Origin of the sequence: Streptomyces sp. PH10-H1, assembly GCF_030063355.1 — a bacterium.
Lineage (GTDB): Bacteria > Actinomycetota > Actinomycetes > Streptomycetales > Streptomycetaceae > Actinacidiphila.
Genome location: NZ_JASISZ010000025.1, coordinates 40,803 through 91,401 on the forward strand (window position 1 = coordinate 40,803; position 50,599 = coordinate 91,401).

The 50,599-nt window shown below is 70.3% G+C and carries 49 protein-coding genes, 1 tRNA gene, 3 pseudogenes and 1 riboswitch; of the genes and pseudogenes, 28 read left to right on the plus strand and 25 right to left on the minus strand.

Features of this window, described 5'->3' with window-relative positions; all coding sequences use genetic code 11:
* Positions 1-184: 184 nt before the first annotated feature.
* From QMK24_RS17225 to QMK24_RS17235, 3 genes are all read left to right on the plus strand, one after another.
* Complete coding sequence (locus QMK24_RS17225; protein ID WP_283466977.1) at positions 185-2,062, plus strand: tetratricopeptide repeat protein; 1,878 nt, start codon at positions 185-187, stop codon at positions 2,060-2,062.
* A gap of 85 nt (positions 2,063-2,147) precedes the next feature.
* Positions 2,148-2,221: transfer RNA gene (locus QMK24_RS17230), tRNA-Met, on the plus strand.
* Positions 2,222-2,443: 222 nt separating this feature from the next.
* A complete protein-coding gene (locus QMK24_RS17235) occupies positions 2,444-3,805 on the plus strand; it encodes a HEAT repeat domain-containing protein (protein WP_283466979.1) in 1,362 nt (453 codons plus the stop codon).
* On the opposite strand, the gene QMK24_RS17240 is transcribed toward QMK24_RS17235, so the two are convergent.
* The gene (locus QMK24_RS17240; RefSeq protein ID WP_283466980.1) at positions 3,771-4,181 is read right to left on the minus strand and encodes a Fur family transcriptional regulator; all 411 of its coding nucleotides are present in this window, start codon (positions 4,179-4,181) and stop codon (positions 3,771-3,773) included. The genes QMK24_RS17235 and QMK24_RS17240 overlap by 35 nt on opposite strands.
* A gap of 142 nt (positions 4,182-4,323) precedes the next feature.
* On the opposite strand from QMK24_RS17240, the gene QMK24_RS17245 reads away from it, so the two are divergent.
* On the plus strand, positions 4,324-5,784 hold the full coding sequence (locus QMK24_RS17245) for a catalase (protein WP_283466983.1): 1,461 nt from the start codon (positions 4,324-4,326) through the stop codon (positions 5,782-5,784).
* A 127-nt stretch (positions 5,785-5,911) separates the two neighbouring features.
* Here the strand turns inward: QMK24_RS17245 and QMK24_RS17250 are convergent, their stop codons facing one another.
* Both QMK24_RS17250 and hisN read right to left on the minus strand, forming a co-directional pair.
* On the minus strand, positions 5,912-6,331 hold the full coding sequence (locus QMK24_RS17250; RefSeq protein ID WP_283466984.1) for a CBS domain-containing protein: 420 nt from the start codon (positions 6,329-6,331) through the stop codon (positions 5,912-5,914).
* A gap of 107 nt (positions 6,332-6,438) precedes the next feature.
* Positions 6,439-7,239, minus strand: coding sequence for a histidinol-phosphatase (gene hisN / locus QMK24_RS17255; RefSeq protein WP_283466986.1), 801 nt, complete (start codon positions 7,237-7,239; stop codon positions 6,439-6,441).
* A gap of 133 nt (positions 7,240-7,372) precedes the next feature.
* Here hisN and QMK24_RS17260 point away from each other — a divergent pair, with 133 nt between their 5' ends.
* Together QMK24_RS17260 and QMK24_RS17265 are read left to right on the plus strand one after the other, a co-directional pair.
* Positions 7,373-8,050, plus strand: coding sequence for a TetR/AcrR family transcriptional regulator (locus QMK24_RS17260; protein WP_283466987.1), 678 nt, complete (start codon positions 7,373-7,375; stop codon positions 8,048-8,050).
* Positions 8,051-8,339: 289 nt separating this feature from the next.
* On the plus strand, positions 8,340-10,145 hold the full coding sequence (locus QMK24_RS17265) for an MFS transporter (protein ID WP_283466988.1): 1,806 nt from the start codon (positions 8,340-8,342) through the stop codon (positions 10,143-10,145).
* Here the strand turns inward: QMK24_RS17265 and QMK24_RS17270 are convergent.
* The 4 genes from QMK24_RS17270 to QMK24_RS17285 form a co-directional block, all read right to left on the minus strand.
* The gene (locus QMK24_RS17270; protein ID WP_283466989.1) at positions 10,037-10,360 is read right to left on the minus strand and encodes a DMT family transporter; all 324 of its coding nucleotides are present in this window, start codon (positions 10,358-10,360) and stop codon (positions 10,037-10,039) included. The two genes, QMK24_RS17265 and QMK24_RS17270, sit on opposite strands and share 109 nt — an antisense overlap.
* 179 nt (positions 10,361-10,539) lie before the next feature.
* A complete protein-coding gene (gene rsgA, locus QMK24_RS17275; RefSeq protein ID WP_283466991.1) occupies positions 10,540-11,541 on the minus strand; it encodes a ribosome small subunit-dependent GTPase A in 1,002 nt (333 codons plus the stop codon).
* A 7-nt stretch (positions 11,542-11,548) separates the two neighbouring features.
* On the minus strand, positions 11,549-12,886 hold the full coding sequence (aroA, locus tag QMK24_RS17280; protein ID WP_283466993.1) for a 3-phosphoshikimate 1-carboxyvinyltransferase: 1,338 nt from the start codon (positions 12,884-12,886) through the stop codon (positions 11,549-11,551).
* A gap of 106 nt (positions 12,887-12,992) precedes the next feature.
* The gene (locus QMK24_RS17285; protein WP_283466994.1) at positions 12,993-13,706 is read right to left on the minus strand and encodes a M50 family metallopeptidase; all 714 of its coding nucleotides are present in this window, start codon (positions 13,704-13,706) and stop codon (positions 12,993-12,995) included.
* A gap of 54 nt (positions 13,707-13,760) precedes the next feature.
* On the opposite strand from QMK24_RS17285, the gene QMK24_RS17290 reads away from it, so the two are divergent.
* The 9 genes and pseudogenes from QMK24_RS17290 (at position 13,761) to def (ending at position 20,409) form a co-directional block, all read left to right on the plus strand.
* Positions 13,761-14,576: an SOS response-associated peptidase gene (locus QMK24_RS17290; protein ID WP_283466995.1), complete on the plus strand. Its 816-nt coding sequence runs from the start codon at positions 13,761-13,763 to the stop codon at positions 14,574-14,576.
* A gap of 41 nt (positions 14,577-14,617) precedes the next feature.
* Complete coding sequence (locus tag QMK24_RS17295) at positions 14,618-15,262, plus strand: alpha/beta hydrolase family protein (protein WP_502962511.1); 645 nt, start codon at positions 14,618-14,620, stop codon at positions 15,260-15,262.
* A 248-nt stretch (positions 15,263-15,510) separates the two neighbouring features.
* Positions 15,511-16,176 carry a sigma-70 family RNA polymerase sigma factor gene (locus QMK24_RS17300; RefSeq protein WP_374117423.1) on the plus strand — a complete coding sequence of 222 codons (666 nt, stop codon included), beginning with the start codon at positions 15,511-15,513 and terminating at the stop codon, positions 16,174-16,176.
* Entirely contained in the window at positions 16,173-16,496 is a 324-nt protein-coding gene (rsrA, locus tag QMK24_RS17305) for a mycothiol system anti-sigma-R factor (protein ID WP_283467000.1), read from the plus strand. The genes QMK24_RS17300 and rsrA overlap by 4 nt, the downstream gene beginning before the upstream one ends.
* Before the next feature lie 218 nt (positions 16,497-16,714).
* A pseudogene (locus QMK24_RS17310) lies at positions 16,715-17,203 on the plus strand (HD-GYP domain-containing protein); the annotation flags it as partial.
* Positions 17,204-17,443: 240 nt separating this feature from the next.
* Positions 17,444-18,468: pseudogene (locus tag QMK24_RS17315) on the plus strand (HD domain-containing protein); the annotation flags it as partial.
* The gene (locus QMK24_RS17320; protein WP_283467001.1) at positions 18,468-18,683 is read left to right on the plus strand and encodes a biotin/lipoyl-binding carrier protein; all 216 of its coding nucleotides are present in this window, start codon (positions 18,468-18,470) and stop codon (positions 18,681-18,683) included. The pseudogene QMK24_RS17315 and the gene QMK24_RS17320, both read left to right, overlap by 1 nt.
* A 17-nt stretch (positions 18,684-18,700) precedes the next feature.
* Complete coding sequence (locus QMK24_RS17325) at positions 18,701-19,696, plus strand: tetratricopeptide repeat protein (RefSeq protein ID WP_283467002.1); 996 nt, start codon at positions 18,701-18,703, stop codon at positions 19,694-19,696.
* Between the two features lie 62 nt (positions 19,697-19,758).
* Positions 19,759-20,409, plus strand: a complete 651-nt coding sequence (gene def, locus QMK24_RS17330; RefSeq protein WP_283467003.1) for a peptide deformylase — start codon at positions 19,759-19,761, stop codon at positions 20,407-20,409.
* A 94-nt stretch (positions 20,410-20,503) separates the two neighbouring features.
* Here def and QMK24_RS17335 read toward each other — a convergent pair whose 3' ends face one another.
* The 3 genes from QMK24_RS17335 to QMK24_RS17345 all read right to left on the minus strand — a co-directional run bounded on the left by QMK24_RS17335 (position 20,504) and on the right by QMK24_RS17345 (position 24,411).
* Positions 20,504-21,523 (minus strand): ribonucleotide-diphosphate reductase subunit beta, encoded by a 1,020-nt coding sequence (locus tag QMK24_RS17335; RefSeq protein ID WP_283467004.1) that lies wholly within the window; start codon positions 21,521-21,523, stop codon positions 20,504-20,506.
* Positions 21,523-23,880, minus strand: a complete 2,358-nt coding sequence (locus QMK24_RS17340) for a ribonucleoside-diphosphate reductase subunit alpha (RefSeq protein WP_283467039.1) — start codon at positions 23,878-23,880, stop codon at positions 21,523-21,525. The genes QMK24_RS17335 and QMK24_RS17340 overlap by 1 nt, the downstream gene beginning before the upstream one ends.
* 168 nt (positions 23,881-24,048) lie before the next feature.
* A riboswitch (cobalamin riboswitch) is annotated at positions 24,049-24,126 on the minus strand.
* A gap of 102 nt (positions 24,127-24,228) precedes the next feature.
* Positions 24,229-24,411: a hypothetical protein gene (locus tag QMK24_RS17345; protein ID WP_283467005.1), complete on the minus strand. Its 183-nt coding sequence runs from the start codon at positions 24,409-24,411 to the stop codon at positions 24,229-24,231.
* 88 nt (positions 24,412-24,499) lie between these two features.
* On the opposite strand from QMK24_RS17345, the gene QMK24_RS17350 reads away from it, so the two are divergent.
* Positions 24,500-25,471, plus strand: a complete 972-nt coding sequence (locus QMK24_RS17350) for a helix-turn-helix domain-containing protein (protein ID WP_283467007.1) — start codon at positions 24,500-24,502, stop codon at positions 25,469-25,471.
* Between the two features lie 33 nt (positions 25,472-25,504).
* Here QMK24_RS17350 and mctP read toward each other — a convergent pair whose 3' ends face one another.
* From mctP to QMK24_RS17365, 3 genes are all read right to left on the minus strand, one after another.
* Entirely contained in the window at positions 25,505-27,109 is a 1,605-nt protein-coding gene (gene mctP / locus QMK24_RS17355) for a monocarboxylate uptake permease MctP (RefSeq protein ID WP_502962510.1), read from the minus strand.
* Positions 27,110-27,125: 16 nt separating this feature from the next.
* On the minus strand, positions 27,126-27,404 hold the full coding sequence (locus QMK24_RS17360) for a DUF3311 domain-containing protein (RefSeq protein WP_283467009.1): 279 nt from the start codon (positions 27,402-27,404) through the stop codon (positions 27,126-27,128).
* Positions 27,405-27,594: 190 nt separating this feature from the next.
* Positions 27,595-28,377: a GntR family transcriptional regulator gene (locus QMK24_RS17365; protein WP_283467010.1), complete on the minus strand. Its 783-nt coding sequence runs from the start codon at positions 28,375-28,377 to the stop codon at positions 27,595-27,597.
* 320 nt (positions 28,378-28,697) lie between these two features.
* Between QMK24_RS17365 and QMK24_RS17370 the strand changes: the two genes are divergently transcribed.
* The 6 genes from QMK24_RS17370 to QMK24_RS17395 all read left to right on the plus strand — a co-directional run bounded on the left by QMK24_RS17370 (position 28,698) and on the right by QMK24_RS17395 (position 36,470).
* The gene (locus tag QMK24_RS17370; protein ID WP_283467011.1) at positions 28,698-29,993 is read left to right on the plus strand and encodes an extracellular solute-binding protein; all 1,296 of its coding nucleotides are present in this window, start codon (positions 28,698-28,700) and stop codon (positions 29,991-29,993) included.
* 112 nt (positions 29,994-30,105) lie between these two features.
* Positions 30,106-31,107, plus strand: a complete 1,002-nt coding sequence (locus tag QMK24_RS17375) for a carbohydrate ABC transporter permease (RefSeq protein ID WP_283467013.1) — start codon at positions 30,106-30,108, stop codon at positions 31,105-31,107.
* Positions 31,104-31,958, plus strand: a complete 855-nt coding sequence (locus QMK24_RS17380; RefSeq protein ID WP_283467014.1) for a carbohydrate ABC transporter permease — start codon at positions 31,104-31,106, stop codon at positions 31,956-31,958. The genes QMK24_RS17375 and QMK24_RS17380 overlap by 4 nt, the downstream gene beginning before the upstream one ends.
* Positions 31,955-33,499 carry a glycoside hydrolase family 3 protein gene (locus tag QMK24_RS17385; RefSeq protein ID WP_283467017.1) on the plus strand — a complete coding sequence of 515 codons (1,545 nt, stop codon included), beginning with the start codon at positions 31,955-31,957 and terminating at the stop codon, positions 33,497-33,499. The genes QMK24_RS17380 and QMK24_RS17385 overlap by 4 nt, the downstream gene beginning before the upstream one ends.
* A gap of 41 nt (positions 33,500-33,540) precedes the next feature.
* Positions 33,541-34,611 (plus strand): SIS domain-containing protein, encoded by a 1,071-nt coding sequence (locus tag QMK24_RS17390; RefSeq protein ID WP_283467018.1) that lies wholly within the window; start codon positions 33,541-33,543, stop codon positions 34,609-34,611.
* A 410-nt stretch (positions 34,612-35,021) separates the two neighbouring features.
* Positions 35,022-36,470: a sensor histidine kinase gene (locus QMK24_RS17395; RefSeq protein WP_283467042.1), complete on the plus strand. Its 1,449-nt coding sequence runs from the start codon at positions 35,022-35,024 to the stop codon at positions 36,468-36,470.
* Between the two features lie 167 nt (positions 36,471-36,637).
* Here QMK24_RS17395 and QMK24_RS17400 read toward each other — a convergent pair whose 3' ends face one another.
* Both QMK24_RS17400 and QMK24_RS17405 read right to left on the minus strand, forming a co-directional pair.
* Positions 36,638-36,895, minus strand: coding sequence for a WhiB family transcriptional regulator (locus tag QMK24_RS17400; RefSeq protein ID WP_138350912.1), 258 nt, complete (start codon positions 36,893-36,895; stop codon positions 36,638-36,640).
* A gap of 317 nt (positions 36,896-37,212) precedes the next feature.
* Positions 37,213-38,181 (minus strand): diacylglycerol/lipid kinase family protein, encoded by a 969-nt coding sequence (locus QMK24_RS17405; RefSeq protein WP_283467020.1) that lies wholly within the window; start codon positions 38,179-38,181, stop codon positions 37,213-37,215.
* A 48-nt stretch (positions 38,182-38,229) separates the two neighbouring features.
* On the opposite strand from QMK24_RS17405, the gene QMK24_RS17410 reads away from it, so the two are divergent.
* The gene (locus tag QMK24_RS17410) at positions 38,230-38,643 is read left to right on the plus strand and encodes a hypothetical protein (RefSeq protein ID WP_283467021.1); all 414 of its coding nucleotides are present in this window, start codon (positions 38,230-38,232) and stop codon (positions 38,641-38,643) included.
* Between the two features lie 77 nt (positions 38,644-38,720).
* On the opposite strand, the gene QMK24_RS17415 is transcribed toward QMK24_RS17410, so the two are convergent.
* The 5 genes from QMK24_RS17415 to QMK24_RS17435 all read right to left on the minus strand — a co-directional run bounded on the left by QMK24_RS17415 (position 38,721) and on the right by QMK24_RS17435 (position 42,562).
* Positions 38,721-39,686: an RNA polymerase sigma factor SigF gene (locus QMK24_RS17415; protein WP_283467022.1), complete on the minus strand. Its 966-nt coding sequence runs from the start codon at positions 39,684-39,686 to the stop codon at positions 38,721-38,723.
* A 109-nt stretch (positions 39,687-39,795) separates the two neighbouring features.
* A complete protein-coding gene (locus QMK24_RS17420; protein ID WP_138350908.1) occupies positions 39,796-40,209 on the minus strand; it encodes an ATP-binding protein in 414 nt (137 codons plus the stop codon).
* 183 nt (positions 40,210-40,392) lie between these two features.
* Positions 40,393-40,914 (minus strand): GNAT family N-acetyltransferase, encoded by a 522-nt coding sequence (locus QMK24_RS17425; RefSeq protein ID WP_283467023.1) that lies wholly within the window; start codon positions 40,912-40,914, stop codon positions 40,393-40,395.
* A 9-nt stretch (positions 40,915-40,923) separates the two neighbouring features.
* A complete protein-coding gene (locus QMK24_RS17430; RefSeq protein ID WP_283467024.1) occupies positions 40,924-41,646 on the minus strand; it encodes an AAA family ATPase in 723 nt (240 codons plus the stop codon).
* Positions 41,647-41,659: 13 nt separating this feature from the next.
* The gene (locus QMK24_RS17435) at positions 41,660-42,562 is read right to left on the minus strand and encodes a 1-aminocyclopropane-1-carboxylate deaminase/D-cysteine desulfhydrase (protein WP_283467025.1); all 903 of its coding nucleotides are present in this window, start codon (positions 42,560-42,562) and stop codon (positions 41,660-41,662) included.
* Between the two features lie 171 nt (positions 42,563-42,733).
* On the opposite strand from QMK24_RS17435, the gene QMK24_RS17440 reads away from it, so the two are divergent.
* Both QMK24_RS17440 and QMK24_RS17445 read left to right on the plus strand, forming a co-directional pair.
* On the plus strand, positions 42,734-43,702 hold the full coding sequence (locus QMK24_RS17440) for a MurR/RpiR family transcriptional regulator (protein WP_283467027.1): 969 nt from the start codon (positions 42,734-42,736) through the stop codon (positions 43,700-43,702).
* A gap of 307 nt (positions 43,703-44,009) precedes the next feature.
* Positions 44,010-45,410, plus strand: coding sequence for a hypothetical protein (locus QMK24_RS17445; RefSeq protein WP_283467028.1), 1,401 nt, complete (start codon positions 44,010-44,012; stop codon positions 45,408-45,410).
* Between the two features lie 181 nt (positions 45,411-45,591).
* Here the strand turns inward: QMK24_RS17445 and sodN are convergent, their stop codons facing one another.
* Entirely contained in the window at positions 45,592-45,987 is a 396-nt protein-coding gene (gene sodN, locus QMK24_RS17450; RefSeq protein ID WP_283467029.1) for a superoxide dismutase, Ni, read from the minus strand.
* Between the two features lie 140 nt (positions 45,988-46,127).
* Between sodN and sodX the strand changes: the two genes are divergently transcribed.
* Positions 46,128-46,550, plus strand: a complete 423-nt coding sequence (gene sodX, locus QMK24_RS17455; protein WP_283467030.1) for a nickel-type superoxide dismutase maturation protease — start codon at positions 46,128-46,130, stop codon at positions 46,548-46,550.
* Here the strand turns inward: sodX and QMK24_RS17460 are convergent.
* Positions 46,454-47,083, minus strand: a complete 630-nt coding sequence (locus QMK24_RS17460) for a CGNR zinc finger domain-containing protein (RefSeq protein WP_283467031.1) — start codon at positions 47,081-47,083, stop codon at positions 46,454-46,456. The genes sodX and QMK24_RS17460 overlap by 97 nt on opposite strands.
* A gap of 81 nt (positions 47,084-47,164) precedes the next feature.
* On the opposite strand from QMK24_RS17460, the pseudogene QMK24_RS17465 reads away from it, so the two are divergent.
* Both QMK24_RS17465 and QMK24_RS17470 read left to right on the plus strand, forming a co-directional pair.
* Positions 47,165-47,382 (plus strand): annotated as a pseudogene (locus QMK24_RS17465) (SAM-dependent methyltransferase); the annotation flags it as partial.
* A gap of 94 nt (positions 47,383-47,476) precedes the next feature.
* Positions 47,477-47,704 carry a hypothetical protein gene (locus QMK24_RS17470; RefSeq protein WP_283467032.1) on the plus strand — a complete coding sequence of 76 codons (228 nt, stop codon included), beginning with the start codon at positions 47,477-47,479 and terminating at the stop codon, positions 47,702-47,704.
* 170 nt (positions 47,705-47,874) lie between these two features.
* Here QMK24_RS17470 and QMK24_RS17475 read toward each other — a convergent pair whose 3' ends face one another.
* The 3 genes from QMK24_RS17475 to QMK24_RS17485 are packed head-to-tail and all read right to left on the minus strand — an operon-like array spanning position 47,875 to position 50,566.
* Positions 47,875-48,642 (minus strand): amino acid ABC transporter ATP-binding protein, encoded by a 768-nt coding sequence (locus tag QMK24_RS17475; RefSeq protein WP_283467033.1) that lies wholly within the window; start codon positions 48,640-48,642, stop codon positions 47,875-47,877.
* Positions 48,639-49,589, minus strand: coding sequence for an amino acid ABC transporter permease (locus tag QMK24_RS17480; protein ID WP_283467034.1), 951 nt, complete (start codon positions 49,587-49,589; stop codon positions 48,639-48,641). The genes QMK24_RS17475 and QMK24_RS17480 overlap by 4 nt, the downstream gene beginning before the upstream one ends.
* A 29-nt stretch (positions 49,590-49,618) precedes the next feature.
* The gene (locus QMK24_RS17485; protein WP_283467043.1) at positions 49,619-50,566 is read right to left on the minus strand and encodes an ABC transporter substrate-binding protein; all 948 of its coding nucleotides are present in this window, start codon (positions 50,564-50,566) and stop codon (positions 49,619-49,621) included.
* Positions 50,567-50,599 lie beyond the last annotated feature (33 nt).

Here is a 50,599-nt window from a genome sequence, read left to right on the forward strand (position 1 = left end):
TTAAAATCCTGTCCCCGCTACTGAATAAGTGGCTGGTATTCAACAGACTCCGAGCCTCTTCTATATGGGGGACACTCGCAGAACTGCGTTTGGTAAGGCGTCAAGTCGGGAAGTCGACAAAACGCTGAAGTGACCAATTGGGTTGCGGTATACCAGGTGTACGGCGGTAGCGGGTGGTGCGACGATGGACCTTATGGGGGATGGTGCAAGACTGCTGAATACTCGTCAGATCCATGATCGAGGGTCGACGGGTGACTTGTCGACGTCCGCTTCCAGGCTCGTTCCGGCTGTCACCAGCCTACTGCCGGCGCCGCGCGCCGCCGAGCCGCTGCCGGCCACCCAGTCCGACCTGCCCGAGCTGTGCGGAGTCGCCGAATTCGCCGACGAGGACAGCCTCGTGGTCCGCGAAGAGGCCGAGATCGAGGCCCGGCACCGCCGTGCCGCCGACCATGGCGACCCCGTCGCGATGAGCGTGCTGGGCACGCTACTGCTGCGCCGCGGCGACCTGGACGGCGCCGAGCCCTACCTGCGCGGCGCGACCGCGAACGGGGACCGCGCCGCCGCCAACAACCTTGCCCTGCTGCTGCATCAGCGCGGCTACGCCGACGAGGCCGCCAACTGGTGGCGGATCGCCGCCGTCGCCGGCTCGGCTCCGGCCGCGCACGCGCTCGGCCGGCACTACCGCGAGCGCGGTGACGAGCCCGGCGCCGAGTACTGGCTGCGCCAGGCCGCCGAATCGGGCCACACGCTGGGCGCGTACGCCCTGGCCGACCTGCTCGACCACCGCCGCGACGTCGGCGCCGAGCGCTGGTTCCGGGTCGCCGCCGAGCACGGCCACCGTGAGGCCTCGTACCGCATCGCCCGGATCTGCGCCGAGCGCGGCGAGGAGGTCGAGGCCGAGCAGTGGTACCGGCAGGCCGCCGCGCGCCGGCACCGGCGTGCCGCGCTGCGCCTCGGCACGCTCCTGGAGGAGCGCGGCGAGATCAAGGAGGCCGGGCACTGGTACCTGACCGCGGCACGCGACGGCGAGGCGCGCGCCGCCTGCGCGCTCGCCTTCCTGCTGCGTGACGCCGGTGACGTGGACTCCGCCGCCACCTGGTGGCGGCGCGCCGCCCAGGCGGGCGACGGGAACGCCGCCAACGCGCTCGGAGCGCTGCACGCCCAGGAGGGCGAGACCCAGACCGCCGAGCGCTGGTACCGCAGCGCCCTGGCGGCGGGCGACGTCAACGGGGCGTTCAACCTCGGCCTGCTCTGCGCAGGCCAGGGCCGTACCGCGCAGGCCGAGCAGTGGTACCGCAAGGCCGCCTACGCGGGCCACCGCGAGGCCGCCAACGCGCTCGCCGTCCTGCTGCTGCAGCGCGGTGACGCGGCCGGCGCCGAGCCGTGGTTCTCGAAGGCGGCAGAGGCCGGCAGCGTCGACGCCGCCTTCAACCTCGGGATCCTGCACGCCAACCGGGGCGACGAGGCCGCCGCCCGCGGCTGGTACGAGAGGGCCGCCGCGGCCGGGCACTCCGAGGCGGCGCTCCAGGTCGCCATCGTGCTCCAGCGCGAGGGCGACAGCCACGGCGCCGAGCGCCACCTGCGCTGCGCCGCGGGCGGCGGCAGCCCCGAGGCAGCCTTCCGGCTCGGCGCGCTGCTGGACCGGGCGGAGACCGACGAGGCCGAGGAGGAGGCCGAGGAGTGGTACGCCCGTGCCGCCCGGCAGGGGCACCGGCGGGCCCAGGTGCGGCTCGGCATGTGCGCCGCCAAGCGCGGCGACGTCGTCGACGCCGCCCACTGGTATCGCGAGGCCGCCGAGGCCGGCAGCCGTGACGGCGCGTTCAACCTCGGTCTGCTGCTCGCCCGCGAGGGCAGCGAGCCGGAGGCCGCCCTGTGGTGGACCCGTGCCGCCGACGCCGGCCACGGCCGCGCAGCACTGCGGATGGCCCTGCTCGCCGCCCGGCACGGTGAGCTGGCCGAGGCCCAGGGCTGGTGCGCCCGCGCGGTCGAATGCGGCCCGGCCGAGGTCGCCGAGCGTGCCGCGCGGCTCACCGACGCCGTGAAGCACGAGCTCACGGCGTAGCAGGGCCCTTCCGGGCCTGCCGTTGGCCCCTACGGAATGGATTTGCGCTGCTCAGCGCCGCTGGTCTACAGTGAGGGCACAACGACGCGGGGTGGAGCAGCTCGGTAGCTCGCTGGGCTCATAACCCAGAGGTCGCAGGTTCAAATCCTGTCCCCGCTACTGACACAGAAGGCCCGGTTCCTGAGAAATCAGGAACCGGGCCTTTGTCGTTGTCCCGGGCTCGGAACCGGCTCGGAACGTGGCTCAGAGCCAGGCTGCGGCCAGGGCCGCGGAGCGCCGAGTAGTGGCTCGGACATCGTTCGGGCAAAAGCGCGCAAACAGCCTTGGAAGCCCTCGGTCTTCGCGCGATCCTGGTCTCCTACGCGGTGCGAGGAGGCGGGGTTGCTGCGCGGACGGCTTGGGCGGACCGTGGTGCGGCGGCGTGACAGACCCGCGCCGGCCGGTGTGGTGGACCCGGAGCGCTGGAGCGGGCTGTGCCGGGCCGCCGTGACCGGCCGTCCCGACGCGGTCCAGGCACTGCTTGACGCCCTGCGGGCCGCCGTGGACGGCGGCCTCCCGTACGACCGCGCCGCGGCGCTCGAGGCGCTGCTGCAGGCGCCACCCGAGCTGCTGCCGCAGCTGGACCGCGGCGCCCGCCGAGCGGGCGGTACGACGCCGCCGCACCGCCCCGGCGGCACCGATCCGCTGCGGCTGCTGCTCGCCTCGCTCGACCGGGACGGCCATGTCCGGCAGGAGGCGGTGGAGGCGCTGACCGGGGTCGGCGGGCCGCTGGCCGCGGCGGCGCTGAGCCTGCGTACGGTCGACTGGGTGCCCGCGGTGCGGGAGCGCGCTATGGCGGCGCTGCCCGCCAGGACGGCGCCCGACGAGGTCGCGGCCGCTCTGCGGCTGATGCTGCGGCTGGGCGGCAGGCGCCGGGCGGGCGGACAGCCGGCCGGCTACCGCAAGGTGCTCATGGAGCCGCGGTACCGCAGGGCGGTCCGGGCGCTGGCCGCCGACAGAGATCCGCGCACCCGCCGCTTCGGAATGGAACTGGCCCTGGAATTGGGGGAGTACGTACGCGGCGACCTGCTGCGGACCGCGCTGCGCGACCGCGACCAGGTGTGCCGGCGGCTGTGCGCGGAGCGGCTGCTCGAAATCGATCCGGACCAGGCCGGACGGCTGATGTGGGCGCGCAGCGCGGCGGTGCGGGAGCTGGCGGTGGCCGCGCTGCCCGCGGACGTGCCGGCCGTGCGTCTGGTGGCTCCGCTCGCCGACCCGGCCCGGATGGTACGGGCGCAGGCCAGATGGCAGCTGTACCGGCGTGGTGAGCCGCCGGCCGGGGTCTACCGCAGGCAGCTGGGACGGTGCGGGCACGGCAGTCCCCGGCTGGTGGCCGGGCTGGTGGCGGGTCTGGGCGAGTGCGGGGACGTGACGGATGTGCCGCTGCTGCTGCGCTTCACCGATTCCGGTCCCGCCGGCTGCCCGCCGCGGGTGCGGCGCTGCGCGGTGCGGGCCCTGGGGCGGCTCGCGCGGCCGGAGGATCTGGTGCGGATGCTCGCGCCGCTGGCGCTCGACCGGGATCCGGGGGTGGCCAGGGAGGTGTTCGAGGCGCTGGGGCGAGTGGCGGGGGAGGTGCCCGCCGAGACGGTCTGGGTGGGCAGGACCCGTACCGAGCCCGCGGTGCGCAGGGCGGCGGAGCGGCTCGCGCCGGGTGCCGGGGCCGCGTCCGTCAGGAGCAGTCGGGGCACAGGCCGCGGAAGGTGACCTCGACGTCGGCGATGGTGAAGCCGAAGCGCTCGGCCGCCGGGAGGCTCGCGAGCGGGTCGCCGGCGGGATGGACATCGCGGATCGTGCCGCAGCGCGAGCAGATCAGGTGCTGGTGCGGCTGGTGCGCGTTCGGGTCGTACCGCTTGGCGCGGCCGTCGGTCGCGACCTCGGTCACCTCGCCGAGGGTGACCATCTCGCCCAGCGTGTTGTAGACGGTCGCCCGGGAGATCTCGGGCAGCCGGGAGGAGGCACGGGCGTGCACCTCGTCGGCGGTCAGATGGACATGGTCGCCGTCGAGGACCTCGGCCACGACCCGCCGCTGGGCGGTCAGCCGCCAGCCGCGTTCGCGCAGTCGTTCCAGCAGGTCACTCATGCGCATCAGCCTAACAGTGCGCGGTCCATGATCTGAATGCATCCGAGAATGGTTCTCTTCTTGACTTGGACTCTGTCTATCGTAGGATTGATTCCGGCGACAGCCAAGGGACAGGTCGAATCCAGGATCCAGGGAGACGTACGTGACGGTTCAGGAAACGGGCCCGCTGACCACCGAGGCCGGTGCGCCGGTGGCGGACAACCAGAACAGCCAGACAGCCGGCCTGGGCGGCCCGGTCCTGATCCAGGACCAGTCGCTGCTCGAGAAGCTCGCGCACTTCAACCGTGAGCGCATCCCGGAGCGCATCGTGCACGCCCGCGGCGCCGGTGCGTACGGCACCTTCACGCTGACCCGTGACGTCTCGGAGTGGACCCGGGCGACGTTCCTGTCCGAGGTCGGCAAGGAGACCGAGACCTTCCTGCGGTTCTCCACCGTGGCGGGCAACCTGGGCTCGGCGGACGCGGTACGCGACCCGCGCGGCTTCGCGCTGAAGTTCTACACCGAGGACGGCAACTACGACCTCGTCGGGAACAACACCCCGGTGTTCTTCATCAAGGACGCCATCAAGTTCCCGGACTTCATCCACACCCAGAAGCGCGACCCGTACACGGGCTCCCAGGAGGCGGACAACGTATGGGACTTCTGGGGCCTGAGCCCCGAGTCCACCCACCAGGTGACCTGGCTCTTCGGTGACCGCGGCATCCCGGCGACGCTGCGCAACATGAACGGCTACGGCTCCCACACCTACCAGTGGAACAACGCCGCGGGCGAGGTCTTCTGGGTCAAGTACCACTTCAAGACCGACCAGGGCATCAAGAGCCTGACGTCGGAGGACGCGGCGGTCCTCGCGGGCGCGGACCCGGACAGCCACCAGCGCGACCTGCGCGAGTCGATCGAGCGCGGCGACTTCCCGTCCTGGACGGTGCAGATCCAGGTCATGCCGGCGGCCGAGGCGGCCAACTACCGCTTCAACCCGTTCGACCTCACCAAGGTGTGGCCGCACGCGGACTACCCGCCGATCGAGATCGGCAAGCTGGAGCTCAACCGCAACCCGGAGAACATCTTCGCCGAGGTCGAGCAGTCGGTCTTCTCCCCGGCGCACTTCGTGCCCGGCATCGGCCCGTCCCCGGACAAGATGCTCCAGGGCCGGCTCTTCGCGTACGGCGACGCCCACCGCTACCGCGTCGGCATCAACGCCGACCACCTGCCGGTGAACCGCCCGCACGCCACCGAGGCGCGCACCAACAGCCGTGACGGCTTCCTGTACGACGGCCGTCACAAGGGCGGCAAGAACTACGAGCCGAACAGCTTCGGCGGCCCGCAGCAGACCAACGAGCCGCTGTGGCAGCCGACTCCGGTCTCCGGTGTCACCGGCACCCCCGAGGCGCCCTCGCACGCCGAGGACAACGACTTCGTGCAGGCCGGCAACCTGTACCGGAACATGTCCGAGGACGAGAAGGAGCGCCTGATCGCCAACCTGGCGGGCTTCATTGCCAAGGTGTCGCGTGACGACATCGCCGACCGCGCGGTGAACAACTTCCGCCAGGCGGACCCCGACTACGGCAAGCGGCTGGAAGCCGCGGTCCAGGCCCTCCGCGGCTGACCGGACGCGCTGCCGTAAAACCGAAGAGGCCGGACGCCAATGGGCTCCGGCCTCTTCGCTGTCTCCGGACGGACCTGTCGCCGTTCAGCCGGACAGACACTGCCCGTCGGGCAGTGTGCTGGTGCTCTCAGCCGGCCAGCGCGCGCTGCGTGGTCTGCGCGCTCGCGGCAGTCCGTTCCGGGGCCCAGCAGCGGATGATGTCGCGAACCGACACCACTCCGACCGGGTCGCGGCCGTCCAGCACGATCAGGTGCCGGAATCCGCCGTGCACCATGGCGGACGCGGCGTCCTCCAGGGTCCACTCGGGCGAGGCGAAGACGACGTCGGTGGTGGTGTGGTCGTGGGCGGTCTCGAGGTCCGGATTCAGACCGGTGCCGATGGCGTTGAGAATGTCACGCTCGGTGAGGATGCCGAGTCCCCAGGTGTCGGAGTCGAGGACGACCGCCGCGCCGATCCGGCGTACGGACATCAGGCGGGCGGCCTGACGCAGGGTGTGGGCGGGTCCGATGGTCAGTACGACGGTGCTCATGGCGTCTCGGACGAGCATGGCGGCCCCTAGAGAATGAGAATGCGTTCACAAGTTCACAAGCTCGGGCATTCTCATGTTCACATGCGCTTCCCCGGGCAGCAAGGGGAAGCGCGCGGCCACTTCGCTCAGCCCGTGCGTCCGAGGTAGCCCAGCAGCTCCTCGTGGAGCAGCCCGTTCGAGGCCGCCGCGTTCCCGCTGTACGGGCCCGGCTCGCCGTCCAGGCTGGTGTACCGGCCGCCTGCCTCCTGCACGATCACGGCGGGCGCCGCCATGTCCCACAGGTTCAGTTCCGGTTCCGCGCAGATGTCGACCGAGCCCTCGGCGACCATCATGTACGGCCAGAAATCGCCGTAGCCGCGGGTGCGCCAGCAGTTCCGGGACAGGTGGAGGAAGCCGTCGAGGCGGCCCTGCTCCTCCCAGCCGCTGAGCGAGGAGTACGCGAAGGACGCGTCCTCCAGTTTGTTGATCTTCGACACATGGAGCCGGGTGGCGGCCGACAGGCTGCGCCCGGTGTACGCGCCGCCGCCCTTGGAGGCCCACCAGCGGCGTCCGAGCGCCGGCGCGGAGACCACACCCACCACACCCTCGTCCCCGTTCTCCCCACGCACCATCAGGGCGATGAGGGTGGCCCAAACGGGCACCCCCCGGACGTAGTTCTTGGTGCCGTCGATCGGGTCGACGATCCAGCGGCGCGGTCCGGTGCCGTGGCTGCCGTACTCCTCGCCGAGTACCGCGTCCCGGGGCCGGGCACGGCCCAGCTGGCTGCGGATCAGCTCCTCCGCCGCCTTGTCCGCCTCGCTCACCGGGGTCATGTCGGGCTTGGTCTCGACCTTGAGGTCCAGAGCCTTGAAGCGCTCCATGGTGATGGCGTCGGCAGCATCCGCGAGGATGTGGGCGAGGCGCAGGTCGTCGTTGAAGTCGGGCATAGAGCGAACAGTAGCGATCGCAACCGGCCGAGGTCACGTGGGCAGTGCGCGGAGCCTTGACAGGGGTCTGCGGCGCGTCAATTCTTTGCGCACGGCCGCTGTGCGGGACATATGCGGGGCCTTGGAGGCAAACGTGCCTACTGCGCGGGAATCCTTACTGGATGCGGCTTTGGCCGCACTTGGCGCCCGGCCGTGGGCGGCGGTGCGGATGGTCGATGTGGCGCTGGCGGCCGGGGTGTCCCGGCAGACCCTCTACAACGAGTTCAGCAGCAAACAAGGCCTCGCCCGTGCGCTCGCGCGGCGCGAGGCCGACGAGTTTCTGGCCGGAGTCGAGAACGCCCTGGCCGAGGCGGAACGGCGTGGCGCGGACGCGGGCGAATGCTTCGCGGCCGCCACGGCCTGGACCCTCCACGCCGCGCGCCGCAGCCCGCTGGTCCACGCCACCCTGACCGGCTGCCGCAGCGAGCGGCTGCCCGCCGCGGCGGGCAGGATCCCGGCCCAGCGCTCACCGCGGACCCCTGCGGCGCTCAGCGCGGCCGTACCCGCCGCGGCAGGGCGTACCGCGCCGTCGCCCGCGACCGCGGCGGACGCCGTGCTCTCGCCCGCCGAACTCGTCGTCGAGATCCGCGACCGCGCGGTCGGCGCTCTCGAACACGGCTGTCCCAAGCTGAACCTGGCCGACATCGGCTGGGCCTGCGAGGCCGCGGTACGGCTCACCCTGGCCTACGTCGTCGCCCCCGCGAGCTCCGACGAGGACGCCTGCCGGCAGGTGGCGCGGCTGGTCCGCGGCCTGCTCGCCCGCGGCTTCTGACCGTCGGGAACGAGCGGGCCGCGGGGATGCTCCGGCTACTTCAGCCCGCCCATGGTGTTGTAGTTCCAGTCGGCCAGCCCTGAGACGCCTCGGCCTGCCACTACCCCCGGGTACGCGAGGTGGTCTGAGACGCGGTCGCTCAGCGGGCCGGCGCAGCGAACGGCCGCGTCGGCATGCGCACGTGTCGGCATGCGCACGCGTACGGCGGTCAGCGGTTGGTGCGTGACCGGTCAGCGCCCTCGGAGAGGCTTCGAGCCAGGGAAACCACACCACTCAGAGGGAGCACGACATGACGGGGACAGCCACGACCGGCGGAACGGCTCCGGCCGGCCGCAAGGAATGGATCGGCCTGGGGGTCCTCTTCCTCCCCACCCTGCTCATCTCGATGGACATCAGCGTGCTGTTCTTCGCGCTGCCGTTCATCAGCGAGGACCTGGCGCCCAGCGGGACCCAGCAGCTGTGGATCATGGACATGTACGGCTTCGTACTGGCCGGCATGCTGATCACGATGGGCGCGCTCGGCGACCGGATCGGCCGGCGCAGGCTGCTGCTCATCGGTGCCACCGCCTTCGGTATCGCCTCCGTCGTCGCCGCGTACTCCGGCAGCGCCGAGGTGCTGATCGTCACCCGTGCGCTGCTCGGCCTGGGCGGGGCCACCCTCATGCCCTCCACGCTCGCCCTGATCCGCAACATGTTCCACGACGCCAAGCAGCGCAAGACCGCGATCTCCATCTGGACCGGTGCCATGGTCGGCGGCGCCACCATCGGCCCGATCATCGGCGGTTTCGTCCTGGAACACTTCTGGTGGGGCGCGGCATTCCTGATCAACGTGCCCGCCATGGTGCTGCTGCTGGTCCTCGCTCCGGTGCTGCTGCCCGAGTACCGCGCCCCGCACGCCGGCCGCTTCGACCTGCTCAGCGCGGTCCTGTCGCTCGGCGCCGTACTCCTGGTCATCTACGGGATCAAGCAGATGGCCGTGCACGGCGTCGAGTTGGTGCCCGCCCTGTCGATCGCCGTGGGGCTGGTCCTGGCCTGTGTCTTCGTCCGCCGGCAGCGGACCTCGGCCAATCCGCTGATCGACATCGAGCTGTTCCGGCAGCGGACCTTCAGCGCGTCCATGCTGATCAACGTGCTGGCCATGTTCGCCTTCATCGGGGTGACCCTCTACACCAACCAGTATCTGCAACTCGTGCTCGGCAAGAGCCCGTTCCACGCCGCACTGTGGTCCATGGCCGTCATGCCCGGCATCATGATCGCGATGACGGTCTCCGGCGTCCTCGCCAATAAGGTGCGCCCCGCCCACCTGCTGGCCGGCGGGCTGGTGCTGACGACCATCGGGGCCCTGGTGCTCACTCGGGTCAGGACCGACTCCAGCATCGCGCTCGCCCTGACCGGCGCCGGACTGCTCGCCGCCGGACTGGTCGTGGGCACCACGCTCACCGCCGACCTGATCCTCGCCGCCGCGCCGCCCGAGCGGGCCGGCTCCGCCTCCGCACTGTCGGAGACCGGCAGCGAATTCGGCGGCGCGCTCGGCATGGCGATCCTGGGCAGCATCGGCACGGCCGTCTACCGCGACAGGATGACCGGTACGTCCCCCGCCGCGCACGAGACCCTCGGCGGCGCGGCCGCCGAGGCCGCCCGGCTGCCCGGCAAGGCCGGCGCGGAACTGCTCTCCACGGCCCGCGAGGCCTTCACAACGGGCATCCACGCCGCCGCCGTCGCAGCCGCCCTCGTCACGTTCCTGGCCGCGGTCCTCGCCGTCATCCTGCTCCGCGAGGTGCCGGCACCCGAGCCGGGCGACAAGAACAGCAAGACCGCCAAGGGCGCCAAGGGCGCTGGGAGCGACGGGGATTCAGCGGAGGCGCCGGCGGGCGGGACCGTCACGGAGGCGGTCGCGAGCCGAGCGGAGCAACGTGACAGCGGGGCTCTCCGGCGAAACCGCCGGACGGCCCCGCTGTCACGTCCGGACGAGCGGACGGCCGGCGATCAGTGCGAGGAACCCGAGAGTTGCAGGCCCACAACGCCCGCCAGGACCAGACAGATCGAGACGATCTTGAGTGTCGAGACGATGTCACCGAGGAAGACCATGCCGTAGATGGCGGTGCCCGAGGCACCGATGCCCGTCCAGACGGCGTATGCGGGGCCGACGTCGAGCTTCTTCAGGGCCATCGTCAGCAGGCCGAAGCTGCCGAGGGCGAAGAGCGCGAAGGCGATGGTCGGCCACAGTCGGGTGAAACCGTGGGAGACCTTGAGACAGACCGCGAATCCGGTCTCCAGGATGCCTGCGACCACCACGAGTAGCCATGCCATCGGGGTGCCTCCCGTTCCGTCGCCGTGCCCGCCGTCCGTGCCGCCCGCTGTCGGACTGATGGATCATCACACAGCCTGCCCGGAAATGGCGGCAACGTTCCTCGGATGGAGGGCAAACGGGCGAACGAACGCGAACGAAGGCCAACGAACGCGAACGAAGCGGAATCAGCAGCCGCGGATCAGTCGCCTTCCCGGCGTTCGCGGGTCGCGAGCAGCCGGCGCAGGGAGTCGAGCCGCGCCGGATCACCGTGACCGTCGGCGACCCAGGCGTCCAGCGCGCATTCGGGCTCGTCGTGACTGCAGCCACGCGGGCAGCCTTCGGTGCCGGGCACCAGCTCGGGGAAGGCCAGGATGACGCGGGACGGATCGATGTGGTGCAGACCGAACGACCGCACCCCCGGGGTGTCGACGACCCAGCCCGCGTCGCCGGGCAGCGGGAGCGCCAGCGCCGAGGTGGTGGTGTGCCGGCCGCGGCCGGTGACCGCGTTCACGATGCCGGTGGCGCGCTGCCGTTCCACCAGCGCGTTCACCAGCGTGGTCTTGCCGACGCCGCTGTGGCCGACGAACGCGGTGATCCGGCCCTTGAGGCGCTCGCGGACCGCGTCCACACCGCCGGTCAGGAAGGTGTCCCGACTGGTGACCACGTAGGACACGCCCAGCGTGGCGTAAGTCTCCAGCAGCGTTTCCGCCGACGCCAGATCGGACTTCGTCAGGACGAGCAGCGGTTCGAGGCCCGCGTCGTAGGCCGCCACCAGACATCGGTCGATCATGCGGGGGCGCGGCTCGGGGTCGGCCAGCGCGGTGACGATCGCGAGCTGGTCGGCATTGGCGACGACCACGCGCTCGTAAGGATCGTCGTCATCGGCGGTGCGCCGCAGCACGGACTTGCGCGGCTCGACGCGCACGATCCGCGCCAGGGTGTCCTTGTCGCCGGTCAGATCGCCGACGACCGCGACCTGGTCGCCCACCACGGCGCTCTTGCGGCCCAGTTCACGGGCCTTCATCGCCACGATGGTCCGCTCGCCGATCAGTACGTGCAGTCGGCCGCGGTCCACGGTGAGGACCATGCCCTCGGCGGCGTCCTCGTGCTTGGGCCGGATATTGGTGCGGGGACGGTTGCCCTTGGTGTTCGGGCGGACCCGGATGTCGTCCTCGTCGGGGTTCTTGCCGTAGCGGCGCATGGCGCGGTCAGCCCCGCCCTGCCGTGACGGTGGCACCGAGCATCTCGGTCCACAGCTCAGGGAACTCCGGAAGCGTCTTGGCGGTGGTGGCGACGTTCTCCACCTGGACGCCGGCCACGGCCAGGCCGAGCACGGCCGCCGCCGTGGCCAGCCGGTGGTCCTCGTAGGTGTGGAAGACCCCGCCGTGCAGCGGCCGGGGCCGGATCCGCAGTCCGTCCTCGGTCTCGGTGGCATCGCCGCCCAGAGCGTTGATCTCGTTGGCGAGCGCTGCGAGGCGGTCCGTCTCGTGCAGCCGCAGATGGGCGATGCCCGACAGCACGGACTCCGACTCGGCCAGCGCCGCGACCGCCGCGATGACGGGCGTCAGCTCGCCGACCTCGTGGAGATCCGCGGTGATTCCCAGGATCCGGCCGGTACCGGTGAAGGTCAGCCCCTGCTCGGTCAGCTCGTACTCGCCGCCCATGCGAGTGAAGATCTCCCGCAGTGCGTCGCCCGGCTGGGTGGTGTGCTCCGGCCAGTCCGGCACGGTGACCCGGCCGCCGGTGACCAGTGCCGCGGCCAGGAAGGGCGCCGCGTTCGACAGATCCGGCTCCACGGTCAGGTCCCGGCCGAGCAGTGCGCACGGCGCGACCCGCCACACATTCGCCTCGCCGCCGTCCTGCGGGGCGTCCACCTGGGCGCCCGCGATCCGCAGCATGTCGATCGACATACGGATGTGGGGGAGCGAGGGGAGGGTGTGGCCGGTGTGGCGCAGCTCAAGCCCCTGGTTGAACCGCGGCCCCGACAGCAGCAGCGCGCTCACGAACTGCGAGGACGACGAGGCGTCCACCTCCACCGCCCCGCCGGAGAGTGACCCCGCGCCCTGCACGGTCAGCGGCAGCGCGCCGCGGCCCTCGTCGTCGATCCGCGCGCCCAGGGTGCGCAGTGCGTCGATCACGCCGTGCAGCGGCCGCTCGTTCGCCCGCGGGTCACCCTCGAAGCGGACCGGGCCGTCGGCCAGCGCCGCGACCGGCGGCAGGAAGCGCATGACGGTGCCGGCGTTGCCCACGTCGATACGGGCCGGGCCGTGCAGCCCGGCCGGGATGACCCGCCACGCCTCGCCGCCGCCGTCGGTGTTCACCGTCTCGTCGATCTGCACGCCCATGGCGCGCAGCGCGTCCGCCATCAGTACGGTGTCGCGGCTGCGCAGCGGGCGGCGGATCCAGCCCGGTTCTGACGCGTGCGAGGCGAGCACCAGCGCGCGATTGGTGACCGATTTCGATCCGGGCACGGTGACCGTTGCGTCGACAGGGCCGGACGCGACGGGGGCGGGCCAGAGAGCGGTGTGCGGGGAACTGTCGGTCATGGGCACCAAGCCTAGTGGCTGGCGGCGGCCCTGCCCGGAGCGCGGCAGCCCCGGCGGCGGCCGGGGGGCCGCCCGGGCGGCCGCCGGGGCTGGGACTACACCCCGATTACACCCCGAGCAGCCAGCGGCCACCGCCGACGAGCGCGCAGATCGCGGTCGCGTAGAACAGCAGCATCCACAGCCCCACGGGGGTGTGGGTCAGCCGGCTCAGCTGATCCGCGTCCGAGGTGTTCGACCGCTCGCGCCGGCGCGTGCGCTGCAGCTCGAAGACCGGACGCGCACCTCCGAGCAGCAGGAACCACACGACGAGATAGGCGAAGGCCGCCTGGATCTCCGGCGCGGTCAGCCAGGAGACCAGCAGGAACGCGGCGCCGGTCATCACGACGGTCAGCGCCCCGTAGGCATTGCGGATCATCACCAGCATCACCAGCAGCAGGGCGGTGGCACCCCACAGCAGCGCCGTGATGTGCCCGGCCGCCAGCAGTGCCGCCCCGCCCAGGCCCAGCAGCGGCGGCGCGGTGTATCCGGCGGCGGCCGTCAGCACCATGCCGGGGCCTGAGGGCTTGCCGCGCGAGACGGTGAGGCCCGAGGTGTCCGAGTGCAGCCTGATGCCGTCCAGGCTCCGGCCGGTCAGCAGCGCGAGCAGGCCGTGGCCGCCCTCGTGCGCGATCGTGATCGCGTTGCGGCTCAGCCGCCATATGCCGTGCGGCAGCACAGCGGCCAGCGCGATCAGTGCGGTGCCGCCGACCAGCCAGGCCGACGGATCGGGCTGGGTACCGACCACGCGGTCCCATAGGTCCGTAAAGCTTGTGATATCCATCGTTCCCCTGCAACGAGCGGCGCCATGTCGGAGTGCCGTGGCAGTCTGGCACTCATGTGCGGACGATATGCGGCGAGCCGGCAACCCGGGGATCTGGCGGCTCTCTTCGAGGTCCAACAGTGGGATCCGAAGGAGGAGTTGGCGCCGGACTGGAATGTGGCACCGACGAAGTCGGTGTACGCGGTACTGGAGCGGCCGGTGAAGGGCTCGGGCTCCGACGGGCCGGTGCGGCAGCTGCGCGTGCTGCGGTGGGGGCTGGTGCCGTCGTGGGCGAAGACGCCGGAGGCCGGCGCGAAGATGATCAACGCGCGGGCGGAGACGGTCCACGAGAAGCCGTCGTTCCGCCGGCCCTTCGCCGCCCGCCGCTGCCTCATACCGGCGGACGGCTACTACGAGTGGGTCACCGCGAAGGACGAGCGGCAGCTGGAGGAGCAGGGGAAGAAGAAGCGGGCGCGCAAGCAGCCGTACTTCGTGACCCCGGAACAGGGCTCGGTCATGGCGATGGCCGGGCTGTACGAGTTCTGGCGGGACCGGACCCTGCCCGACGACCACCCGCAGGCGTGGTGGTCCACCTGCACGGTCATCACGACGGAGGCGGAGAGCAGCCCGCTGGCCGGGTTCGACGGCGAGGGCCCGGCGTCGCTGGCCGACATCCACCCCCGGATGCCGCTCGTCCTGACCCCGGACCGCTGGGACGCCTGGCTGGATCCGGCCGTGACCGATCCCGACGAGCTCCGCGGCCTGCTCGCGGTTCCGCCACCGGGGCTGATGCGGGCGTACCCGGTCGGCACGGAGGTCAGCAAGGTGCAGAACAACGGCCCGCACCTGACCTGCGCCCTCGCCGCCCCGGCGGAGGAAACCCTCTTCTGAACCGCGTCCCGGTCCCCGTTCCGCCCTCCGCGGGCGGCAGGATGGGCCGGGTGATCGGGACACCGGCGGGCGAGGCCCGCGTGACGTGGCATGACGGCGGGCGCGACGCGCGGGCGGTACTGGCGCTGGGACACGGCGCCGGTGGCGGGATCGAGGCGCGGGATCTGGCCGCGCTGGCGGCCGCGCTGCCCGCACGGGGAGTGACGGTGGCGCTGGTGGAGCAGCCGTGGCGGGTGGCGGGGAAGAAGGTGGCGCCCGCCCCGAAGACGCTGGACGTGGCGTGGCGGGCGCTGTGGCCGGTCCTGGCGGAACGCGGGCTTCCGGTGATCGCCGGCGGCCGGAGCGCGGGGGCCCGGGTGGCCTGCCGTACGGCCCTGGAGCTGGGGGCCGCCGCCGTGCTGGCGCTGTCCTTCCCGCTCCACCCGCCGGGCAGGCCCGAGAAGTCCCGGGCCGCGGAGCTGCTGGGGGCGGGCGTCCCGACGCTGGTGGTGCAGGGCGGGCGCGATCCGTTCGGGCCGCCGGAGGAGTTCCCCGCAGGAACGGAGATCGTCGCGGTGCCGTACGCCGACCACGGCTTCGCAGTCCCGAAGAAGGCGGAACTCTCCCAGCAGGACGCGCTCTCCGTCATCACGGACGGCGTCGGTGACTGGCTGGCCGCGCTCGGCCACGCGAACGCCCGGGAATGACGGCCGGAATCTCTGCGTTGTCCGGATCACCGGTACGAAAACGCAGAGTGCAGAGTGAGGAAGGCAGCCGCATGGTTTCAGCCGCATGCCAGCCGCGCGCGAACGCGAAGGCGCAGGCGCCCTACCTGGACTGGGCCCAGTGGCCTGCGACAGGCGGCAGGACCGGCACGTCCGGCACGCCGATCTCCGGCGGGATATCCTCCGAACCAAGCGGGTCCGGTTTTGGGCCCGTGACCGTTCTGGAGGAGGTGGTTCCGGTCACCGGCACCGACGACAGCACAGCAGGTGCTGCGGGCACGGCCGGCGAGGAAGCACAGGAGAGCTCCGCCGAGCGCAATGAGCGCTTCGAGCGTGACGCCCTCACCTTCCTCGACCAGATGTACTCGGCCGCGCTGCGGATGACCCGCAATCCGGCTGACGCCGAGGACCTGGTGCAGGAGACGTACGCGAAGGCGTACGCGTCCTTCCATCAGTTCCGTGAGGGCACGAACCTCAAGGCGTGGCTCTACCGCATTCTCACCAACAGCTTCATCAACTCCTACCGTAAGAAGCAGCGCGAACCGCTGCGCAGCGGTTCGGAGGAGATCGAGGACTGGCAGCTCGCACGCGCCGAGTCGCACATGTCGACCGGCCTGCGGTCGGCCGAGTCCCAGGCACTCGACCACCTGCCGGACTCCGACGTGAAGTCGGCGCTGCAGGCGATCCCCGAGGAATTCCGTATCGCGGTCTATCTCGCGGACGTCGAGGGCTTTGCGTACAAGGAGATCGCCGACATCATGGGGACACCCATCGGCACGGTGATGTCCCGACTGCACCGCGGGCGGCGCCAGCTGCGCTCGATGCTCGAGGACTACGCCCGTGAGCGAGGGCTCGTCCCGGCCGGCGCGGGAGACGAGAAGGGCTCAGGGACATGAGCTGCGGCAACGCACACGAGACGGACTGCTCCGAGGTACTCGACCACCTCTATGAGTATCTCGACGAAGAGATGTCCGACGACGCCTGCGCCAAGTTCAGGGAACACTTCGACGAGTGCCACCCCTGCTTGGAGAAGTACGGCCTCGAACAAGCGGTGAAGAAGCTCGTCAAGCGCTGCTGCGGTCATGACGACGTTCCCACCGACCTTCGGTCGAAGGTCATGACGCGGATCGAACTGATCCGTTCCGGCGAGATCGTGCCGGTGCCGGAACAGGTACCGGAGATCATCGCCGGGAGCGGAGCCGAAGCTCACCCGTAGGGGTGACTCGCGACAGGCCCATTCCGCGCATACCGCACATCGGCCTCCTGCCCGACGGGCGCGGCTCTATCCTCCGAGAACTCAACGGGGGCTGAGCCGCGCCTGTCGCGTGCCGAGGAGGCAAGGTGCTGGATATCCTGCCGGGCCCGCGGACCCTGCCCCCGGCGGCCCGCGCCCACATCGCGGCGGTCCTGCTCGTCGCCGCCTTGTGCGCGGCCCCCGAGGAGCGCCGGGTGATCGAACTGCACCCGGAGTACGGCCATGAGGTGGTGCGCGGCATCGCGTTCCTCGGCGAGGCCCGCGCCGCGATCCTGCACCACCACGAACGTATCGACGGCAGCGGCTATCCCTTCGGGCTCACCGGTGACCGGATCCCCGAATTCGCCCGCGTGGTCGCCGTCGCCGACGCCTTCGACGCCATGACCTCCACCCGCAGCTACCGCTGCGCCAGGGGCGTCGACGAGGCACTGGCCGAATTGCGCCGCTGCGCCGGAGCTCAGTTCGACCCGGTCATGGTCACCGCGCTGGTCAGCGCTCTCGGCCGGCACGGATGGACCCCCACGGCGACGGCCGACGGGCCCGACGGGACGGAGCAGGTCCCGGTGCCCGGCGCCCCCGGGCCGGCCCTGCCGGTTCCGCGTGCTGCCGGCCGCGCGACGACCGCTTCCGGCCCTTCCGGCCCTTCCGGCCCGGAACGCCGTCCGTGACGGCCCCGGGCGACGATCCTCCGGAGCGGCCCGCGGAGGGTGGCCCTGCCGGTTCAGTGTCCCGCCGAGCGGGCGACGACCGCCTCCGGCCGGGAATGCCGTCCGTGACGGGCCCGCGCGACGATCCCCTGGAGCGGCCCCCGGCGGCACCGGCGGCACCGGTCACACGGGGCGCACCGGCGGCACCGGCCGCACCGCCAGCCCGGCGCCGGGCCCCGGAGCGCCCGGTGCCAGGACGGCCGACGCCGGGGACACCATCGACACCCGGCCGCCCGCCGCGTCCTCGCCGTGGCCTTCGCGGCGACCTGCTTCCAACCGCTCTACAACTCCGGCCTGCTGGAGCGCCTCTTCGACCCCGACCCGCTCTACGCGCTGTTCCTGTTCGCGCTGCTCGCGCTCACCGCCCTGTGCGACGCGGTGCTGGCCGCCGCGCTCGTCGCCGCCAGGACCGGCTACCCGTTCGCACCCGTACTCCGCGACCAGCTGCGCGCCCTGCCCACGATCGGCTCCGCCGTCTGCGCGGGCGGGGTGGTGATGGCCCTCGCGGTCGGGGTGGCCGGGCTGTGGGCCCTGCCGGTCCTCAGCCTCCCGCTGCTGCTCACGCAGGTCTCGTTCCGCCGCCACGCCGCGATCCGGGCCACCTACCGGCAGACCATCGCCTCCCTCGCCCGCGCCACCGAGGTCGCCGGATACACCCCGGTGGGGCATGCGCGCCGGGTCACCGCGCTGAGCGGGGAGGTCGGCCGGGAGCTGGGGATGGCGCAGCGCGAGCTGCTGCTCCTGGAGTACGCGGCCCTCATGCACGACATCGGCCAGCTGTCCCTCGTCGATCCCCTCCCCGGCGGGGCCACCGAGCCGCTGGAACCGGCGGAACGGCGCCGTATCGCGCTCCTGGGGGTGTGGTGGTCCGGCAGACCGGCGTGCCCGCCGAAGTGGCCGTGATCGTGGAGCGCCAGGCCGATCCGTACCGTGAACAGCCTCTTGCCGGCCGCATCGTCCGCGCCGTCAACGCGTACGAGGATCTGACCGGGGAGAAAGCCGGCCTCGAGCGCCGGCTGGCGGCCGTGGAACGGCTGCGGCTGGCCACCGCCCACGACTACGATCCGGGCGTTGTCGCCGCCCTGACCCGGGTTCTCGCCCGCGGGGGAGCCGGTGGGGGAGCCCGTGAGGGAGGGAGCCGGGTGCCCGGTCGCGAACCGGACGGTAATGAGCGGCTCTCCCGACCGGCATGGTTGGATGCGGCTGGGGATGGCAAGGAGAAGTGATGAGCAGCGAAATCCGGGCTGAGGCGGCGGCCGAAGTGTGGAAGGTTGTCACTGAGCGGGGGGACGATCTGCGGGAGGGCGGGACCGTCGTCATCCTGGAAGCGGTGAAGAAGAAAATCCCGGTACCCACCGAGATGCCGGGAATCGATACCGGGCTGAAGGTGTCCGAGGGGGACGTGGTGCGGGAAGGCGACGTTCTGGCCGTGATCGGCTGAGCAGGCAGGCGGGAATCGTGAGGATCTTCGGCAGAGTGCGGCACCGGCCCTCCACTACGTGGCGGCAGGCCACCGACCGCGCGTTCTCGCTCATCAGCGACGGGCGCTACGAGGACGCGGGGGCGCTGCTCACCCGCGCCGCCGACATGGAGCCCTGGCTGTCGGAGTCCTGGTACAACCTCGCGCTGCTGCACAAATTCCGCCACGACTGGGAGCAGGCCCGCACCGCCGGGCTGCGCGCCGTGGCCCTCCTGGACCGCGATTCCGGCGCCCCGGACTGGTGGAACCTCGGCATCGCCGCCACCGCCCTGCAGGACTGGCCGCTGGCCCGCCGCGCCTGGCAGGCGTACGGCCTGCGGCTGCCGTCCGGCTCCGCCGAGAGCGTCTCCGAGGAAGCGGTGCGGCTGGCGCTGGGCAGCGCCGCGGTACGGCTGTCGCCGGAGGGCGAGGCCGAGGTCGTCTGGGGCCGCCGGCTGGACCCGGCCCGGGTCGAGGTCCTCAGCATCCCGCTGCCGTCGTCCGGCCGCCGCTGGGGCGAGGTCGTCCTGCACGACGGCGTACCGCACGGTGAGCGGGCCACCGCGGAGGGCTCCGAGAGGTCGGTGTACCCGGTGTTCGACGAGATCGAGCTGTGGGCCCCCTCGCCGGTTCCCACCTGGCTGGTGCTGCTGGAGGCCGCCACCGCGGCCGACCGGGACGCCCTGGAGCGGCTCGCCGCCGACGCCGGCTTCGCCGCCGAGGACTGGTCGTCCTCCGTGCGGCTGCTGTGCCGCACCTGCTCCGAGAGCCGGATGCCCACCGACGACGGCACCATGACCTCCCGCGACCCCCACGACCACAGCGAACCGGGCCATCCCGGCCACCTCAGCCACCGCAGCGCGGGCGCCCAGTGGGTCCCCGAACGCGAGTGCGGCATAGCGGCGCCCGCCGCCCTGGTCCGCGGCCTTCTCGACGGCTGGATCGCCGACAGTCCCGACACCCGGGACTGGCGTGATCTGGAGGAGGTCTGCTGACCTTGCGCGGCCCCGTACGCTTGACGGGTCGATGACGGTACCGGGAAGGCGTACGGCGGAACATGTCGCAGCAGGAAACCGAGCAGCAGCAGGACCAGCACGTCCACGGTGAGTCGTCGGAGTTCCTCGACGACATGACGGACGCCGAGGCGCGCGAGCTGGCGCACCGCGAGCGCGGGACGGCCCGGCCGATCACCGTGGTGGGCAATCCGGTGCTCCACAAGGAGTGCCGGGACGTCACGGAGTTCGACGGCGATCTCGCCGCTCTCGTGGACGACATGTTCGCCAGCCAGAAGGCCGCTGAGGGGGTCGGCCTCGCCGCCAACCAGATCGGCGTCGATCTGAAGGTCTTCGTCTACGACTGCCCCGACGACGACGGCCGGCGCCACACCGGTGCCGTCTGCAACCCCGTACTCGACGAGATCCCCGCCGACCGGCGCGTTCTCGACGACTCCAACGAGGGCTGCCTCTCGGTCCCCGGCGCCTACATGGAGCTGGCCCGCCCCGATTACGCGATCGTCCGCGGCCAGGACCTGCAGGGCAACCCCATCGCCGTCGAGGGCACCGGCTACTTCGCCCGCTGCCTCCAGCACGAGACCGACCACCTCTACGGCTACCTCTACATCGACCGCCTCTCCAAGCGCGACCGCAAGGACGTCCTCCGGCAGATGGCCGAGGCCACCCCCAAGTTCGAAACGGTCCCCAACGACTGACCGCCGCGCTCGCCGACGCGTAAGGGCCCCGCTCCTGGAATTCACCCTGGAGCGGGGCCCTTACGCGTTGACCGGGGGACGCGAGGTCTAGGGCCTAGAAGTCGTCGTCGAAGCCGACGGTGCCTTCGACCGCCACCTGATAGGCGGAGGGGCGGCGTTCGAAGAAGTTGGTCAGTTCCTGGACGCCCTGGAGCTCCATGAAGGAGAAGGGGTTCTCCGAGCCGTAGACCGGGGCGATGCCCAGCCGGGCGAGGCGCTGGTCGGCGACGCACTGGAGGTACTCGCGCATGGACGCGGTGTTCATGCCGGGCAGGCCCTCGCCGCAGAGGTCGTGGGCGAACTGGAGCTCGGCCTCGACGGCCTCGCGGATCATGTCGGTGATCTGCAGGTTGAGTTCATCGTCGAAGAGATCGGGCTCTTCCGTTCGGACGGTGTCGACGAACGCGAACGCGGCGTCCATGTGGCCGGTTTCATCTCTGAAGACCCAGTTGGTGCCGGTCGCCAGACCGTGCAGCAGGCCGCGGGAGCGGAACCAGTAGACGTAGGCGAAGGCGCCGTAGAAGAAGAGCCCCTCGATACAGGCCGCGAAGCAGATGAGGTTGAGGAGGAAGCGGCGGCGGTCGGACCTGGACTCCAGGCGGTCGATCTTCTCGACGGAGTCCATCCACTTGAAGCAGAACCGCGCCTTCTCGCGGATGGACGGGATGCTCTCGACGGCGTCGAAGGCGGCGGCCCGGTCATCGGGATCGGGGAGGTAGGTGTCGAGCAGCGTCAAGTAGAACTGGACGTGCACGGCCTCCTCGAAGAGCTGGCGCGAGAGGTAGAGGCGGGCCTCGGGGGAGTTGATGTGCTTGTAGAGGGTGAGCACGAGGTTGTTGGCCACGATCGAGTCGCCGGTCGCGAAGAAGGCGACGAGGCGGCCGATCATGTGCTGCTCGCCGGGGGACAGCTTGGCGAGGTCGGAGACGTCGGAGTGCAGATCGACCTCTTCGACGGTCCAGGTGTTCTTGATCGCGTTGTGGTAGCGCTCGTAGAACTCCGGGTAGCGCATGGGCCGCAGGGTGAGTTCGAAGCCCGGGTCGAGGAGGTGCTTCTGCTTGGTGGGGGTGGTCATTACTGGCAGGCCTCGCAGGACTCGGGGTTTTCCAGGGAGCAGGCGACGGCGTCGTCGTTCGTCTGCTGGATGGGGACGGGGACGGGGACGGTTGCGGGGGCGGGGGCGGCCGCGGCGGCGCGGGCGATCCGGGTGGCGGGCCGCGAGCGCAGGTAGTAGGTGGTCTTGAGGCCCTGCTTCCAGGCGTACGCGTACATCGAGCTGAGCTTGCCGATGGTGGGCGAGGCCATGAAGAGGTTCAGCGACTGGCTCTGGTCCAGGTACGGGGTGCGGGCCGCGGCCATGTCGATCAGGGCGCGCTGCGGCAGCTCCCAGGCGGTGCGGTACAGGGTCCGCACTTCTGCCGGGATCCAGTTGAAGCCCTCGACGGAGCCGTTGGACTCGCGCAGCGCCTCGCGGGACTGGGCGTCCCACACGCCGAGCCCCTTGAGCTCGTCCACCAGGTAGGAGTTGACCTGGAGGAACTCACCCGACAGCGTCTCGCGCTTGAAGAGGTTGGAGACCTGCGGCTCGATGCACTCGTACACGCCGGCGATCGAGGCGATCGTCGCGGTCGGCGCGATGGCCAGCAGCAGCGAGTTGCGCATGCCGGTCCTCGCGATCCGGGCGCGCAGCGCGGCCCAGCGCTCGGGCCAGAGCGAGTCGGCGGTGTCGTAGTGGTCCGGGTGCAGGACGCCCTGGGCGGTACGGGTCTGCTCCCAGGCCGGGTGCGGGCCGTGCCGTTCGGCGAGGGCGGCGGAGGACTCGTAGGCGGCGAGCATGATGCGCTCGGAGATACGGGTGGACAGCGTCCGCGCCTCGGCGGAGTCGAAGGGCAGCCGCAGCTTGAAGAAGACGTCCTGCAGGCCCATCAGGCCCAGGCCGACGGGCCGCCAGCGGGAGTTCGACGCGCCGGCCTGCCCGGTCGGGTAAAAGTTGATGTCCACCACGCGGTCCAGGAAGGTGACGGCGGTGCGGACCGTGGCGTCGAGCTTCTCCCAGTCCATCTCGCCGTCGGCGCCCAGGTGGGCGGAGAGGTTGACCGAGCCGAGGTTGCAGACGGCGGTCTCGCCGTCGTCGGAGACCTCCAGGATCTCGGTGCACAGGTTCGAGGAGTGGACGACATTGCCGGGCAGCGCCGTCTGGTTGGCGGTGCGGTTGGCGGAGTCCTTGAAGTTCAGCCAGCCGTTGCCGGTCTGCGCGAGGGTGCGCATCATCCGGGCGTAGAGCTGACGGGCCTGGATGGTCTTGATGGCCAGCCCGGCGGACTCGGCCTTGTGGTACGCGGCGTCGAAGTCCCCGCCCCACAGGTCGACCAGCTCCGGCACGTCCGAGGGCGAGAAGAGCGACCAGTCGGTGTCGGCGTCCACCCGGCGCATGAACTCGTCGGGGATCCAGTGCGCGAGGTTGAGGTTGTGGGTACGCCGGGCTTCCTCACCGGTGTTGTCGCGCAGCTCGAGGAACTCCTCGATGTCGGCGTGCCAGGTCTCCAGGTAGACGGCGGCGGCGCCCTTGCGCCGTCCGCCCTGGTTGACGGCGGCGACGGAGGCGTCGAGGGTGCGCAGGAACGGCACGATGCCGTTGGAGTGCCCGTTGGTGCCGCGGATCAGCGAGCCGCGCGAGCGGATCCGGCTGAACGGGATGCCGATGCCGCCGGCGTGCTTCGACAGCCGGGCGACCTGGTGGTAGCGGTCGTAGATCGAGTCCAGCTCGTCGAGCGGCGAGTCCAGCAGGTAGCACGACGACATCTGCGGGTGCCGGGTGCCGGAGTTGAAGAGTGTGGGGGAGCTGGGGAGATACGAGAGGGTGCTGGTCAGCGCGTAGAGCTCGCCGACCTCGACGAGGGCCCGGACCGAGTGGTCCTCGGCCAGGCCGCAGGCGACGCGCAGCAGGAAGTGCTGCGGGGTCTCGATGACCTGGCGGCTGATCGGGTGCCGGAGCAGGTAGCGGCTGTGCAGCGTACGGAGGCCGAAGTACTCGAAGCGGTCGTCGGCGGTCTCGTCGATCATCGCGTCCAGGCGCGCGGCGTGCAGCATGACGAACTCGGCCGTGGCGTCGGCGATCAGGCCCTCGCGGTGCCCGACGGCGATCGAGGCGGAGAAGGAGACCGCGCCCTGTCCGGCCGCCTCGTCGGCGACCGCCCGGGAGAGCAGACGGGCCGCGAGGCGGCTGTACTGCGGGTCCTCGGAGATCAGCCCGGCGGCGGCCTCGGTGGCCAGCGACCGCAGTTCGGCCTCGTCCGATCCGGCGTTGCGGCCGCGGAGCGCGGCCGCGGCGACCCGGCCGGGGTCGGTGTCCGGGAGGTCGGCGGTGAGATCCGTCAGGGTGTGCAGCAGGATGGTTCCTGCTGAAGCGGGGGCTGCGGGCGCGATGGTCACGTTGGTGCTCTCTCCCTCGTACGCGGCGACGGCGTCGCGAGGGGAGGAGCAGGCGCGTTCGGGCACACCGCATCAGGACAGGTGTGTGCCATGTCGCGTCCGCCGGCCCAACCCGCGAGGCCCGGACAACACTGCACCCGGAAGGCTGGACCGGGTGCGCCGTCGGCAGGTGGCCGGACTGTGCGGGCGTGCGCAGGCACGACCGCTCACCGTTGCGGGGCAGTGCCGGATTCTCACCGGCTTCCCCTGCGCGGACAGCGGGCTTGAGCATACATCTAGTGGCGCCTCGCGGAGGTAACCCCAGATGTTGTGTCTGGTGTGGTGCGTCGCTGGAGGTGTGCGGTGGTCTCAGGCGATCGGGCTGAAGGTGCTCCGGGTGGGGGCGGACTGCTCCTCGTGGCGGCGTTCCGCCGCCCTGGCGGCGCGGATCTGGCGGGAGATGCGGAGTTCGACACGGAATCCGATCAGGGCCGGCAGTGCGAGGAGGAGGAACAGGGCGGTGGCGGCCACCAGGCCGAGGAAGGTGTTCATGCGTCTACTGTCGTCCGATCCGCCGCGCGGCGGCAGTGGCAGGACTGACGCACTACCGCAAATTCCTGCCAAGTGAGATGCTCGGAGCATGCTGAAGAACGTGGCAGTGGTCCTGATGGACGGTGGTCACGCCTTTGAACTGGGCGTCGTGTGCGAAGTGTTCGGCATCGACCGCAGTGAGCAGGGGCTGCCCGTCTACGACTTCGCCGTCGTGGCGGTCGGGTCGTCCCCGGTGCGGATGCACAACAGCATGACGGTGACGACTCCGTACGGAATCGACCGGTTGGAGGAGGCGGATCTCATCGCCGTTCCGGCGGGCTGCGACTTCCCTGACCGGGAGTATCCGCCGGAGCTGCTGCGCGCGCTGCGCGGCGTCGTCGAGCGGGGCGGCCGGGTGCTCAGCGTGTGCTCGGGGGCGTTCGTGCTGGGCGCGGCCGGGCTGCTGGACGGCCGGAGCTGCACGACTCACTGGCGGCACACGGAGGGGCTCGCGCGCCGCTTCCCGCTGGCGCGGGTCGAGCCGGATGTGCTCTACGTGGACGACGATCCGGTGATCACGTCGGCCGGGACGGCGGCCGGCATCGACGCCTGTCTGCATCTGGTCCGCAAGGAGCAGGGCGGCGCGGTGGCCACGGGCATCGCCCGGCGCATGGTGGTGCCGCCGCACCGGGAGGGCGGTCAGGCGCAGTACGTGGACCGGCCGCTGCCGCGCGGCCAGTGCGACACCGTGGGCGGGGTGCTCGGCTGGATGGAACGTCATCTGGACCGCGAGGTGACCGTCGAGGAACTGGCCGCCCGCGCCCATATGTCGCCGCGTACCTTCGCGCGCCGCTTCCAGCAGGAGACCGGCACCACGCCGTACCGCTGGCTGCTCGGCCAGCGGGTGCTGCTGGCGCGCGAGCTGCTGGAGGGGACGGACGAGACGATGGACGCGATCGCCTCCCGCGCGGGCTTCGGCAGCGCGGCCACACTGCGCCACCACTTCGCCCAGTGGGTGGGCACGACCCCGCAGTCCTACCGCCGGACGTTCAGGGACCCGGTGCCGGCGCGGAGCGCATGACACGGGGTCCCCGGCCCGAGGGGTACGGCCGGCTCAGTGGGCCGGCAGCGGCAGCTCCTCCTTGACGCCCGGCTCGCCGGAGTCGGCGGTGTAGTCCGCGGGAGAGGTCTCGTCTATCCCGTCGGGCGCCTTGAGGGCCTTCAGCACGAAGGTGAGGACGACCGCCACCACGACGTTGATCACGAAGGCGGTGAGGCCGATGTAGCCCTTCTCACCGATGTACGGGATCAGGTTGGTGTTCCCGAAGTGGTCCTGGGTGGCGCTCGGCGTGTCGTACGCCTTCCAGGTGCCGTAGAACATGCCCGCGGCCCAGCCCGCCAGCAGCGCCCAGCGGTGGAACCACCGGGTGAACAGGCCGCCGACGATCGCCGGGACGGTCTGCAGGATCCAGATGCCGCCCAGCAGCTGGAAGTTGATCGCCACCGTCTTGTCCATGGTGAGGACGAACACCAGCGCGCCGACCTTCACCAGCAGCGACACCAGCTTGGAGACCTTGGTCTCCTGCGCGGGGGTCGCGTCGGGCTTGATGAAGTCCTTGTAGATGTTGCGGGTGAACAGGTTCGCCGCGGCGATCGACATGATGGCCGCCGGCACCAGCGCTCCGATGCCGATCGCGGCGAAGGCCACGCCCGCGAACCAGTCGGGGAACATGTTCTCGAACAGCTGCGGGATCGCCGTCTGCGGGTTGTAGCCCTTGACCCCGACGCCGACACCGGCCGCCAGCGCCATGAAGCCGAGCATCGCCAGCAGGCCCAGCATCAGCAAGTACAGCGGCAGGATGGTGGTGTTGCGGCGGATGACGTTGCGGCTTCTGCTGGAGAGCACCGCGGTCACCGAGTGCGGGTACAGGAACAGCGCCATGGCCGAGCCGAGCGCCAGGGTCGCGTACGCCCACTGCGCCTGGGGTCCGGTCACCAGGGAGCCGCGTGGCTTCCCGGTCGCCGGGTTGACCGTCGAGTACGCCTTGCCCGCCTTGGCGAAGATGGCGTCGAATCCGCCCATCTTGTACGGGATGTAGATGATCGCCACCGCGATGACGATGTAGATCAGGGCGTCCTTGACGAAGGCGATCATCGCGGGCGCGCGCAGCCCGGAGGAGTACGTGTACGCCGCGAGCACGCCGAACGCGATCAGCAGCGGCAGGTCCTTCATGAACCAGCTGGCGTTCTCGCCGCCGCCCACGCCCATCACGTCCAGAACCGCCTGGATCCCGACGAGTTGCAGCGCGATGTACGGCATCGTGGCGAGGATGCCGGTGACGGCCATGGCCAGCGACAGCCCCTTGGAGCCGAAGCGGCCGCGGATGAAGTCCGAGGACGTCACGTAGCCGTGCTTGTGCGATATCGACCAGAGCCGCGGCAGGAAGAGGAAGACCAGCGGGTACGTGATGATCGTGTAGGGCACCGCGAAGAATCCGGCCGCGCCCGCCGCGTAGATCGCCGCCGGGACGGCGACGAAGGTGTACGCGGTGTAGAGGTCGCCGCCGAGCAGGAACCAGGTGATCCAGGTGCCGAAGTTCCGGCCGCCAAGACCCCATTCGTCGAGGCTGAGCGCGTTGTCCGCGCGGCGCCAGCGGGCCGCCAGGAAACCCATGGCGGTGACCGCCACGAAGAAGAAGATGAAGACGCCGAGCGCCACACCGTCACGCCACCGGTCATTTCGCGGCCCCCTTGCGTGCGCGCTCCTCACGGCGGACCAGGAGGTAGGCGATCGTGGTCAGTCCGGCCGAGATGAACACCCAGGCCATCTGGTACCAGTAGAAGAACGGGATGCCGATGAACTCCGGCGTCAGCCGCGCGTAGGAACCGACCCACAGCATCGCGACGAACGGGATGACCAGGCATACACCGGCCACCACACGCGAAGGTGTGACGACCGGTGTGCGGCTGGACGTACCGGGCGTATTGGGCGTGTTGGGCGGTGGTGCTGACATCTTCTCGGCTCCGTCCCCTAGAGCGAATCTCCTGCTGAATGCGCAGGAAATCTAGGGCAGCGGTCCGCCACGCGTCACTACCGGTCCGTATATCGGTACGGAGTCGATCCCGGACGAGAACGGGATCAGCGGGGGTATGCCGCGAATCGTGCGGGAATCACCCGGGTGTCGAGCCGCGGCCGGCCGGGGTTCAGGCGGTGGGGCGCTTCAGACGGGCGACGAACTTGTAGCGGTCGCCGCGGTAGACGGAACGCACCCATTCGACCGGTTCGCCCGTGGTGTCGATGGAGTGCCGGGACAGCATCAGCATCGGCAGGCCGACGTCGGTGCCGAGCAGGCCCGCCTCGCGGGGGGTGGCCAGCGAGGTCTCGATGGTCTCCTCGGCCTCGGCCAGCCGTACGTCGTAGACCTCCGCCAGCGCCGTGTAGAGAGAGGTGTACTTGGCGAGGCTGCGGCGCAGCGCGGGGAAGCGCTTCGCCGACAGATGGGTGGTCTCGATCGCCATCGGTTCGCTGTTGGCGAGCCGCAGCCGCTCGATGCGCAGGACGCGGCCGCCGGTCTTCATGTCGAGGAGGCCGGCGAGCCGGTCATCCGCGGTGATGTAGCCGATGTCCAGGAGCTGCGAGGTCGGCTCCAGACCCTGGGCGCGCATGTCCTCGGTGTACGAGGTCAGTTGCAGGGCCTGGGAGACCTTCGGTTTGGCGACGAAGGTGCCCTTGCCCTGGATGCGTTCGAGCCGCCCTTCGACGACCAGTTCCTGCAGGGCCTGCCGCACGGTGGTGCGGGAGGTGTCGAATTCCGCCGCGAGCGTGCGCTCGGGCGGGACCGGTGTGCCGGGCGGCATGGTCTGCGTGATGTCCAGCAGATGCCGCTTGAGGCGGTAGTACTTGGGCACACGCGCGGTGCGCCCGGCGGCACCCGCCGTCTCCGGCACGTCCGATGCCGGCGTGCCGCCGCCCCCGTCGCTGTCCATGACGTCTACTCCCGACTGCTGTCGTGCTGCCGTCACCGGCTCCTCCGTCTATCGCGGCTCACATGGTGGCACGGGCTGCTGTGGTCCAGGGGGCCGCAGGCAGGTGACGTCCCCCTCAGGTGTCGGTCCGATAACAGAGCCGACAGCGCTTCTTATACACCCTTGACACCCCTAAAGGTCTAGGCCAAGCTGCGCTCACTGGTCTAAACCATTAAAGACCAATCCCAGACCCACAAGCAGGACGCGGCATTTGCCGTGTCTCGCGGCAGCCGACTTTTCGGGCGGTGGGGGGTGGTTTCGGGCATCCTGAGGAGGGTGGCATGAAGCGCAAGCTCATCGCGGCAATCGGTGTCGCGACCATGATCGGTGGCGTCGCGGCCTGTGGCAGCGGCACGAAGGCCAATGACGCGGCGAAGCCGGCGGACCGCAAGGACACCGTGACCGTCTGGCTCATGAGTGACGCACAGAGCACCTGGCCCGAGCTGGTCAAGAGCGTCAACGACGAGTTCAAGGCGAAGTACCCGAACGTCACCGTCAAGGTGCAGTACCAGCAGTGGAGCGACAAGGTCCAGAAGCTGGACGCCGCGCTCTCCGGTTCCAGCGCTCCGGATGTCGTCGAGCTCGGCAACACCGAGACCATGACCTACATCCTCAACGGTGCCCTCACCGAGGTCGACAAGACCAAGTTCGAGAATTCGGCCACGTGGATCAAGGGCCTCGAGGACACCTGCTCGTACCAGGGCAAGCTCTACTGCGTGCCGTACTACGCCGGTGCCCGTGTGGCGATCTACAACGCCGATGTCTTCAAGGCCGCCACCGGCTCCGCCGACATGCCGAAGACCGAGGCCGACCTGACCGCCGCCCTGGACAAGATCCAGACGGCCAAGGGCGCCGACAAGGCGTACTCGCCGCTCTACCTGCCGGGCGAGTACTGGTACGCGGCCATGTCCTACGTCAAGGCGTACGGCGGCCAGATCGCCAAGTACGACGGCGGCAAGTGGACCGGCACCCTGAACTCCCCCGAGGCGCAGGAAGGCCTCAAGCACTTCATCGACCTGGTCACCAAGTACAACCACGGCGACAAGACCAAGGACGAGGCGGACCACGCCGCGGTCATGGCCCAGGAGAAGACCGCGCTGATCTACGGCAACGGCTGGGAGTCCGGCAGCGTCGTCGACACGAAGGCGCCCGGCAACCCCAAGCTGAAGGACGCCATCAAGACGGCCGGCATGCCCGGCCCGAACGGCAAGGCCCTGCCGTCCTTCATCGGCGGCTCGGACCTCGCCGTGGTCGGCAAGTCCAAGGTCCAGGACCTCGCCAAGGAGTGGATCGCCAAGTTCACCAGTGAGAAGTCCGAGTCCGTGCTGGCCGGCAAGAAGATCCTGCCGAACAACACCAAGCAGTTGGAGCCGCTGAAGAGCGACCCGGCCACCGCGCCGATCGCCAACGCGGTGCCGGACGCCTGGTTCACCCCGATCGCGCCGGGCTGGGCCACCATCGAGAAGCAGAACGTCCTGAAGAACATGCTTCTCGACATCATCAAGGGCAAGTCCATCGCGGACGCCACCAAGGCTGCCGACGACAAGATCAACTCGCTGATCAACAACGCCTCCTGACCCCAGGCCCCGTCCCGCGGGCGGGGAGACAGGCGCTGAGGGAGCGGACGGTCCACGGTGGTGGGCCGTCCGCTCCCGCACCCGGCATGGACGACGAAGAAAGGTCAGCGAGATGAGTGCCGCCGACACGCATGCCACCGAGCCGTTGGAGCTGGGCCTGCCACAGAGCCCGGCACCGGACCGGCCCGCATCCGGGCGGGGGATCCGCCGCCGGTCGGCCACCCGGCAGAACAGAACCCTGCCGTACTTGCTGATCACCCCGGCCCTGGTGGTCATGGCGGGCGTGCTCGGCTGGCCGCTGATCGACACCGTGGTGCTGTCGTTCCAGGACATGCGGCGCAACAACCTGTGGGGCGGCACGACGCCGCCGTGGGTCGGCCTCGACCAGTACACCAAGATCCTCGGCGACTCCGAGTTCTGGCACGTGTTCATCCGTACGGTCGTCTTCGTCGCCGTCTGCGTCTTCTTCACCATGGTGCTCGGGCTGCTCATAGCGATGCTGCTGCAGCGGGTCTCCGCATGGGTGCGGGTGATGATCACCAGCGCGATGGTCGCCGTCTGGGCGATGCCGCTGCTGGTCTCCACCTCGGTCTTCAAGTTCATGTTCGACTCGGACTACGGCCTGGTCAACCAGCTGCTCAGCAAGCTGCCCGGGGTCGACTACGCCGGGCACAACTGGTTCCTCGACCCCAACTCGGGTCTGGCGATCATCGCCGCCCTGGTGGTCTGGGCCGCGATCCCGTTCATCGCCATCAGCCTTCACTCGGCGCTCACCCAGGTGCCCAAGGAGCTGGAGGAGGCGGCCAGGATCGACGGCGCCAACGGCTTCGGCATCTTCCGGTTCGTCACCTTCCCGGTGATCAAGCCGGTCTTCGTCATGACCACCACGCTGTCGATCATCTGGGACTTCGGCGTGCTCGGCCAGGTGCTGCTGATGCGCAACAACCACCCGGAGCCGGACTACCAGTTGCTTGGCCTCTACTCCTTCACCCAGGCGTTCACCAGTAACTCCTTCAGCACGGGTGCCGCGATCTCCATCATCACCGTGGTGATGCTGTCCGGCGTCTCCGTCTACTACCTGCGCCAGCTGATGAAGATCGGAGAGGTCGAGTGAGTACCGCCGCCAAGGTCACCTACCAGAGCAAGAAGAAGAACCGCACCGGCTGGAACATCCTCGGCCTGCTCACCTTCGTGGTGATGGGCTTCCCGGTCTACTGGATGGTCATCACCGCGCTGCGGCCCAGCACCGAGATCCTCAGCTACCACCAGAAGCTGTGGCCGAGCTCGATCACGTTCGACCAGTTCCAGCGGGCGATGGACATGCCCAACTTCTGGGACAACGTGAAGAGCAGCGTGATCATCTCGCTGTTCAGCGTCGTCATCGCCATCGGCGTCGGCCTGCTCGCCGCCTACGCCCTCGGCCGCTTCCACTTCTGGGGCCGCCGCGGTCTGATGATCACGCTGCTGCTGATCCAGATGATCCCCGGCACGTCGATGCTGATCCCCATCTACATCCAGCTCAACGACATGGGCGGGCTGAACCAGTACTGGGGTGTCATCGTCGTGTACGCGGCGACGACGCTGCCCTTCTCGGTGTGGATGCTCCGCGGATTCATCGTCAACATCCCCAAGGAGCTGGAGGAGTCGGCCATGGTCGACGGCTGCAGCCAGATGGCCGCATTCCGCCGGGTCGTCTTCCCGCTGCTCGCCCCCGGCCTCGTCGCCGCCTCGATCTACGCCCTGATGACGGCCTGGAACGAATACCTTTTCGCGTATGTCCTCCTGCAGGACAACGACAAGTACACCCTCAGCATTTGGCTGCTGAACTTCACCGGGCAGCGCGGTACCGACTTCGGCGCGCTGATGGCGGGCTCGATCCTGGTGGCCCTGCCCGTGGTGATCTTCTTCGTCATGGTCCAGCGCAAGGTCGCTTCCGGTCTGACCGCCGGGGCGGTGAAGGGATGACCGTCATTACTGCCGACTCCGCCCCCGACACCCTCACGCGGGACGCGCTCGCCGTCCTGCAGCCCGGATTCATCGGGACCACCGCGCCCGAGTGGCTGCTGCGCCGGCTCGCCGAAGGCCTCGGCTCCGTGGCCCTGTTCGCCCGGAACATCGAATCGCCCGAGCAGCTGTCCGCGCTCACCGCGCAACTGCGCGCGGTACGCCCTGACGTGCTGGTCGCGGCCGACGAGGAGGGCGGCGACGTCACCCGCCTCGAAGCGCGCACCGGATCGTCGTTCCCCGGCAATCTCGCGCTCGGCGCGGTCGACGACCCGGACCTGACGCAGGAGGTGGCGGCGGAACTCGGCCGCCGGCTCGCGATCTGCGGGGTCAACCTCAACTGGGCGCCGTCCGCCGACGTCAACTCCGACCCGGGCAACCCGGTGATCGGCGTACGGTCCTTCGGCTCCGACCCGCACCTCGTCGCGCGCAACACCGCCGCGTACATCACGGGGCTGCAGTCCGCCGGGGTGGCGGCCTGCACCAAGCACTTCCCCGGCCACGGCGACACCGCCGTCGACTCCCACCACTCGCTGCCGAACATCGAGGTCGGGCTGCAGACCCTGCGGGACCGCGAACTGGTGCCGTTCCGGGCCGCCATCGCCGCCGGTACCAAGGCCGTGATGAGCGCGCACATCCTGGTGCCCGCCCTCGACCCCGACCGGCCGGCCACGCTCAGCCCCAGCGCGCTCAACGGGCTGCTGCGCGCGCCCGTCGCGGAGGGCGGCCTCGGCTACGACGACCTCATCGTCACCGACGGCATCGAGATGCAGGCCATCGCGGCGACCTACGGCATCGAGCGCGGCACCGTCATGGCGCTGCTGGCCGGCGCCGACGCCATCTGCGTCGGCGGCGGTCTCGCCGACGAGGACACCGTGCTGCGACTCCGCGACGCCATCGTGCGCGCGGTGCGCGAGGGCGACCTCCCCGCGGAGCGGCTCGCCGACGCGGCCGCCCGGGTGCGGCTCCTCGCGGCATGGACGGCCGAGCGGTCGGGTGCGGCGGAGGGGACCGCACCCGACCCTGAGGTCGGCCTCATCGCGGCCCGCAGGGCCGTGCGCGTGACCCGGACGGAGGAGTACGTACCGATCGCGACCGCTCCGTACGTGGCCGCCTTCACCCCCGTGGCGAACATCGCGGTCGGCGCGGAGACACCCTGGGGCGTGGCGGCGGAACTGGAGAGGCTGCTGCCGGGCACCGTGACCGGCACCTTCCGGGAGGCGGACGCCGCCGACGGTGGTGTGCCCGCGCTCTGCGCGAAAGTGCTGCAGTCCGCGTCCGACCGTAGGATCGTCGCAGTGGTCCGCGACGTCCACCGCCACCAGTGGATGGCCGACGCATTGGACGCCCTGCTCGCCGCCCGGCCCGACACGGTCGTGGTGGAGATGGGAGTGCCTCAGGCGCCGCCGTCCGGTGCGCTGCACATCGCGACCCACGGCGCGGCCCGCGTGTGCGGGCGAGCAGCCGCGGAGGTCATCGCCGGCAAGGAAGCCGGGGCCTGACCGGCGCGGAGGAGATACGCAACAGCCTGGAGGCCCACCGCATGACCGCCACGACTCCGGCCCAGCAGTCCCGTACGCCGGGCCGGATCATGTCCGGTGAGATGGCCGAACAACCTGCCGTCCTGCGGCGCATCCTGGAGCGTGGCGCGCCGCGGATCCGCGAGATCGCCGAGCAGATCGCGGCGCGCAGCCCGCGCTTCGTGCTGCTCACCGCGCGCGGCACATCCGACAACGCGGCGCTGTACGCGAAGTATCTGATCGAGGTGCTGCTCGGCAAGCCGGCGGGCCTGACCTCCATGTCCACCACCACCGCCTACGGCGCGACGCCCGACCTGACGGACTGCCTGGTCATCACCGTCAGCCAGTCCGGCGGCTCGCCGGACCTGGTGGCCTCCACCCGGGCGGCACGCGAGGCCGGTGCGGTCACCCTCGCGGTGACGAACAACCCGGAGTCCCCACTCGCCGAGGTCTCCGAGTTCCACATCGATGTGCTGGCCGGTCCGGAGAAGGCGCTGCCGGCGACCAAGACGTACACCGCCGAGCTGCTCGCCCTCTATCTCTTCGTCGAGGGCCTGCGCGGCGGGGACGGCTCGGCCGCCAAGGTGCTGCCGGAGCTGGCCGAGCAGATCCTGGCGCGCGGCGCCGAGGTCAAGGCGCTGGCCGGCCGTTACCGCTTCGCCGAGCGCATGGTGATCACCTCGCGCGGCTATGGCTACCCGACCGCGAAGGAAGCCGCGCTGAAGCTGATGGAGACCAGCTACATCCCGGCCCTGGCGTACTCGGGCGCCGACCTGCTGCACGGTCCGCTGGCGATGGTCGACAACATCTCGCCGGTCATCGCCATCGTGACCGAGGGCAAGGGCGGCGAGGCCCTCCAGCCGGTCCTCGACCGGCTGCGCGGCCGCGGCGCCGACCTGGTCGTCATCGGCCCGCAGGCCCAGGTGGACGCCGCCTCCGCGGGCTTCGCCCTGCCGACGCACGGCGTCGCCGAGGAGGTCCAGCCGATCCTGGAGATCCTGCCCCTGCAGATGCTGGCCTACGAGGTCACCATCGCCCGCGGCCAGGACCCCGACGCCCCGAGAGCTCTCGCCAAGGTGACCGAGACCCACTGACGGCCGCGGATCCCCGGAACGCCCCGTCGCATCGCGCGACCCGGCCTTCCGGGGATCTGTGCGGTGCGGGTGCGGCACGCCGGGGAACACCCCGGAAAACGCCACGGGCCGCGGCGCCGGGAAGGGACCCTCAGCCCTTCCAGCACCGCAGCCCGGAGCTGCTGTCGACACCGTGGCCGACGGGGTGTGCGGTTCCCCGTGGCCCAGTAGGGCCGACCGGTGAGGCCGCGGCGTAGTCAGGGCAGAGAACGCCTGGCCTCGTTCCATCCTCCTGTGCGGGGAGGATGGAGGTCTGTCGGCCCATTGTGGACTAGACCATTCGCCGTTGTCCATGGGGTCGCCGGTATCGACGGAAAAAGCCGCGGCACGAATGGCGGGAATGGGCCTGTACGCTCGCACTCGTGCCCTCCATGAACGACCTCGTACGCCAGCACACGGCCCTCGACGACTCCGATCTCGAATGGCTTCACCTGCTGGTCTCCGAGTGGCAGCTGCTCTCCGACCTGTCCTTCGCCGACCTCGTCCTGTGGGTGCCCACCCTCGACGGCACACGCTATGTCTCGGTCGCCCAGATGCGGCCGAACACCGGGCCGACGTCCTACCAGGACGACATGGTCGGCCATCTGGTGCCGCGCGGCCGCCGCCCCATGCTCGACGCCGCGCTCGACGAGGGCCGGATCGTCCGTGAGGGCGATCCCGAATGGCGCGAGGAGGTCCCGGTCCGGGTCGAGTCGATCCCGGTCCGCCGCGAGGGCCGGGTGCTGGGCGTCATCGCCCGCAACACCAACCTGCTGACCGTCCGCACCCCCAGCCGGCTCGAGCTCACCTATCTGCAGAGCGCCTCGGACCTGGCGCAGATGATCGCGGCCGGGTCCTTCCCGTTCCCCGCCGAGCAGGTCGACATGGACGCCTCGCCGCGAGCCGGCGACGGCCTGATCCGGCTCGACGCGGACGGCGTCGTGCAGTACGCCAGCCCCAACGCGCTCTCCGCGTACCACCGGTTGGGCCTGGCCGCCGACATCGTCGGCCTGCACCTCGGCGCGGCCACCGCCGAACTCGCCCCCGCCCGCGGCCCGGTGGACGAAGCGCTGGTAACGCTCGCCAGCGGCTGGGCGCCCCGCGAGACCGAGGTCGAGGGCGGCGACGGCGTCATCCAGCTGCGCACCATCCCGCTCCGGCCCAAGGGCACCCACATCGGTTCGCTGGTGCTGCTCCGCGATGTCACCGAACTGCGGCGCCGCGAGCGCGAGTTGATGACCAAGGACGCCACCATCCGGGAGATCCACCACCGGGTGAAGAACAATCTGCAGACCGTTGCCGCGCTGCTGCGGCTGCAGGCCCGGCGGATGGATTCGGACAAGGCGCGCGAGGCGCTGGAGGAAGCGGTCCGCCGGGTCGGCTCGATCGCGATCGTGCACGAGACGCTGTCGCAGAACCTCGACGAACGCGTCGAGTTCGATGAGATCGCCGACCGGGTGCTCGCGATGGTCGCCGAGATCTCGCCAGGACTCGTCACGGTCCGCCGCACCGGCCGCTTCGGCATCCTGACCGCCGAGGTCGCCACCCCCTTGGCGATGGTCCTCACCGAACTGCTGCAGAACGCGCTGGAGCACGGCTTCGGCCCGGGGGAGAGCGGCACGGTCGACGTCGGAGCGACGGCCGGCCGGGACAAGCTGATCATCACCGTCCAGGACGACGGACGCGGGCTCCCGGAAGGCTTCGACCCGCAGCGGGCGGGGAATCTGGGCCTGCAGATCGTCCGCACGCTGGTGGTCGGCGAACTGGCCGGCACCTTCGACATGGTCGCGGCGCCGCAACGCGGCACCAAGGTGGTGCTGGAACTCCCCGCCGAGGCCTGAGGCAAGTCGGGGGACGGACAAGCAGGGGACGGACAAGCAGGGGACAGACAGGCACGGGACAGACAGCAGTAAGCCCCGGCCGCCAGGCGGCCGGGGCTTACTGAATGCTCTGTGCTGCGCGTACGAATCAGGTGCTGCGCGCTGCGGCTCGGGGGTAAAGCGGGGCGTCAGACGCTGGCGTTACGGGCCCTGTTGCGGGCGGCGCGGCGCTTCATTGCGCGACGCTCGTCCTCGCTGAGGCCACCCCAGACGCCTGCGTCCTGGCCACTCTCCAACGCCCACTGCAGGCACTGCTCCATGACGGGGCAGCGGCGGCAGACGGCCTTGGCTTCCTCGATCTGCAGCAGCGCAGGACCGGTGTTGCCGATGGGGAAGAAGAGTTCCGGGTCTTCCTCGCGGCAAACGGCGCGATGACGCCAGTCCATGGCTGCTCCAACTCCTTTGTGACAAGCACGTTGCTTGTGAATGTGAACGCTTTCACGAATCCCCTCACAGGACACGGCACTACGCCCAGTGACCTGGTGCAGTCCCGCTGATGTGAGGTGGTGGATTCGGGCTCTCAAGGGACTCCGGTTGTTGGCCGTCCCGATCGCCAAGAAGAGACTCGCAAACCTGGGCGGCGGATACAACCCCTTCAGGAAAGTTTTTTTTGATTCCTCGGTGTCGCCTGCATCACAGCCGTACTTCCATGGGGTGCAGGGCAGCCTAAACGTTCGAGTAAAAGGACTTTGGGCTCTTCCGCTTACACAATCACACGCAGTGCACGGCGTACGCCTGTGAAGGTTGCGCTGGTACGCAGCCCCAGGTGGTCGCCGTCCACCTGGAAGGGGAGCGGAGCCTGCGAATGCAAGGTGAAGTCCGTCAGGTCGTGCAGGGACGCCACATGCTTACCGTGCGGGCCTTGATCAGGGGTGGAGCGCAGGAGCTGCGTGGCGTAACGGACCGCTGACGTCACCGACATCTTCGACACACCCAGCAGATCCAGGCCCGCGTCGAAGGAGGCGTCCGGGGAGGCGAACACCGGACGATTGCCCAGGTAGGTCCAGGGGGCGGTGTTGCAGACTATGGCCAGCACCAGCCCGGTGACCGGGTCCTCGTCCGGCCGGTCCATGGTGATCGAGCCCGCACGCCGGTACGGCTCCGCCAGGAACTGGCGCATCACCTGGCGCATGTACAGCGCGTGCGTCGAGCGCTTTCCCATTTCCCGCTGCTGTTCGACCCGCCCCACCACGCCGGCGTCGAATCCCAGTCCCGCGCAGAAAGTGAACCAGCGCGACGGCACTCCCTCGTCCTCGGTACCGGGGGTGCCGCTCACCAGACCGAGGCCGACCGTGCGCGACGAGCGGTCGCGGATGGCGTCCAGCAGCGCGCCGGTCGCCTCGACGACGTCATTGGGCATCCCCAGGGCGCGCGCGAAGACATTGGTGGATCCGCCGGGGACCACGGCCAGCTGCGGCAGGCGGTCGGGGTCGGGGCCGTTGTGCAGCAGTCCGTTGACCACTTCATTGACCGTGCCGTCGCCGCCGAGCGCGACGACCAGTTCGATCTCGCCGCCCTCCGCCGCCTGCCGCGCGAGATCGCGGGCGTGGCCGCGGTACTCCGTGGCGGCCACTTCCAGTTTCAGATCGCTGGCGAGGGCATGGGCGAGTACATCACGGACCCGCGCGCTGGTGGTGGTGGCAGCAGGGTTGACCACGAGAAGTGCGCGCATGGGGGGAAGCGTACCTACCCATAAGTACACCGGGCTACGCTGGCTCGCGTGAGCCAGATCCTCCGGACCCAGTCCCTCAAAACACGCCGGCTGACGGCCGCCGCGGGCGTCGCGGCCCTTGAAGGGCTGGCCCTCGCGGGCTGCGGGGTGGCCCTGCTCGTGCTGGCCCTCGCCGGTCACCCGGCCAGCGTCGGGAACGCCCTCGTGGGCGCGTTCACCGTGCTCGCCCTCGCCGCGATCCCGCTGGCGGCCGCCTATGGGCTGCTGCACGCCCGGCGCTGGAGCCGGGGGCCCGCGCTGATCATCCAGCTGCTGGCGCTGCCGGTCGCCTGGACGCTCTTCAACGGTGCGGGCCCGCTCGTCGCGGCCGGCGTCGCGCTCGCGCTCGTGGCACTGGCCGGCCTGGCGCTCCTGGTGCACCCCGCCACGACCGCCGCCCTCGGCATCGGCGACCGCGGCTAGAGCCGGACGTTGGGCCGGACGTAAGCCGAACGTAGAGCCGGGCGGACCTGGGGCCCGTCCGGCCCTACGCGGCGGGCCTACTCCTCGACGAGGAGCTTCTCGCGGAGCTGCATGAGCGTGCGGGCGAGGAGGCGGGAGACGTGCATCTGGGAGATGCCGACCTCCAGGGCGATCTGCGATTGGGTCATGTTGCCGAAGAAGCGCAGCATGAGGATCTTCTTCTCCCGGGGCGGCAGTGACTCCAGGAGCGGTTTGAGCGATTCGCGGTACTCGACGCCTTCGAGCGCCTCGTCCATGGCGCCGAGGGTGTCCGCGACGGCGGGTGAGTCGTCGTCCGTGTCGGGAACGTCCAGGGACAGGGTGCTGTAGGCGTTCGCGGATTCGAGGCCCTCCAGCACCTCCTCCTCCGTGATCTTGAGCTGTACCGCCAGCTCATGCACGGTCGGCGCCCGGCCGAAGCGCTGGGAGAGCTCACCGGTGGCGGTGGTGAGAGCCAGCCGCAGCTCCTGGAGCCGGCGCGGGACGCGTACCGCCCAGCCCTTGTCGCGGAAGTGACGTTTGATCTCGCCGACGACCGTGGGGGTGGCGTACGTGGAGAACTCGACGCCCCGGTCCACGTCGAAGCGGTCGACGGACTTGATCAGACCGATGGTGGCGACCTGGGTGAGGTCGTCCAGCGGCTCCCCGCGGTTGCGGAAACGCCGCGCCAGGTGCTCCACCAGGGGCAGGTGCATGCGCACCAGCCGGTTGCGCAGCTCGGCGCGTTCCGGAGAGCCGTCCGGGAGCTTGCTCAGCTCCACGAAGAGCGCTCGGGCGCCGGCCCGGTCATGCGGGTCGTGCTGCTCTTGCTGGTCCATGGGATCCGCCTGCTCCGCCGCGTCCATTCCATCCGTACGGGACCCGGGGTGCTGCCGCGCCGAATACCGCCCGGCCGCCCCGGCGGGCGACGCCTGGGCGGGTACGGCGGCACGGGTCCGCACCGCGGGCGCGTCGCTGTCCGCCGGGGGTCCGGGAGCTGCCTCCCGGGAAAGATCAGCACTCATGGCGTTTCCCCGTTCCGTGCACGGTTGTACCGTTACCGGCCCTTCGGGGGACCGGTCCACGCTGACCTGCTTCGGGTCCGCGCCTGCGGGCTGCCTGCATCTGGGGACCTCACGACTGTCCGGGGCCGGCACCGCGCTTCTTGTGCAGGCTGATGCTGACGGTCTTGTCCTCCGCGACCGTGGCATCCACCTCTCCCGCCAGTGCGGAGAGCACTGTCCAGGCGAACGTGTCCCGCTCCGGAGCACGGCCATCGGTCGTGGGCGCCGACACTCTCACCCACAGAGCGTCTCCGACGAGTCGGAAGACGCAACTCAATACGCTGCCGGGAACGGCCTGCTGCAGCAGGATCGCGCACGCCTCGTCCACGGCGATGCGCAGGTCTTCGATCTCGTCGAGGGTGAAGTCCAGCCGTGCCGCGAGTCCGGCCGTAGCCGTACGCAGCACCGACAGATAGGCCCCCGCCGCGGGCAGCCGGACCTCAACGAAGTCCTTCGTCCCGGGCTCGCCTGCGATCTGGGACACCCTCACCTCCAAGGTGGCACACAGTGATTGCTCTGGTCCGCCAGCGACGCTATCGCGATCTGTGCCCCGATGTCGCCCGGACGGAGCACAGCCGCCACCATGAGTGAGCCCTGGCCCGGTACCTCATGACTTGTCACCCATGGTAAGCGCACGAGTACGCAACGTGGCTAGGGGTGTGCGGTCTCAATTCGAAAGAGATGTCGCATCGTTGCTCTCGGTCGGAAGGACTGCCAGGTCGGCGAGGGTGTGCAGCGGTTCGCCGGTCAGTCGCTGCACGGTCCAGCCGTCCTGTCCGAGGGCGCCGATGGAGCGGTAGAAGCCGATCGCGGGATCATTCCAGTCCAGTACTGCCCACTCGAAGCGCTCGTAGCCGCGCGTTACGCAAATGGAGGCGAGTTCGGCCAGCAGCGCCTTTCCGTGGCCGCCGCCGCGCGATTCGGGCCTTACATACAGATCCTCCAGATACACACCGTGTGTGCCCGTCCACGTGGAGAAATTCAGGAACCACAGGGCGAATCCCACCGGGCCGCCCCCGGACTCGTCCTCGGCGATCAGTGCGAAGACCGCCGGGTTCGCACCGAAGAGAGCGCCGTGCAGCTGCTCCGGGGTGGCACGGGCTTCCTCCAGGGCCTTCTCGTACTCCGCGAGTTCGCGGATCATGGCGTGGACCGCCGGAACGTCGGCGGGGGTTGCGGCTCGGATCATGAGCCAAGGTTACGTCCCGATGATGTGGCGGAGGTAAGCGTTCGGATCGGCCAGATACCGGCGCCAGTGGTCGACGATGGCCAGCTCGTCCCACTGGACGGCATGGGCGCCCGCTTCGCCGATCTCCAGGATCGTGGCGCCCGGGGTCGCGGTCAGCAGGGGTGAGTGAGTGGCGCAGATCACCTGGGCTCCGGTGCTGCCGAGCTCGTGCATCAGGCCCACCAGATGGAGGCAGGAGGTGAAGGACAGGGCCGCCTCCGGCTCGTCCATCACGTACAGGCCCGGTTGCCGGAACATCTCGCGGAAGGCCGTCAGGAAGCCCTCGCCGTGGCTCATCGAGTGCACGGCGACGTCTTCGCGCTCCAGGGCGTCCAGGGCGGTCTCGGCGCGCAGGAAGAAGCCCTTGCGGCGGGTGCGGGGCCCTTCGAGCATCCGGCGGCCGGCGCGGGTGGCGTCGAAGCGGATCCGCTGCCCGAGGCCGGACCTGTCGCGGCCGCTCGCGTACTTGTAGCCGGCCCGGCCGCCGTACGAATCCAGCCCGAAGCCCTCCGCGAGCGCCTCGACCAGAGTGGATTTTCCCGAGCCGTTCTCGCCGACGAGGAAGGTGACCGGAGTGGTGAAGCGCAGGCCGCCGTCGAGCAGCTGGGCGACGGCGGGGACCCGCCAGGGCCACTGATCGGCCGGGAACTCGTCGGTGGCGGGGACGTGCGCGTAGGCGCGTTCGATCAGCACGGCCGTCCCGCCCTCATCCGGTCACCACGGCCGCGAGGCGGGTGCCGGGGGAGAAGGCGCCCTCGTCCGCCAGGGCGAACAGGCCGTACAGCATCTTCGCCACATAGACGCGGTCCAGGACCAGGCCGTGCCGGTCGGCGAAATCCTCCGCGAAGGCGTCCAGCCCGGGGCTGGTACGGGCGTACCCGCCGTGGTGGAAGCGCTCGTCGAGCCGCCACTGGCCGCGCCGCCCGCCGAACGCGGCCTCCTGCAGCTGCTGGATGCCGGCGTTCAGGAACCCGCCGCCCTTGAGCACCGGGAAGCCGATCACGCTCTGGGTGGCGGGCGCCAGCCCCGCGGCCAGGCCGGCCAGCGTCCCGCCGGTGCCGCAGGCCACCGCGACCACGTCCGCCGCGCCGCGCAGTTCCCTGCCGAGGTCGGCGCAGCCGCGCGCCGCCAGCGCGTTGCTGCCGCCCTCGGGGACCAGATAGCAGCGGCCGAACCGCTCCCTCAGGTGCTCGATGACCTCCGGCTCCGCCTTGCGGCGGTACGTGGACCGGTCGGCGAACTCCAGCCGCATGCCGTCGGCGGCGGCGCGGGCGAGCGAGGGGTTCAGCGGGCGCTGGGCCAGCTCGTCGCCCCGGACGACGCCGATGGTCGCGAAGCCCAGCAGCCGCCCGGCCGCGGCGGTGGCCCGCAGATGGTTGGAGTAGGCGCCGCCGAAAGTCAGCAGGGTGTCGTGTCCGGCCGCGGCGGCGGCCTCGAGATTGAGCCGCAGCTTGCGCCATTTGTTGCCCGGCAGGTCGGGATGGATCAGATCGTCCCGTTTGAGCAGCAGCTGGATCCCGTGCCGCGTCAGCCGCTCGTCCGTGATCCCGGTCAGCGGCGAGGGCAGCCGGGGTCGCAGCGCGTCGATCGGCAGGCCGGCGGTGGTCACCCCGTCATTGTCACCCGGAAGGGTGAGGTCGGCAGCCCGCGACCAGGGGCGCAGGGCCGTACGGGCGACACCCGGCCGATCGAGGGCGCAAAGCCGGTCAATGATCCCAAAGAGCCGTCCAGGTACGGAAGAAGGTGTCGAAACGGGGCGTCCGCAGTGCATTCTTCGTAGGTGAATGCGGACGGTACGTACGACTCGGAGACCTCTGACGGCCCGGGCAGCCAGGGCCGCTCGAACAGCCCGGACGGCGCCGGTGGTCCGGCGGGCGCGCAGGAGCCCCTGGCGGGGCCCGGTGACGGGCTCGCCGCGACGGTGCGCGGGCTGCTGCCGTCGCTGACGCCCGCCTCCGCGCGCATCGCCCGGCTGATCGTCGAGGACCCGGACAAGGTTGCCCGCAGCACGATCTCCGAACTGAGCGCGCTGGCGGGCACCAGTGACTCATCGATCGTCAGGACCGCCAGGGCGCTGGGGTTCTCGGGCTACCCCGAGCTCCGCCTGGCGCTGGCCGCCTCGGCCGCCCGGCAGACTCCGCGCTCGACCCTGACCTCGGGGATCACCCCGCAGGACTCGCCCGCCGCGGTGATCGCCAAACTGGTGCACACCGAGTCCCAGGCGGTGCTGGAGACCGAGACCCAGCTCGATCCGGCGCAGCTGCTCGGCGCCGTGCGCGCGGTCTGCGGGGACGGGCAGCTGCATATCGCCGGGGTCGGCGCGTCCGGCCTCGTCGCGCAGGATCTGCACCAGAAGCTGCAGCGCATAGGGCGGCCGTGCCACGCGCACGGCGACTCCCAGTCCGCGCTGACCAGCGCGGTGCTGCTCGGCTCCGGCGATGTCTTCCTCGCGGTGTCGCACTCCGGCGAGAGCCGCGACGTCCTGGAGCCGCTGCGCAGGGCCGCGGCGCAGGGGGCGACCACGGTCGTCATCACCAACCACCCGCTGTCGTCCGCCGCCCGGCTCGCCGACTTCGTGCTGGCCTCGGCGGGCCGCGAGACGACGTTCCGGCCGGGGGCGATGGCCAGCCGGATCAGCCAACTGGTCGTCGTCGACTGCCTGTTCGTCTGCGTGGCGCAGCGCACCTACGAGAAGTCCGACCACGCGCTGCGCGTCACGTACGAGGCCCTGGAGAGCGACCGGACCTGACCGCGCCGCGCCATTGCCGGCGTTGGCGTCAGACGGGGGGGCGTTTGAGAGCTGCCTTCTTCGTACTCCGCGCGCAACTCGTGCTTCATGCCGGTACCTCTCGCCTCAACGACGGGCCACGTCCGATCGACGCTCGCACAGCGTGACCAATCTACTTCCGAGCGTGAGATATCCGCGCGCCGGCCTCTCCGGCCCTCCGGCGGGATGCCTTGAGATACTGCGCGAGTCGTGAACCTTGGCGCGGTGTGTCACGTTGGAGGTGTCGCGGGAAGGAACCGCACACCCCGGCATCAAGGAGAACCACCCCATGAGCGCCTGCTCCGCCACCGGCGCGAACACCGCGCCGGAGCACCACCGCCGCGGACGCGGCCATCAGTGGCTCGGTCCGCTGTTCGCGCTGCTCACCGCGGCCGCGCTCGCCGTGGCCGGCGGGGCCGCGCTCGCTCCGGCCGCGCACGCGGCGACCGGAACCGGCACCGTCGCCGAGGCTCTGAAGAAGAGTCCCGTCTACGTCGATCCCCGCGCCGCGGACCAGCTGTCGGCAGCCGACGCCGACGCCCTGGCGAAGAAGATCAAGGACGCGGACAAGCCGGTCTTCGTCGCCGTACTTCCCTCCGCTCCCGAGTTCCCCGCGAACAAGAACCTGCTGCCGGACATCCGCAGCCAGGTCGGCACCACCGGCGTCTACGCCGTCCACCTCGGCGCGCGCGGTTTCTCCGCGGGGGCCGACCCGAAGGTGATGTCGCGCAACGCGGTCGCCAATCTCTCCACCTCCGTCAAGGACCTGTTCGACACCGATACCAAGGCCCTGCTCAACAGCTTCGTCGACCAGGCCCTTCCGCAGGCCACGGGGCACGCTCCCGCGTCCTGGGGAGGCGGGTCCGGTTCCGGCAGCGGAGCCGGCGCGGCCATCGCGGTCGGCGCGATCGCCGTGGTCGGCGGTGGCGGTGGCTATCTGCTGTACCGCCGGGCCAAGAGGAAGAAGGCCGAAGCGGAGCGTGCCCAGCTGCAGACCCTGGGCGTCGTGGTCGACGAGGACATCACCGCATTCGGCGAAGAGCTGGACCGGCTGGACTTCAGCCCGTCCGACCCCACAGCGGACGACGCGATGCGCCAGGACTACGGCCACGCCCTGGACACCTACGAAACCGCGAAGTCGTCCATGGCGGCCGCCCGCCGCCCCGACGATGTGCGGGCCGTCACCGCGGCCCTGGAGGACGGCCGTTTCGCTCTGGCCACCCTCGCCGCCCGGCGCGGCGGAGCCCCGCTGCCCGAGCGTCGGCTGCCGTGCTTCTTCGACCCGCGCCACGGCCCGTCCACCGGCGACGTGGAGTGGGCCCCGGAAGACGGAGCGCCGCGCCCCGTGCCCGCCTGCGCCGCGGACGCGGCCCGGCTCGCCGACGGCCAGGAGCCCATGTCCCGTACCGTCGAGACCCCCTACGGCCGGCAGCCCTACTGGAATGCCGGACCGGCCTACGGGCCCTGGGCCGGCGGCTACTTCGGCGGCGGCCTGCTCCCCGGCCTCCTCGTCGGGACCATGCTCGGCAGCATGCTCAGCGGCCCCTCCGCCTACGGCGACTCCGGATACGGGGGACCGGACGGCGGCGACTACTCCGGATCCGACTTCAACTCCTCCGACTTCGGCGGCGGTTTCGGCGGCGATTCCGGTGGCGGCGACTCCGGAGGTTTCGGCGGCGGGGACTTCTGAACCCGCGTCCGAACCCGCCTCCCTGAATCCGCCCCTTCTGAACCCGCTTCCCTGAACCGCACACGCGACCGCCGTCATCGCGCTGCGAATCCCCGCGTACGGGTGGCCGGAGAAATGACCGCACCCGGTCTGTTGGTCTGTGACCGTGGTGTTGTCACAGGCCGGTTGGCCCAGGAGAAGATCAGGCCTTCTTGGTCTCCCAGAAGATCTTGTCGATCTCAGCGATGAGGTCGAGGAGCTTCTGGCCCGTCGCCGGGTCGGTGGAGGCCTTGGCGGCACTACCGGCCTTCAGCGCGTCATTGACGAGCTGGTGCAGCTCCGGGTACTTCTCGAAGTGCGGCGGCTTGAAGTAGTCGCTCCACAGCACCGAGATGTGGTGCTTCGCCAGCTCCGCGCGCTGCTCCTTGATGACAACGGCGCGGGCCCGGAAGTGCGGGTCCTCGTTGGCCTGGTACTTCTCCTGGACACCCTTGACCGACTCGGCCTCGATGCGGGCCTGGGCCGGGTCGTAGACGCCACAGGGCAGGTCGCAGTGGGCGCTGACCTTAACCTTCGGCGCGAACAGGCGAGAGAACATGTCGGTCCTTCCTCGTGATCGTCTTTCCAGGTGGGAGATTACTCCCTAGGAGAGTCGTTTTCTCGGGTGCCCCATGTGGCTTAGGACAAAAGTCTGGTGTCACCCTGAGGCTGGTGGAGGAAGGGACGAGGAGGCGCGGCATGCGGGAGCAGGGTGTCCGGCTGCCCTACACGGTGGAAGTGACCGGGGTTTCAATGGTCCCGACGCTGTACGAGGGCGATCGGCTGTTCGTGCGGTATGTGAAGTGTCCGGCCGATGTCAGGGAGGGTGACGTGGTGGTTCTGCGGCACCCGTTGCAGCAGGATCTGCTCATCGTGAAACGCGCGGTCGAGCGGCGCGAGGGCGGCTGGTGGGTGCTCGCCGACAACCCGTTCGGGCCGATCGCGGACAGCAGCGTGTTCGGGACGGTGCCGGACGAGTTGATGCTGGCGCGGGCCCTGGCGCGGTTCCGGCCGCCCAGAGAGGTTCAGAGATCGGTGGCCGGAGCGCTGTCGTGGGCGGCGTCCTGCGTACGGCCGATGACCGCGGACCGTTCGTTCTCCAGACGTTTGCGGGCGCGGTAGGCGGCCACGTTGGCCCGGGTCGCGCAGCGGTCGGAGCAGTAGCGGCGGGACCGGTTGGTCGATGTGTCGACATAGGAGTTGCGGCACGGGGCCGCCTCGCAGATGCCCAGCCGGTCCACGCCCAGTTCGGTGAGCTGGAAGGCCAGGCCCATACAGGCGGTGGCCGCGTAGCCGGCGGTGGCGGTCGCGGCGTGATCGGCGAGGTGCATGTGCCAGTCGGGCCGGCCGCTCGCGTCGAGGTGCTCGTGCCCGGAGATCTGCGGGCTGACCGGGAACTCCAGCAGGAGCGCGTTGAGCAGGTCCACGGCGCGCACTTCGTCGCCCTCGTCGGCGGCCTCGAAGACCCCGCGCAGCCGGGTCCGCACGGCGCGCAGCCGGGGCACGTCGGCGTCGGTGCTGCGCGCGGCGGCCTGGGTGCTCGTACCGAAGAGCGCGCGGACCGTCTCGACGGAGGTGAGGTCGTCCGTCCCGCGGTCCGGCTCCTCGCTGTTCACCAGGCGCACGGCGTAGTCCGAGTAATAGGCCAGTTCCACTTGTGATCCTTGCGCGTGCGTTCTAGGCTCAGTAATGGTCGAGGTCGCTATCAGGGTATTACGAACTCGGGTGGGGCGACGATGACATCGAGTGTGCGGACCGCCGACTGGCAGGGCCGGCAGGAGAGCTGGGACCGGCAGCAGGAGTGGTACCTGCCGGACCGCGACGAGCGGTTCGGGTGATGCTGGACATGGTCGAGGCGTTGGTCGGACCCGCGCCCAAGGCGCTCGACCTCGCGTGCGGCACGGGCAGTATCCCGGACCGCGTGCTGCGGCGCTTCCCCGAAGCCCCGCAGACTTCGGCCCGGACCCGGATCTGCCGCAACGCGGGCGGCGGTCCACCGCACTGAAGATGCGGAGGCCCGCGCCGGCGGGCCCTGGGGGAGGGACGGCGTGAGCCGGTACGACGGCGACCATGAGCGCGAGCAGATCTTCGAGATCATCCTGGCGAACGTCCACCGGATGCATGAGGCCATCAGCGAGTGGATCATGAGCGGACCGCGGCCGGCCGGCCTCGTGCCCGGGGAGTTCCCCCTCCCCGACCCGGCCTGGGTCGGGCGGCACACGGGTCTGACCGACGGCATGGTGCGGGTGCCGCGGCAGTGCCGGGCCGGGGACTGAGCGGGCCGCGACGGGCAGCGGGCCGCGACGGCCACACCCCGCAAACGGGCGCCGCAACGAGCCGCCAACGCGAACCGGGACGGACCGGCGGGCTGGTGGGCCCGCCGGTCCGTCCCGGCTGCGGTCGTCCGGTCGTCCGGTAGATCGGTCTCCGGTCGTCCGCTCTTCGGTCAGAGCACCTTCGACAGGAACGCCTTGGTGCGCTCGTGCTGCGGGTTGGCCAGGACGTCGCGCGGGCTTCCCGCCTCGACGACGATGCCGTCGTCCATGAAGACCAGCGCGTCGCCCACCTCGCGGGCGAAACCCATCTCGTGGGTGACGACGATCATCGTCATACCGTCCTCGGCGAGCCCCCGCATGACGTCGAGGACTTCACCGACCAGCTCGGGGTCGAGCGCGGAGGTCGGCTCGTCGAAGAGCATCAGCTTCGGCTCCATCGCCAGCGCGCGGGCGATGGCCACGCGCTGCTGCTGTCCGCCGGACAGCTGCGAGGGGTAGCTGGCCGCCTTGTCGGCCAGGCCGACCCGGTCCAGCAGCCGTTCCGCACGGGCCCGGGACACGGCCTTGGACTCGCCCTTGACCTGGATCGGGGCCTCCATGACGTTCTCGATCGCCGTCATGTGCGGGAAGAGGTTGAAGCGCTGGAACACCATGCCGATGTCCCGCCGCTTCGCGGCCACCTCGCGGTCCTTGAGCTCGTAGAGCTTGTCGCCCTTCTGCCGGTAGCCGACCAGCTCGCCGTCCACCCACAGGCGGCCGGCGTTGATCTGCTCCAGGTGGTTGATGCACCGCAGGAAGGTCGACTTGCCCGAGCCGGACGGGCCGACGAGGCAGAACACCTCACGCGGCGCGACCTCCAGCTCGATGCCCTTGAGGATGTGCGCGAGGCCGAAGGACTTGTGGACGGCCTCGGCCTTGACCATGGGCTGAACACTCATCGGGCCACCTCCGGACGGCGGAACGTTCCGAGGTTCCGCTTGATGCGCTGCCACGGTGTGGGCGGCAGGCTGCGGAGCGAACCACGGGCGTACCGTCGCTCCAAATAATACTGTCCGACGCTGAAGACGCTGGTCAGTGCCAGGTACCAGACCGAGGCGACGAAGTACATCTCCATCACCGCGCCCGAGGACGAGCCGATGTTCGAGGTGGCACGCAGCAGTTCCACGTACTGCACCGCGGACACCAGTGACGAGGTCTTCAGCATGTTGATGAACTCGTTGCCGGTCGGCGGAATGATCACCCGCATCGCCTGCGGCAGCACGATGCGGCGCATGGTCTTCGCGCCGGTCATGCCGAGAGCGTGTGACGCCTCGGTCTGGCCCTCGTCCACCGACTGGATGCCGGCACGGACGATCTCCGCCATATAGGCGCCCTCGTTCAGGCCGAGCCCCAGCAGGGCGACCACGAACGGGGTCATGACGTCGACCATGTTGTTCTTGTAGATGGGTCCGAGGTTCAGGACCTGGAAGATCAGCGCCAGGTTGAACCACATCAGCAGCTGCACGTACACGGGCGTGCCGCGGAAGAACCAGATGTACAGCCAGGCGACGCCGCCCGTCACCGGGTTCTTCGAGAGCCGCATCACCGCGAAGAGGACGCCCAGGAACAGGCCGAGCGCCATGGAGATGACGCTGATCACCACGGTGTGCCAGAGGCCCTTGAGGACCTCCGGGTCGAAGAGCTTGTCTCCGACGGTGGCCCAGATGACGTTGCCCTGCGAGAACGCGTAGACGAGCCACGCGAGCAGGGCCACCACCACCACGCCGCTGACCCAGCGGCCGTAGTGGCGGATGGGGATGGAGCGAATGGCCTCGTACGGGGTGTGCGAAGCCGGGGGTGGCGGAGGCGGGGTCTCGGCCGGCGCCTTGTCGAACTTGTCAGTCACGGTGACTGCCCTTCAGAAGCGCGCGTGGGTCAGGAGCCGGCGTTGAGGGTCGCCTGCTTGATGGCGCTGTCCTTGACCTGCCACTTCTCCAGGATCTTCTGATAGGAACCGTCCTTGATGATCGCGTCCACGGCTTCCTTGAGGGCGTCGCGCAGCTGGGTGTTGCTCTTGTCGACGGCGATGCCGAACGGGCCCGCGCCCGACGGGGTGCCCGTGACCTCGAAGTCGTTGCCGCCACCGGAGGTCTTCGCGATGTAGGAAGCCACCGGGTAGTCGTTCAGGTCTGCGACGGCGCCGCCGGCCTTCACCCGGGTCTGGGCCTCGGTGTCGGTGTCGAAGGCCTCGACGGTGAGCGTCTTGCCGGCGCACTTCGTGGCCTGCGTCTTGAAGATGCCCTCGTAGATGGTGCCGCGCTGGACGGCCACCGTCTGGCCGCACAGGTCGTCCAGGGACTTGATGCCCTTCGGGTTGCCCTTCTTCACCAGGATGGACGCGCCCGAGTTGAAGTAGTCGACGAAGTCGACGCCCTTGCCGATCTTCTTGCCCTTGTCGTCCAGGCCGCCCTGGCGCGCCTTGGTGTCGCTCATGGCGGACATGACGACGTCCTGGCGGCCGGTGTAGACGGCGGTCAGCAGACCGTCGAAGGTGCCGTTGGTGAACTGGAACTTCACACCGAGCACCTTGCCGAGCGCGTCGGCGATGTCGGGGTCGATGCCGATGATCTTCCCGCCCTCGGTGGACTCCACCGGGGCGTACGAGGCGTCGCTGCCGACCTTGATGACACCCGAGTCCTGGTACTTCTTCGGCAGCTTGCCGAAGAGCGGGGCGGCGTTCGCGTTGGTCGAGGTGTTGGTGCCGCTGTTGCTCTTGGTCTGGTCGCCACAGCCGCTGAGCAGCAGGGTGCCCGCGACCGCGATCGCGCCGACCGCTGTGATTCGAGAGGTGGCGGCCGAGCGGCGGGTGGTGCGTGCGGTCATTGCTGTTTCCTCCTGCGGAATGAGGGCGGAGAG

Excerpts from the sequence above, each read along its gene's own strand:
- QMK24_RS17225 (WP_283466977.1), top strand. The coding sequence starts at position 185 with ATGGACCTTATGGGGGATGGTGCAAGACTGCTGAATACTCGTCAGATC.
- QMK24_RS17240 (WP_283466980.1), bottom strand. The coding sequence starts at position 4,181 with ATGAGTGACCTGCTGGAACGACTGCGCGAACGCGGCTGGCGGCTGACC.
- QMK24_RS17250 (WP_283466984.1), bottom strand. The coding sequence starts at position 6,331 with ATGCTCGTCCGAGACGCCATGAGCACCGTCGTACTGACCATCGGACCC.
- hisN (WP_283466986.1), bottom strand. The coding sequence starts at position 7,239 with ATGCCCGACTTCAACGACGACCTGCGCCTCGCCCACATCCTCGCGGAT.
- QMK24_RS17265 (WP_283466988.1), top strand. The coding sequence starts at position 8,340 with ATGACGGGGACAGCCACGACCGGCGGAACGGCTCCGGCCGGCCGCAAG.
- QMK24_RS17270 (WP_283466989.1), bottom strand. The coding sequence starts at position 10,360 with ATGGCATGGCTACTCGTGGTGGTCGCAGGCATCCTGGAGACCGGATTC.
- rsgA (WP_283466991.1), bottom strand. The coding sequence starts at position 11,541 with ATGCGCCGCTACGGCAAGAACCCCGACGAGGACGACATCCGGGTCCGC.
- aroA (WP_283466993.1), bottom strand. The coding sequence starts at position 12,886 with ATGACCGACAGTTCCCCGCACACCGCTCTCTGGCCCGCCCCCGTCGCG.
- QMK24_RS17285 (WP_283466994.1), bottom strand. The coding sequence starts at position 13,706 with ATGGATATCACAAGCTTTACGGACCTATGGGACCGCGTGGTCGGTACC.
- QMK24_RS17290 (WP_283466995.1), top strand. The coding sequence starts at position 13,761 with ATGTGCGGACGATATGCGGCGAGCCGGCAACCCGGGGATCTGGCGGCT.
- QMK24_RS17295 (WP_502962511.1), top strand. The coding sequence starts at position 14,618 with ATGGGCCGGGTGATCGGGACACCGGCGGGCGAGGCCCGCGTGACGTGG.
- rsrA (WP_283467000.1), top strand. The coding sequence starts at position 16,173 with ATGAGCTGCGGCAACGCACACGAGACGGACTGCTCCGAGGTACTCGAC.
- QMK24_RS17320 (WP_283467001.1), top strand. The coding sequence starts at position 18,468 with ATGAGCAGCGAAATCCGGGCTGAGGCGGCGGCCGAAGTGTGGAAGGTT.
- def (WP_283467003.1), top strand. The coding sequence starts at position 19,759 with ATGTCGCAGCAGGAAACCGAGCAGCAGCAGGACCAGCACGTCCACGGT.
- QMK24_RS17335 (WP_283467004.1), bottom strand. The coding sequence starts at position 21,523 with ATGACCACCCCCACCAAGCAGAAGCACCTCCTCGACCCGGGCTTCGAA.
- QMK24_RS17345 (WP_283467005.1), bottom strand. The coding sequence starts at position 24,411 with ATGAACACCTTCCTCGGCCTGGTGGCCGCCACCGCCCTGTTCCTCCTC.
- QMK24_RS17350 (WP_283467007.1), top strand. The coding sequence starts at position 24,500 with ATGCTGAAGAACGTGGCAGTGGTCCTGATGGACGGTGGTCACGCCTTT.
- QMK24_RS17360 (WP_283467009.1), bottom strand. The coding sequence starts at position 27,404 with ATGTCAGCACCACCGCCCAACACGCCCAATACGCCCGGTACGTCCAGC.
- QMK24_RS17365 (WP_283467010.1), bottom strand. The coding sequence starts at position 28,377 with ATGGACAGCGACGGGGGCGGCGGCACGCCGGCATCGGACGTGCCGGAG.
- QMK24_RS17370 (WP_283467011.1), top strand. The coding sequence starts at position 28,698 with ATGAAGCGCAAGCTCATCGCGGCAATCGGTGTCGCGACCATGATCGGT.
- QMK24_RS17375 (WP_283467013.1), top strand. The coding sequence starts at position 30,106 with ATGAGTGCCGCCGACACGCATGCCACCGAGCCGTTGGAGCTGGGCCTG.
- QMK24_RS17385 (WP_283467017.1), top strand. The coding sequence starts at position 31,955 with ATGACCGTCATTACTGCCGACTCCGCCCCCGACACCCTCACGCGGGAC.
- QMK24_RS17390 (WP_283467018.1), top strand. The coding sequence starts at position 33,541 with ATGACCGCCACGACTCCGGCCCAGCAGTCCCGTACGCCGGGCCGGATC.
- QMK24_RS17395 (WP_283467042.1), top strand. The coding sequence starts at position 35,022 with ATGAACGACCTCGTACGCCAGCACACGGCCCTCGACGACTCCGATCTC.
- QMK24_RS17400 (WP_138350912.1), bottom strand. The coding sequence starts at position 36,895 with ATGGACTGGCGTCATCGCGCCGTTTGCCGCGAGGAAGACCCGGAACTC.
- QMK24_RS17405 (WP_283467020.1), bottom strand. The coding sequence starts at position 38,181 with ATGCGCGCACTTCTCGTGGTCAACCCTGCTGCCACCACCACCAGCGCG.
- QMK24_RS17415 (WP_283467022.1), bottom strand. The coding sequence starts at position 39,686 with ATGAGTGCTGATCTTTCCCGGGAGGCAGCTCCCGGACCCCCGGCGGAC.
- QMK24_RS17425 (WP_283467023.1), bottom strand. The coding sequence starts at position 40,914 with ATGATCCGAGCCGCAACCCCCGCCGACGTTCCGGCGGTCCACGCCATG.
- QMK24_RS17445 (WP_283467028.1), top strand. The coding sequence starts at position 44,010 with ATGAGCGCCTGCTCCGCCACCGGCGCGAACACCGCGCCGGAGCACCAC.
- sodN (WP_283467029.1), bottom strand. The coding sequence starts at position 45,987 with ATGTTCTCTCGCCTGTTCGCGCCGAAGGTTAAGGTCAGCGCCCACTGC.
- sodX (WP_283467030.1), top strand. The coding sequence starts at position 46,128 with ATGCGGGAGCAGGGTGTCCGGCTGCCCTACACGGTGGAAGTGACCGGG.
- QMK24_RS17475 (WP_283467033.1), bottom strand. The coding sequence starts at position 48,642 with ATGAGTGTTCAGCCCATGGTCAAGGCCGAGGCCGTCCACAAGTCCTTC.
- QMK24_RS17485 (WP_283467043.1), bottom strand. The coding sequence starts at position 50,566 with ATGACCGCACGCACCACCCGCCGCTCGGCCGCCACCTCTCGAATCACA.